The organism is Stenotrophomonas sp. YJH_SMC_65 (assembly GCF_059369475.1).
In genome coordinates this window covers 54,231-106,145 of the sequence record NZ_JCAFSR010000012.1, presented here as the reverse complement: position 1 = coordinate 106,145, position 51,915 = coordinate 54,231, and the positions used below count along the sequence as shown (strand labels likewise).

68 protein-coding genes (2 of these 68 running past the window's edge) are annotated in these 51,915 nt (G+C 66.1%); 27 read left to right on the top strand and 41 right to left on the bottom strand.

The features are described 5' to 3' along the window. The 20 genes from AC5P7A_RS19185 to AC5P7A_RS19090 form a co-directional block, all read right to left on the bottom strand. Positions 1-101 carry the 5' end (the start) of a hypothetical protein gene (locus AC5P7A_RS19185; protein ID WP_495220493.1) on the bottom strand. 388 nt of this gene lie to the left of the window's left edge, so the window shows 101 of its 489 coding nt (coding positions 1-101); the start codon lies at positions 99-101; its stop codon lies beyond the left edge, outside the window. Next, positions 98-586, bottom strand: coding sequence for a hypothetical protein (locus AC5P7A_RS19180; RefSeq protein ID WP_495220492.1), 489 nt, complete (start codon positions 584-586; stop codon positions 98-100). The genes AC5P7A_RS19185 and AC5P7A_RS19180 overlap by 4 nt, the downstream gene beginning before the upstream one ends. After that, positions 586-1,161 carry a hypothetical protein gene (locus AC5P7A_RS19175; protein WP_478441444.1) on the bottom strand — a complete coding sequence of 192 codons (576 nt, stop codon included), beginning with the start codon at positions 1,159-1,161 and terminating at the stop codon, positions 586-588. Before AC5P7A_RS19175 ends, AC5P7A_RS19180 begins: the two co-directional genes overlap by 1 nt. Then, positions 1,158-2,117 carry a hypothetical protein gene (locus AC5P7A_RS19170; RefSeq protein ID WP_197644276.1) on the bottom strand — a complete coding sequence of 320 codons (960 nt, stop codon included), beginning with the start codon at positions 2,115-2,117 and terminating at the stop codon, positions 1,158-1,160. Before AC5P7A_RS19170 ends, AC5P7A_RS19175 begins: the two co-directional genes overlap by 4 nt. Further along, the gene (locus AC5P7A_RS19165) at positions 2,114-4,105 is read right to left on the bottom strand and encodes a hypothetical protein (protein ID WP_495220491.1); all 1,992 of its coding nucleotides are present in this window, start codon (positions 4,103-4,105) and stop codon (positions 2,114-2,116) included. Before AC5P7A_RS19165 ends, AC5P7A_RS19170 begins: the two co-directional genes overlap by 4 nt. Next, entirely contained in the window at positions 4,105-4,905 is an 801-nt protein-coding gene (locus tag AC5P7A_RS19160) for a hypothetical protein (protein ID WP_495220490.1), read from the bottom strand. The genes AC5P7A_RS19165 and AC5P7A_RS19160 overlap by 1 nt, the downstream gene beginning before the upstream one ends. Beyond that, positions 4,902-5,648 carry a phage adaptor protein gene (locus tag AC5P7A_RS19155; RefSeq protein ID WP_495220489.1) on the bottom strand — a complete coding sequence of 249 codons (747 nt, stop codon included), beginning with the start codon at positions 5,646-5,648 and terminating at the stop codon, positions 4,902-4,904. Before AC5P7A_RS19155 ends, AC5P7A_RS19160 begins: the two co-directional genes overlap by 4 nt. 66 nt (positions 5,649-5,714) lie before the next feature. After that, positions 5,715-6,260: a hypothetical protein gene (locus AC5P7A_RS19150; RefSeq protein WP_495220488.1), complete on the bottom strand. Its 546-nt coding sequence runs from the start codon at positions 6,258-6,260 to the stop codon at positions 5,715-5,717. A gap of 50 nt (positions 6,261-6,310) precedes the next feature. Continuing rightward, the gene (locus AC5P7A_RS19145; protein WP_100449760.1) at positions 6,311-6,553 is read right to left on the bottom strand and encodes a hypothetical protein; all 243 of its coding nucleotides are present in this window, start codon (positions 6,551-6,553) and stop codon (positions 6,311-6,313) included. Between the two features lie 79 nt (positions 6,554-6,632). Continuing rightward, positions 6,633-7,679 (bottom strand): phage major capsid protein, encoded by a 1,047-nt coding sequence (locus AC5P7A_RS19140; protein WP_100449759.1) that lies wholly within the window; start codon positions 7,677-7,679, stop codon positions 6,633-6,635. 212 nt (positions 7,680-7,891) lie between these two features. After that, on the bottom strand, positions 7,892-9,049 hold the full coding sequence (locus tag AC5P7A_RS19135) for a hypothetical protein (protein WP_495220487.1): 1,158 nt from the start codon (positions 9,047-9,049) through the stop codon (positions 7,892-7,894). 70 nt (positions 9,050-9,119) lie between these two features. Further along, entirely contained in the window at positions 9,120-11,447 is a 2,328-nt protein-coding gene (locus tag AC5P7A_RS19130; protein WP_495220486.1) for a hypothetical protein, read from the bottom strand. A gap of 51 nt (positions 11,448-11,498) precedes the next feature. Further along, a complete protein-coding gene (locus AC5P7A_RS19125) occupies positions 11,499-12,866 on the bottom strand; it encodes a PBSX family phage terminase large subunit (RefSeq protein ID WP_312527231.1) in 1,368 nt (455 codons plus the stop codon). Further along, the gene (locus AC5P7A_RS19120; protein ID WP_495220485.1) at positions 12,863-13,321 is read right to left on the bottom strand and encodes a terminase small subunit-like protein; all 459 of its coding nucleotides are present in this window, start codon (positions 13,319-13,321) and stop codon (positions 12,863-12,865) included. The genes AC5P7A_RS19125 and AC5P7A_RS19120 overlap by 4 nt, the downstream gene beginning before the upstream one ends. Further along, a complete protein-coding gene (locus tag AC5P7A_RS19115; protein ID WP_495220484.1) occupies positions 13,311-13,625 on the bottom strand; it encodes a hypothetical protein in 315 nt (104 codons plus the stop codon). The genes AC5P7A_RS19120 and AC5P7A_RS19115 overlap by 11 nt, the downstream gene beginning before the upstream one ends. Further along, entirely contained in the window at positions 13,618-13,824 is a 207-nt protein-coding gene (locus AC5P7A_RS19110) for a hypothetical protein (RefSeq protein WP_495220483.1), read from the bottom strand. Before AC5P7A_RS19110 ends, AC5P7A_RS19115 begins: the two co-directional genes overlap by 8 nt. Positions 13,825-13,987: 163 nt before the next feature. Then, positions 13,988-14,428 (bottom strand): hypothetical protein, encoded by a 441-nt coding sequence (locus tag AC5P7A_RS19105; protein WP_495220482.1) that lies wholly within the window; start codon positions 14,426-14,428, stop codon positions 13,988-13,990. Positions 14,429-14,463: 35 nt separating this feature from the next. Then, positions 14,464-14,664, bottom strand: a complete 201-nt coding sequence (locus AC5P7A_RS19100) for a hypothetical protein (RefSeq protein ID WP_495220481.1) — start codon at positions 14,662-14,664, stop codon at positions 14,464-14,466. Beyond that, complete coding sequence (locus AC5P7A_RS19095; RefSeq protein WP_495220480.1) at positions 14,661-14,999, bottom strand: PDDEXK family nuclease; 339 nt, start codon at positions 14,997-14,999, stop codon at positions 14,661-14,663. The genes AC5P7A_RS19100 and AC5P7A_RS19095 overlap by 4 nt, the downstream gene beginning before the upstream one ends. Further along, positions 14,996-15,319 (bottom strand): hypothetical protein, encoded by a 324-nt coding sequence (locus tag AC5P7A_RS19090; protein WP_495220479.1) that lies wholly within the window; start codon positions 15,317-15,319, stop codon positions 14,996-14,998. Before AC5P7A_RS19090 ends, AC5P7A_RS19095 begins: the two co-directional genes overlap by 4 nt. Before the next feature lie 41 nt (positions 15,320-15,360). Between AC5P7A_RS19090 and AC5P7A_RS19085 the strand changes: the two genes are divergently transcribed. Then, positions 15,361-16,095 carry a hypothetical protein gene (locus AC5P7A_RS19085; RefSeq protein WP_495220478.1) on the top strand — a complete coding sequence of 245 codons (735 nt, stop codon included), beginning with the start codon at positions 15,361-15,363 and terminating at the stop codon, positions 16,093-16,095. A gap of 2 nt (positions 16,096-16,097) precedes the next feature. Here the strand turns inward: AC5P7A_RS19085 and AC5P7A_RS19080 are convergent, their stop codons facing one another. From AC5P7A_RS19080 to AC5P7A_RS19050, 7 genes are all read right to left on the bottom strand, one after another. Further along, entirely contained in the window at positions 16,098-16,502 is a 405-nt protein-coding gene (locus tag AC5P7A_RS19080; protein ID WP_495220477.1) for a recombination protein NinB, read from the bottom strand. Then, positions 16,499-16,678 carry a hypothetical protein gene (locus AC5P7A_RS19075; RefSeq protein WP_495220476.1) on the bottom strand — a complete coding sequence of 60 codons (180 nt, stop codon included), beginning with the start codon at positions 16,676-16,678 and terminating at the stop codon, positions 16,499-16,501. The genes AC5P7A_RS19080 and AC5P7A_RS19075 overlap by 4 nt, the downstream gene beginning before the upstream one ends. Beyond that, positions 16,678-18,090 (bottom strand): replicative DNA helicase, encoded by a 1,413-nt coding sequence (gene dnaB, locus AC5P7A_RS19070; RefSeq protein WP_495220475.1) that lies wholly within the window; start codon positions 18,088-18,090, stop codon positions 16,678-16,680. The genes AC5P7A_RS19075 and dnaB overlap by 1 nt, the downstream gene beginning before the upstream one ends. After that, positions 18,087-18,890: a hypothetical protein gene (locus tag AC5P7A_RS19065; RefSeq protein WP_495220474.1), complete on the bottom strand. Its 804-nt coding sequence runs from the start codon at positions 18,888-18,890 to the stop codon at positions 18,087-18,089. Before AC5P7A_RS19065 ends, dnaB begins: the two co-directional genes overlap by 4 nt. 18 nt (positions 18,891-18,908) lie before the next feature. Further along, a complete protein-coding gene (locus tag AC5P7A_RS19060) occupies positions 18,909-19,415 on the bottom strand; it encodes a hypothetical protein (RefSeq protein ID WP_346601478.1) in 507 nt (168 codons plus the stop codon). Between the two features lie 520 nt (positions 19,416-19,935). Further along, complete coding sequence (locus tag AC5P7A_RS19055; protein ID WP_495220473.1) at positions 19,936-20,265, bottom strand: hypothetical protein; 330 nt, start codon at positions 20,263-20,265, stop codon at positions 19,936-19,938. Beyond that, on the bottom strand, positions 20,255-20,521 hold the full coding sequence (locus AC5P7A_RS19050; protein ID WP_495220472.1) for a hypothetical protein: 267 nt from the start codon (positions 20,519-20,521) through the stop codon (positions 20,255-20,257). Before AC5P7A_RS19050 ends, AC5P7A_RS19055 begins: the two co-directional genes overlap by 11 nt. 52 nt (positions 20,522-20,573) lie before the next feature. Between AC5P7A_RS19050 and AC5P7A_RS19045 the strand changes: the two genes are divergently transcribed. The 20 genes from AC5P7A_RS19045 to AC5P7A_RS18950 all read left to right on the top strand — a co-directional run bounded on the left by AC5P7A_RS19045 (position 20,574) and on the right by AC5P7A_RS18950 (position 29,334). After that, positions 20,574-21,035, top strand: a complete 462-nt coding sequence (locus tag AC5P7A_RS19045; protein WP_495220471.1) for a helix-turn-helix domain-containing protein — start codon at positions 20,574-20,576, stop codon at positions 21,033-21,035. 7 nt (positions 21,036-21,042) lie between these two features. Further along, positions 21,043-21,405: a hypothetical protein gene (locus AC5P7A_RS19040; RefSeq protein WP_495220470.1), complete on the top strand. Its 363-nt coding sequence runs from the start codon at positions 21,043-21,045 to the stop codon at positions 21,403-21,405. After that, positions 21,402-21,821: a surface-adhesin E family protein gene (locus AC5P7A_RS19035; RefSeq protein WP_495220469.1), complete on the top strand. Its 420-nt coding sequence runs from the start codon at positions 21,402-21,404 to the stop codon at positions 21,819-21,821. Before AC5P7A_RS19040 ends, AC5P7A_RS19035 begins: the two co-directional genes overlap by 4 nt. A 145-nt stretch (positions 21,822-21,966) precedes the next feature. Then, positions 21,967-22,440 carry a hypothetical protein gene (locus tag AC5P7A_RS19030; protein WP_495220468.1) on the top strand — a complete coding sequence of 158 codons (474 nt, stop codon included), beginning with the start codon at positions 21,967-21,969 and terminating at the stop codon, positions 22,438-22,440. A 109-nt stretch (positions 22,441-22,549) separates the two neighbouring features. Continuing rightward, entirely contained in the window at positions 22,550-22,795 is a 246-nt protein-coding gene (locus tag AC5P7A_RS19025) for a hypothetical protein (protein ID WP_495220467.1), read from the top strand. Then, positions 22,782-22,931 (top strand): hypothetical protein, encoded by a 150-nt coding sequence (locus AC5P7A_RS19020; protein WP_495220466.1) that lies wholly within the window; start codon positions 22,782-22,784, stop codon positions 22,929-22,931. Before AC5P7A_RS19025 ends, AC5P7A_RS19020 begins: the two co-directional genes overlap by 14 nt. Continuing rightward, positions 22,924-23,073 carry a hypothetical protein gene (locus tag AC5P7A_RS19015; protein ID WP_172412131.1) on the top strand — a complete coding sequence of 50 codons (150 nt, stop codon included), beginning with the start codon at positions 22,924-22,926 and terminating at the stop codon, positions 23,071-23,073. Before AC5P7A_RS19020 ends, AC5P7A_RS19015 begins: the two co-directional genes overlap by 8 nt. A gap of 78 nt (positions 23,074-23,151) precedes the next feature. Then, positions 23,152-24,081 (top strand): recombinase RecT, encoded by a 930-nt coding sequence (locus AC5P7A_RS19010; RefSeq protein WP_495220465.1) that lies wholly within the window; start codon positions 23,152-23,154, stop codon positions 24,079-24,081. Further along, positions 24,078-24,857, top strand: coding sequence for a lambda exonuclease family protein (locus AC5P7A_RS19005; RefSeq protein ID WP_495220464.1), 780 nt, complete (start codon positions 24,078-24,080; stop codon positions 24,855-24,857). Before AC5P7A_RS19010 ends, AC5P7A_RS19005 begins: the two co-directional genes overlap by 4 nt. Then, entirely contained in the window at positions 24,857-25,072 is a 216-nt protein-coding gene (locus AC5P7A_RS19000) for a helix-turn-helix domain-containing protein (protein WP_087786640.1), read from the top strand. The genes AC5P7A_RS19005 and AC5P7A_RS19000 overlap by 1 nt, the downstream gene beginning before the upstream one ends. Beyond that, positions 25,069-25,290 carry a hypothetical protein gene (locus AC5P7A_RS18995; protein ID WP_495220463.1) on the top strand — a complete coding sequence of 74 codons (222 nt, stop codon included), beginning with the start codon at positions 25,069-25,071 and terminating at the stop codon, positions 25,288-25,290. Before AC5P7A_RS19000 ends, AC5P7A_RS18995 begins: the two co-directional genes overlap by 4 nt. Next, positions 25,287-25,577 (top strand): hypothetical protein, encoded by a 291-nt coding sequence (locus AC5P7A_RS18990; protein WP_087786643.1) that lies wholly within the window; start codon positions 25,287-25,289, stop codon positions 25,575-25,577. The genes AC5P7A_RS18995 and AC5P7A_RS18990 overlap by 4 nt, the downstream gene beginning before the upstream one ends. Next, the gene (locus AC5P7A_RS18985) at positions 25,574-26,491 is read left to right on the top strand and encodes a hypothetical protein (protein WP_495220462.1); all 918 of its coding nucleotides are present in this window, start codon (positions 25,574-25,576) and stop codon (positions 26,489-26,491) included. Before AC5P7A_RS18990 ends, AC5P7A_RS18985 begins: the two co-directional genes overlap by 4 nt. After that, a complete protein-coding gene (locus AC5P7A_RS18980) occupies positions 26,484-26,684 on the top strand; it encodes a hypothetical protein (RefSeq protein WP_478425109.1) in 201 nt (66 codons plus the stop codon). Before AC5P7A_RS18985 ends, AC5P7A_RS18980 begins: the two co-directional genes overlap by 8 nt. Next, on the top strand, positions 26,674-26,895 hold the full coding sequence (locus AC5P7A_RS18975) for a hypothetical protein (protein WP_478425111.1): 222 nt from the start codon (positions 26,674-26,676) through the stop codon (positions 26,893-26,895). The genes AC5P7A_RS18980 and AC5P7A_RS18975 overlap by 11 nt, the downstream gene beginning before the upstream one ends. After that, entirely contained in the window at positions 26,889-27,047 is a 159-nt protein-coding gene (locus AC5P7A_RS18970; protein WP_495220461.1) for a hypothetical protein, read from the top strand. The genes AC5P7A_RS18975 and AC5P7A_RS18970 overlap by 7 nt, the downstream gene beginning before the upstream one ends. After that, positions 27,044-28,177, top strand: a complete 1,134-nt coding sequence (locus tag AC5P7A_RS18965) for a DNA-methyltransferase (protein ID WP_495220460.1) — start codon at positions 27,044-27,046, stop codon at positions 28,175-28,177. Before AC5P7A_RS18970 ends, AC5P7A_RS18965 begins: the two co-directional genes overlap by 4 nt. Further along, positions 28,174-28,356, top strand: coding sequence for a hypothetical protein (locus AC5P7A_RS18960; RefSeq protein ID WP_065197410.1), 183 nt, complete (start codon positions 28,174-28,176; stop codon positions 28,354-28,356). Before AC5P7A_RS18965 ends, AC5P7A_RS18960 begins: the two co-directional genes overlap by 4 nt. An 11-nt stretch (positions 28,357-28,367) precedes the next feature. Next, positions 28,368-28,586 (top strand): helix-turn-helix transcriptional regulator, encoded by a 219-nt coding sequence (locus AC5P7A_RS18955; RefSeq protein WP_065183319.1) that lies wholly within the window; start codon positions 28,368-28,370, stop codon positions 28,584-28,586. 262 nt (positions 28,587-28,848) lie between these two features. Beyond that, entirely contained in the window at positions 28,849-29,334 is a 486-nt protein-coding gene (locus AC5P7A_RS18950; RefSeq protein ID WP_032959123.1) for a hypothetical protein, read from the top strand. A gap of 14 nt (positions 29,335-29,348) precedes the next feature. Here the strand turns inward: AC5P7A_RS18950 and AC5P7A_RS18945 are convergent, their stop codons facing one another. Then, a complete protein-coding gene (locus tag AC5P7A_RS18945; RefSeq protein WP_049420521.1) occupies positions 29,349-29,810 on the bottom strand; it encodes a methyltransferase family protein in 462 nt (153 codons plus the stop codon). Between the two features lie 146 nt (positions 29,811-29,956). Between AC5P7A_RS18945 and AC5P7A_RS18940 the strand changes: the two genes are divergently transcribed. Further along, positions 29,957-31,978, top strand: coding sequence for an esterase/lipase family protein (locus AC5P7A_RS18940; protein WP_049439207.1), 2,022 nt, complete (start codon positions 29,957-29,959; stop codon positions 31,976-31,978). An 18-nt stretch (positions 31,979-31,996) separates the two neighbouring features. Here AC5P7A_RS18940 and AC5P7A_RS18935 read toward each other — a convergent pair whose 3' ends face one another. Next, positions 31,997-33,220, bottom strand: a complete 1,224-nt coding sequence (locus AC5P7A_RS18935; RefSeq protein WP_495220459.1) for a cytochrome P450 — start codon at positions 33,218-33,220, stop codon at positions 31,997-31,999. Between the two features lie 379 nt (positions 33,221-33,599). On the opposite strand from AC5P7A_RS18935, the gene hchA reads away from it, so the two are divergent. After that, entirely contained in the window at positions 33,600-34,472 is an 873-nt protein-coding gene (gene hchA, locus AC5P7A_RS18930) for a glyoxalase III HchA (protein WP_049439205.1), read from the top strand. 4 nt (positions 34,473-34,476) lie between these two features. Beyond that, a complete protein-coding gene (locus AC5P7A_RS18925; RefSeq protein ID WP_014646795.1) occupies positions 34,477-35,181 on the top strand; it encodes a PA1136 family autoinducer-binding transcriptional regulator in 705 nt (234 codons plus the stop codon). Positions 35,182-35,201: 20 nt separating this feature from the next. On the opposite strand, the gene AC5P7A_RS18920 is transcribed toward AC5P7A_RS18925, so the two are convergent. Continuing rightward, on the bottom strand, positions 35,202-36,428 hold the full coding sequence (locus AC5P7A_RS18920; RefSeq protein WP_049439203.1) for a cytochrome P450: 1,227 nt from the start codon (positions 36,426-36,428) through the stop codon (positions 35,202-35,204). Positions 36,429-36,829: 401 nt separating this feature from the next. On the opposite strand from AC5P7A_RS18920, the gene AC5P7A_RS18915 reads away from it, so the two are divergent. Continuing rightward, on the top strand, positions 36,830-37,687 hold the full coding sequence (locus AC5P7A_RS18915; RefSeq protein WP_495220458.1) for an endonuclease/exonuclease/phosphatase family protein: 858 nt from the start codon (positions 36,830-36,832) through the stop codon (positions 37,685-37,687). Between the two features lie 19 nt (positions 37,688-37,706). Here the strand turns inward: AC5P7A_RS18915 and AC5P7A_RS18910 are convergent, their stop codons facing one another. Then, complete coding sequence (locus AC5P7A_RS18910; protein ID WP_032959134.1) at positions 37,707-37,970, bottom strand: hypothetical protein; 264 nt, start codon at positions 37,968-37,970, stop codon at positions 37,707-37,709. A gap of 140 nt (positions 37,971-38,110) precedes the next feature. Between AC5P7A_RS18910 and AC5P7A_RS18905 the strand changes: the two genes are divergently transcribed. After that, complete coding sequence (locus AC5P7A_RS18905) at positions 38,111-38,488, top strand: VOC family protein (protein ID WP_014646791.1); 378 nt, start codon at positions 38,111-38,113, stop codon at positions 38,486-38,488. A 41-nt stretch (positions 38,489-38,529) separates the two neighbouring features. On the opposite strand, the gene AC5P7A_RS18900 is transcribed toward AC5P7A_RS18905, so the two are convergent. The 6 genes from AC5P7A_RS18900 to AC5P7A_RS18875 all read right to left on the bottom strand — a co-directional run bounded on the left by AC5P7A_RS18900 (position 38,530) and on the right by AC5P7A_RS18875 (position 46,354). Then, the gene (locus AC5P7A_RS18900; protein ID WP_049404691.1) at positions 38,530-39,951 is read right to left on the bottom strand and encodes an efflux transporter outer membrane subunit; all 1,422 of its coding nucleotides are present in this window, start codon (positions 39,949-39,951) and stop codon (positions 38,530-38,532) included. Next, positions 39,945-40,682 carry an SDR family oxidoreductase gene (locus tag AC5P7A_RS18895; protein ID WP_049439198.1) on the bottom strand — a complete coding sequence of 246 codons (738 nt, stop codon included), beginning with the start codon at positions 40,680-40,682 and terminating at the stop codon, positions 39,945-39,947. Before AC5P7A_RS18895 ends, AC5P7A_RS18900 begins: the two co-directional genes overlap by 7 nt. Positions 40,683-40,746: 64 nt before the next feature. Beyond that, positions 40,747-43,917, bottom strand: a complete 3,171-nt coding sequence (locus AC5P7A_RS18890) for an efflux RND transporter permease subunit (RefSeq protein WP_053495139.1) — start codon at positions 43,915-43,917, stop codon at positions 40,747-40,749. A 127-nt stretch (positions 43,918-44,044) separates the two neighbouring features. Beyond that, positions 44,045-45,268: an efflux RND transporter periplasmic adaptor subunit gene (locus tag AC5P7A_RS18885; protein WP_014646787.1), complete on the bottom strand. Its 1,224-nt coding sequence runs from the start codon at positions 45,266-45,268 to the stop codon at positions 44,045-44,047. Positions 45,269-45,359: 91 nt separating this feature from the next. After that, complete coding sequence (locus AC5P7A_RS18880) at positions 45,360-46,130, bottom strand: SDR family NAD(P)-dependent oxidoreductase (RefSeq protein WP_014646786.1); 771 nt, start codon at positions 46,128-46,130, stop codon at positions 45,360-45,362. Then, positions 46,127-46,354, bottom strand: coding sequence for a hypothetical protein (locus AC5P7A_RS18875; protein ID WP_041863314.1), 228 nt, complete (start codon positions 46,352-46,354; stop codon positions 46,127-46,129). Before AC5P7A_RS18875 ends, AC5P7A_RS18880 begins: the two co-directional genes overlap by 4 nt. A gap of 147 nt (positions 46,355-46,501) precedes the next feature. On the opposite strand from AC5P7A_RS18875, the gene AC5P7A_RS18870 reads away from it, so the two are divergent. Next, entirely contained in the window at positions 46,502-47,533 is a 1,032-nt protein-coding gene (locus AC5P7A_RS18870; RefSeq protein ID WP_032959145.1) for a LysR family transcriptional regulator, read from the top strand. 398 nt (positions 47,534-47,931) lie between these two features. On the opposite strand, the gene AC5P7A_RS18865 is transcribed toward AC5P7A_RS18870, so the two are convergent. The 4 genes from AC5P7A_RS18865 to AC5P7A_RS18850 all read right to left on the bottom strand — a co-directional run. Next, positions 47,932-48,627, bottom strand: a complete 696-nt coding sequence (locus AC5P7A_RS18865) for a YiaD family glycine zipper/OmpA-like lipoprotein (protein WP_014646784.1) — start codon at positions 48,625-48,627, stop codon at positions 47,932-47,934. A gap of 140 nt (positions 48,628-48,767) precedes the next feature. Beyond that, entirely contained in the window at positions 48,768-50,183 is a 1,416-nt protein-coding gene (locus AC5P7A_RS18860; RefSeq protein ID WP_495220457.1) for a cryptochrome/photolyase family protein, read from the bottom strand. Positions 50,184-50,272: 89 nt separating this feature from the next. Next, positions 50,273-50,887, bottom strand: a complete 615-nt coding sequence (locus AC5P7A_RS18855) for an inorganic diphosphatase (RefSeq protein ID WP_014646782.1) — start codon at positions 50,885-50,887, stop codon at positions 50,273-50,275. 10 nt (positions 50,888-50,897) lie between these two features. Further along, positions 50,898-51,915, bottom strand: partial view of a purple acid phosphatase family protein gene (locus AC5P7A_RS18850; protein ID WP_014646781.1) — the 3' portion only. 350 nt of this gene lie beyond the right edge of the window; only the last 1,018 of its 1,368 coding nucleotides appear in the window; its start codon lies beyond the right edge, outside the window; its stop codon occupies positions 50,898-50,900.

Sequence of the window (51,915 nt, the reverse complement as noted above, 5' to 3'; positions counted from 1 at the left end):
CCGGTCATGGCCAGGTCCTGCGCGATCTCGTCCGGGCGCATGTTGCGCGCCAGGTAGGCCAGATCCTCAATCAGGACGTCGCTGGAGGCGGTGACAGTCATGGGCCGTTTGCCAGGTCGAAGAAGCTCAGCGACGCCTGCGTCAGCGCCCACTTCTTGCCCGGCGCGAAGTCCACACGCAGGCTGAAGGTCGGCGCCGACATCGGGAACGGGATCACCCCGCCCGGCAGCGTGTCGGGGTCGACCGTGTACTGGTCGGTGAACGCGGCAAGGTTCCGCTGGTCGTAGCCGATGCTGATGCTGGGCGTGCCCTGGCTCACGATGTCGAAACCCTCCATCATCTTGGTGACGCTCGGCGTCCCGAAGTCCAGCCACGGCCACCAGACCGTGCCACCGAACGGGATCGACTCGCCGCCAACGTCGTCGCCCAAGGCAAAGTCGCTGACTGCGCTGATTTCGTCCCCGTGCCGGATGTAGAGATCATTCCCCAGCTGCGCGAAGGCATCCACGGAGAATGGGAACAGGTAGCGGCTCCAAGCCCCCTGCTTACCCGAGCGCATCGTGTAGACGAACACCGTCGACTGCATCACGCACCTCCGAAGCCGAACTGGAGCCGGCCACCCGTGGACATGCAGAGCGTGGCCAGGCCGCCGCAGGGGGGATTGGCGCTCATCAAGTACTCGGTCTGGTAGCGGTCACGCTGCTGGCGGTAGTAGAGGGAGCCCGCACGCAAGTAGCCCAGAATCACGTCGGAATTGCTGGTCTGGGTCGGCCGCTTGTCGTCCAGCGTCAGGCGCGGGTTGATCGCTCCCGGGAATGAGGTGAACACCATGCCCGGCACCGAGCTGTCGTACCACCACAGCCACGCCAGGCCCGACTGCACGAACGCAATGGCCGGCTGCATGTTCTGGTCGAAGGCCAGCGCCACCGACGTGATTCCCGGCCGGATGAACGCCGGTTGTTCGCTGCCGCCGTCCGGGCCCAGGTACACCACGTCGCCATCCACGCGCACGCGCCACAGCTTCACCCGCAGCCCCTGCGAAGCGTCGTTCAGCGCCACGCCGCCCATCTCGAAGTCGATCAGCGGCTGCAGCGTCGAATTGACCCGCTCGACGTTGGGCGCGGGCACCGGTGTGGTGGAGAGGCCGCCAGCGGGGATCATGGGGTGTAGCGCCCCCAGCTCATGCGTACGGTGAAGGTCGCCTTGAACGCGCTGGTCTTCGGGAGCTTCGGAGAGACGCCCCAAGCCCACGCACCAGCGAACTGGAATGTGGCGGAAGCGGCGAAGAACGCACCTATCCCGCCCGCTACGTTGCCGTCGTTGAGGTCGAAATCCATGCGGAAAGAGCGCTGGTAGGTGCCGGCCGTATATGCCTGCGGATTCATGCTTGTGCCGACCACCGGTGACACGGGCATCGAGCCCTGCGCCGGAAGATCCGCCATCGCCTGTGGCCCGTAGGACGCGAAATTGCCGGAGGTGACATTGAACGCGATGCCATAGCCGAGGTACTGAGACCAGCGGGTGTCATAGGTGGCGTTCGTGAGGGGGCGTGCCGTCCAGGTGTAGGTGGTACCGGCGATGACAACTGACCCAGTTGCGTCTGCCAGCGTGGGGTACACGCGGAGCTCGTAGGTAACGTCAAGAACTTCGTCAGCCAGGACGGTGATCGTTGTCGGATTACCACCTCCATCCAGAATGAGCGCCCGGCTGAACAGAGCTCCGACAGCGTCAGCTGACACCCCAACCTCCGCCAGGGTTCCAGCGGCACTTCCTGCGGAGAAGCGGATTGTGCGGCGATGCCAGCCATAGAACGTACCCGTCCGATTCACGCCGTCGGTGTCTGATTGCTGGGTGCTGCTGACTGCAATCTGCGCCACAAGCGCAGTATCGGAGAACGCCGGAGCAGTGTTACCTGATCCCACGCGGCAGTAGCCGTAGACGGGGTTGGAGCCTGTCGTTCCGAGCAGGTCCAAGCCAGCGTTGGTGATCAGGTTGGGGAACCAATCGGCGGCAACCCGGCGGCTGCCCGGCACCTCCTCGCCCTGGGCATCCACTCGGAATGCCTCGATCTTGTACCAACCGGCCACTCCGTTGTGCGCGTGCAGGACGTTGTTCATGTGAGGGTGCCTCCTTCGACACTGGAAGACATCCCGATGCCCTCGGGTGCCATGGTGGTGGTGATCAGAATCTGCTGCAGGGTTCCGGCGACGACTGCGGATGCAATCGACACCGATTCCGGCGGCACGCTGTACCCCAGCAGTGTGTTTCGCAGCGTTCCGGCTTCAACGGCGCTGGCAAAGCTCATGGACTCGATTGCGGTGTAGTTCTGGAGGATCGGCCGGAATGTCCCAGCCTCCACCGAGGAAGCGAGTGACACGGCCTCCACCGGCACGTCGTAGCTGTGGTAGATGTTGCGGAAGGTCGCCTCTACGACATCGGATGCAATGCCCACCGCATCGATACCGCCATCGACCGGATACAGGCGGGTCGTCAGGTACTTGAAGAAGCCGTCGCTGCCGGTGCGGTTCTCGGTCAGCTCTGCGGTGTCGCCGAGCGCATCCGTGGCGCGCACCGTCCAGACAGCGTCGCCACCGTTGGCGATCTCACCCGTGACCAAGCCGCTGCCATCCATCGATAGGCCAGACGGCAGCTGGCCATCCACGATCTCGACCTGGTACGGCGGCAAGCCCCCGGCGATGACGTAGGGATAGTTGATGGTGTCGCCGCAGCCAGCGGCTGGCAGCCGGCCATACACACCCAGCACCGGCGGCGGGTAGTTAGGGAAGGCCAGCAGGTACTGGCCCGCACCCGGGTAGTAGGTCGCCAGCGGCGGCGTGCCGTTGCGGTCGGCGTAGAGCATCGCCTGCTGCACGAGGATGTCGATCGGCGCCCCGACATCACCAGAGGCAAGATTCTCCGCAGCGTTGGCGATGCCGACCGAGCGGACACCGAGCGCGGCCAGGTAGAACAGGTCATTGGCCACAGGGACAGCGGCGTGCTGCCACGTTGAACCGATGCCGTCCATCTGGTCCAGGATCGCCATCGCGGCCGGATCCGGGTCGACCTGCCAGTTCTGGAAACTGCTGGCGTTGAGTGCGACCAGGTTGGCGCGGTACTGCTGCAGCACCGCCATGTTGTTCGCATTGGCCTGCTGCAGGCCGGTCGGCAGGTAGCCCGCGTCATCAGCCGTCGACCAATCCAACGGGTTGGCCGTGGCGCTGTAGCGCACGATGTCCTTGTCCGCCGCGAACACCTTGCTGGCGACGATCGCCACCACCTTCGAGCGGGGGCATTTCTCGTCCTCCACGCGGCGGGACACGGCGCGCCAGTTGATCGAGCCGTCCTGCACCATGGCGCCAATGTCGGTCGGCCACACGGGCTCGGTCGCACCGCTCACGTAGCGCGGCGAGGCCGTCCAAACCACGCGACTGGTGGTCACGGCTTCCCAGATCACCTCGTTGTCGATGACCTGCTGGCCGAGGATGCCCGGCCAGGCCGGCTCGCTACTGCCTGAGGTACCCGACTCCGTCTGCACCGCCTTGTAGACCAGCCCTTCGGGCAAGCCTGCGGTGGCTCCGTTCACAACGAGGTTGTCGCCGAAGATCTCGTGGTTGTGGGTGGCAACCGAGGTGAGATGGATCGCCGCGCGCGCGTAGGCTGCCGAGGCAGGCGCGGTCGACGTAACAGTGGATGGGTGCCATGCCCCGTTGGATCCGCTGTCGACCGCATTGCCCTTGTCGGTCTGCAGCAGCGTGTTGAACGCGTCGTACCAGCGGACTTCCGCCCAGCCGGCGGTTTCGCCGGCGGAAGATGCGCCCTGCTGGATCATGCAGGTTGCCGTCAGCTGCGCACCGACTGGCACCACCAACTGCGCGTTGTTCAGCGCGACACCGTCGGGCTTGTTGCCGGGCAGCACCACACACCGCGGACTGCCATAGCCACCGCTGGTCGAGTAGGCAGCATCACCCGAGAACGTCCACCCCGTCGGCCCTTGCTCAAAGTAGCCGTTGATGACCTGCGGGTTGTTCGGTGCCGGCTGGGTGATGGGCTGGACCAGATCCCCGGGCAAATACAGGGTGCCAGGCTGCCAGACGGGAGCGGCCATTACTGCGCCTCCTGATTGGCGTAGCGCCATGGGCTGTTGCCGCCGCCGCTGCCGTAGCGGTCGGTCACATCCGGCGGAAGCTGGTTGCCGGACTGCTCGCCCGGGATTGGCGTCGGGTTGGCCACGTCGCTGTCTTCGAACACGGTTGCGCCGGACGATGCCGGCCAGGACGGCTCGATGGCGCCAGAGCGCGGCGCGGGACCGAACACGTCGGTGACCGTGTAGGAATAGCCGTTGTCGACGGTGGGCACGACCTTGTCACCCAGCGCGCGTGCGACGTTGCGCACCCACACCTGGAACTGCTCGGTGCCGCTGTCCAGCTGGTAAGCAATGCCGTTCGGGTCGGTTGGCGTGACCAACGACCCCGGCAGATAGATCTTCCCCGGCTCCCATGTCGTGCCGCGCTGCAGCCAGTAGTGGAAGACGTCGCCATTGACGAACTCGGGCACCACATACAGGTAGCCGAGGAACGGGCCGGCGAAGTGGATTTCCTTGATCGGCAGATCCGGGGTGTTCGGGTGCTTCAGCACCTCACACTCGACCACCGGAGTACTGGCCGCGATGGTCTGCGGCTCATGGCTGAAGACGATCAGCTTGCCGTCGTAGGCGCACAGGCCCTTCGTCGCACCGGTGGGGAGCGTGTTCTTGTTCTTGGTGCCCGGCCGCGACCGCGGCACGCCGTCCTGATCGACGTAGCCGTTGACCAGGTCGTAAAGGGTGTTCGGGTCTGCCCCGCCCTTCGTCCGGAGCCGGTTGATACCGCCCTTGGAGGCGTTGAGGGTGACAATGCGGCCGGTCACTGGAACGGCACCTCCGGGCGAGGCGGCACGTAGACGCCCTCACCCGCCGGCGGCCCGGGGATGTACCGCGCCGTGGCGTGGGTGCCTGCAACCAGATTGGTGATCATCACCTCCAGCTGCTGGATGTAGGCCTGAGCGTCCGCCTGCCGGTAGTGCGCCTTGCCGTTGGCCAGCGCCAGCAGGAACACGATCTCGCTGTCGATCGTGGTCCGGTCCGTGTCCTCGGTGAAACGGTTGAGGTCGAACTTTCCCTTGATGACAAGGTTGCCCAGCGTCTCATCGGGCGCCGGCCAGATCTCGATGCAGTTGCGGAACTCGAAGCGCTGCGGCAAGCCGGTCAGCTCGCTGGTCGTGTAGCTACGTGGGTTGATGCCCTGATGCATCTCGGACCAGACGCCATCACGCTCACGGCCGACCCAGGTCACCTTGCGCGGATCCAGCGTCGCCGGGCAGGACTGCGGGGCATTCTTCTCGTCGTTGTCCGGGTAGTCGTACAGGCGCTGGCCGGCGACCAGCGGCCAGGAGAACCATCGCTCGTTGCGGAACTCGCCGGTCGGGCGCCGGAACAGTGCCACCTGCGCGCTATGCAGGAAATCGTTGAGCAGCTCCTTCATGCCCGGCGGCGGGTTGTTCGCCTGCGCGGCAAAGCCCAGCCGGATCATCAGCCGCTTGCGCAGTTCTGCCAGCGTGGCGTTCCCGTCGGTGCTGGAGCAGGCGCACTGGATGCCGTCGGTGATGCTCATGGGAGCCCTCTTGTGGAGACGGGCCGGGTTCCCCCAGCCCGTCGGGTTACCGCGTGGTGCTGGCGATCAGCCGCCCAGGGTGCCGGCGCCGGCCTGCGCGGCGTCGTACAGCGCCTGCAGTTCGGCCTTCGGCGCGTTGCCCTTGTGGTCGATGCCCAGGCGGGTCAGCTCTTCGCGCAGCTCGGCATGGGTCAGCTCGGGCTGGTCGTCGCCATCGCCTTCCGGCGCGGGACGGCTCAGGCTGGCGGCGGCGGTCGGGCGCGGCGGCAGCCGGCTTTCGATCACAGCCTCGGACTGCTTGCTGAAAGTGTCCTTGCCGACATCCATACCCAGCTCGGAAGCGACGTCGCGGGCGCCGCGCGGGAACACCTGGTCCACCACCGGCCGGTACTTGTCGGTGTACTTGGTGTAGATGCGCTGCAGTTCCTGCGTGGCGTTGTTCGGCAGCTCGAACGCGAAGTAGTCCGGGTCGGTCACGACCACGTTGTCCTCGCCGTGGATCAGCTCCAGGATCGGCAGCTCATGCTTCGGAAACGAGTCGGAGATCGTGACGTACTCGCTGCGCTGGATCGTCGCCTGCACTACCGGGACGATGATGGTTTCCTTGCTCATGTTCCCTCCTCGGGAATGGGTGAGCGGCCCCGTATAGAGGCCGCAGAAGGTCAGCCAGCCGCCATGTAGACGGTGCCGGCAGCGGACAACTTGATCCACTGCGGCAGGTTCTGGACCTCGGTCTGCCCGTTCGCAGCCAGGGTTGCCAGCGTGGTGTACGTGCCGGTCTCGGTATCCGAGCCCTGCAGCGTTGCGGCGGTGTCGGCGAAGTTGGAGAAGGTGGCGCTGCCGCCGCGCAGGAACGGGCTGTTGCCGGTCTTGAACGCGGTGTTGGTGATCGGGGTGGACTTCATGGGGATGGCTCCTGTAGCCGGATGGGGTTCCCATGAGCGCCCGGCCGGAGCCGGGACACTCGGATCAGGCCATGCCCGATCAGGCGATGGACAGCACGGCGTGGACGTTGCGCTTCTTGGCCGTCATGCCGTACTTGTTGGTCTGCGCGTAGTAGGTCACGTAGCGGTCCGGCAGCTTTTCCGGCTTGCGCTTCTTCATCCAGTGGCCCTTCAGCGGGCGGAACTTGATGAAGTTGCGGTTCAGCAGGTAGCAGCGCTTGGTCCACGGGTAGGTGATCGCGCCCAGGCGAGCGTCCAGCAGTTCGAAGGTCGGATCCCAGATCAGCTCGATGCCCTTGTAGAACACGCGGGTGATCGACGGATCCATGCCGGTGCCGCCCTGCTGGTTGACGATGATCTGCCGGTCAACCTTGGTGGTGGTCTCAGCCTTGTAGGCGTTGAGGAACGCCTGGCCGCAGCGGATGTCGGTCGGCATGGCGCCGCCGTAGCGGATGCAGGCATCCCACATGGCGTCCAGCGCTGCGACGATGCCGCCCGAGGCGATGGCCATGCTGGCGTTGTTGCGCCAGTAGGTGCTGGTGCTGGCATTGATGCCGCCGACGATGTCGCCGGTGCCCGGGGTGGTCGAGACGATGTGGTCCAGGCCCGGAACGGCCTTGGCCGACTGCGAACCGTTCTGCAGGGTTTCCAGCGCCAGGCCTTCCTGCAGGCCATTCTTCATGGCGGTCCAGCTCGACTGCAGCAGGTTGACCAGCTGCTCCTTCTCCGACGAGGAGGGAACGCCGGCGCCGGAGTCATCGATGGTGATGCCGGCCGCGATCAGGCGGTCTTCATCGAACCAGAAGCCCTCGTGGTTGCTGTAGTACTGGAACTTGGCGAAGCGGTTCGGGTCACGCTCGTTGTAGGTGACCTGGTCGGCGCCGCTGTAGTTCTGGTAGTTGCTGTCGTTCGAGATGAACAGCTTCTCGTTGTAGATGCCGTTACCGAAGTACGACACCTCCTTATTGCTGACCAGCAGGTCCAGGGTGGTGTGGGCGATGTTGATCTGGTCGATCGGATCGTTGGTCGCGTAGGACTCGAGCGAGTAGTTCGCGCCCTGCGCAATCTGCGCGGTGGTGAACGGCATGAGGGTGTCCTCGAAGGGGAATGGGTGTCTTGCTTCCATCCACGTTCGAGGGGGGCGAGGCCTCTCACTGCCCTACCGGGCGCGACTCCGGCGTACTGCTGCGTGGCGCGGTTGTCAGCCGCAGGGCCAGATTGCCCTTGTTGCGGGATGCGTCAACGGACACAGGAAACCCCGCCGTAGCGGGGTCTTGTCAGGACAGAGCTTGGCTCTGCTCAGCCGTTGGTGGCCTGCTGGATACCGTACTCCAGCGCGTCCATCGGGCTGGCGAAGGTGGTCGGGTCCATCGCCGGACGCGGGCCGCTCGGGCGCACCGGACCCGGGCGCGGCTGGACCGGCGCGGCGGGCGCGGCAACGGCCGGCGCTGCCGCCTCCGGCGTCTGGATGCGCGCATAGGCCAGCGCCGTTCGCTGTGCCCATTCGCTGGGATGGTACTGCTCGCGGATCTGGCGAACGGCCTCGTTCAGCTGCGGGCGCTTTGCCGCATAGCTGGGGTCTTCCTGCGCCATCTCGGCGTCGAACTGCTGCAGCCACTGGATGCCCCGCTGTTCGGCCTGCTCCGCTGCCTGCTGGCTCTCGGTGCGCTGTCGCTCGACATTACCCGTGTAGGCGGCGCGGTCACGCTGACCGGCGATCTCGACAGCACGGGCGCGCGGCAGATCGCCGGCCTCGACCTCGGCACGCAGGTCCTGGTGGTTGGCCAGCGGGTCATGGATGCCCGGCGCCTCCTTGCCGAGCATCTTGGCGAGCGCGGCATACTCCTTGCCCATGACCTCGTAGGCTTTCTCGGCTGCGACCAGATCGCCCTGCTGCGCCTTGCCGATCAGGCCCAGGTAGTCAAGCGCCATGCCGTACTGCTCGGGGCTGGCGCCGGTCTCCACGACCATCTGCACCATGTCCTCGCCGACCTTGGAGCGCTGGACCAGCTCCGGCAGGCGGGCCACATCTTCGATGCCGGCCGCCTTCATGGCCTCGCGCAGCGGCGCCAGCTCCTTGATCTCGGCGGCCATGCCGCGGAAGCGCTCGGCTGACTTCTCCTTCAGGCCGAGCGCGGTGATCTCCGCCTCGGTGTCGGCGTCGGGCTGCTGCTCATCCTCAGCTGCGGCAGGCGGCTGACCATCGGCCGGGGGAGCGCCATCCTGCGGCGTTGCCGGCGGCTGGCCGTCAGCGGGCGGAGCTGCGGCCGGGTCGTCTGCCGGGGGCGTATCCGCATCGGCGGCCGGGGCCGCATCCGCCGGCACTGCATCAGCGACCGGTGCCGCCTCGGCATCAGCAGCGGCAATGCCGGCGTCCAGTGCTGCCATCACGTCGGCGGCCTGGTCGGTCGGGGTGGTGTCCGGCGCAGCGGCCGGGGTGTCTGCGTCGACGTTCATCACTTGCTCCAGGTTGCGAATACCCGCCAGATGGCGAGCGTCAGTGGGTGGTAGCGCATCTCAGTTCCTATCAGGCTGCTGCAAGGGGATCGGCGGCAGGTGCGCCACCGGGGGGCGCGGGCGGAACGGGCGGCTGCTGGCCACCATTTCCACCCTGCGGAGGCGGCGCGCTGCCGGGAACTGCCTGTGCGGGCATGGCCGGCTGAGTGCCGTCGTTCTGGGGGATGAGCTGGTCGATGTCGAAGCGCTCGCCGCTGCGCTCGGCGGTCAGGCGCATGAGCTGCTCCAGCGCGTCGGCGATTGCGTCGGGCGACGCGCCTCGCAGCTGGCCGATCTGGGTAATGCCGGTCTGCAGCAGCGGCAGCAGGTTGGCCCACGACTGGCGCTCCATCGCGGTGTTCGGCTTGCCAGAGGAACCGGCGCGGATCTCGATGCGGACGAACTCTGCCAGGTCGTCCGGCCCCATGTAGGGCGGCCAGAATGCGGTCGGGCCAGCGATAAAGCGCACGTCCTCGTCGGTCAGGTAGACGCGGGCGATCTGGCAGGTGTATTCGGCCAGTTCGCTCAGGACCGATTCCATGTTGTCGCGGCGGCTGCTGCTGCGCGCCTGGAAGCCCTGCTGCTGGATGTCCGCCTCGGTGGCGGTCTTGGCCGTGTTGATGGAGCCCGTCAGCGCCTCCTGCACGCCCCAGATGCGCTCCAGCTCGGCCAGGATGCGCGTGCGGTCGTAAACCGCCGGGTCCATCGGCGGGTAGGTGATCGGGACCAACAGCGTGCGCAGGTCTGCGTTCGGCTGGGTCACGTTGAGGGGGACCATCTCGCCGGTGTCAGCCTTGGCGAGCTTGGTCGCCTCTTCCGCCTCCATCGCGCCTGCGTGGAACGCCGTCTTGGGCTTGATGCGGCGGCGATGCTCGGTCTCGGCCGAGCCGATGCGGTTGTACTCGTCCATGAGCTTGGTCGAACGGCTGACCAGGCTCTGCGGGTGGCGCTGGCCGTCCACCTCGGACGTGCAGATCACGAAATACGGGTAGAACCGGGTCGTGGCCGGCGGGTTGAATGCTGGCTTGACCCAGAACGGCACGCCGGTGATCGCGGTCAGGACGGTGTTGCTCTCCGCGTCCCAGATCTCGATGCGGCGCACGTAGCACCCATTGGCGCCACCGTCGGTGTTCGTGGTGTAGGCATCGGCCTCCTCAGCCGTGGCCGCGTTGCCGGTCAAGCCGACGCTCTCGTTCTTGCCCATGCACGGCTTGCGCGGTGCGTAGCGCACGGCCTTGCGCAGGATGTTCTCGGCGTTGCCGTCCTTGTCGAACTGCGCCAGGTATGGACCATGCTCGGCCAGCGCGTCCTCATAGGACGGATATGAGATCTCGGCGTTCCAGGGCGCATCGACGTGGTTGGCGATGGTGAAGCCCGGCGCGACCTGGAAGTTCTCGCCGGCCACGTTGTCGATCGCGTAGCCGCGGGCGACCACGCGCTCGGCCCCGTTCCGGATGGCGGCCAGCTGGCGCTCCAGGTCGGCGATCTTGGCCTCCTCGTTGTTCCCGAACACGCCCTTGACCGTGTCCCACGCACGGGCGCCATAGCCGGCGGTGCCGTCTTCCAGCTCCTTCTGCAGCGCCTTGGCCCGGGCGATGTTCTGCTGCAGGTCGTTGATCGCGGTCTGCGTCTCGGGCGAGATCTCGGTGCGCTCCTGCCACGTCGCCTTCAGCACCCCGGGGCCGATGGTCAGCGACGATCGGACCCACGGACGGCCCCGGCGCTTCAGCTGCGCGTCCTTCCACATCTGGGTGCCGACGGCCTCCAGCGTCTCGGCAAACTGCTTCATCTCCCGCGAGCGCTTGGCGTACTGCTTGCGCAGCTTCAGGACCTCGTCGGCCACCAGCTTCTCCACCACGCCGGTGGCCAGGTAGCTCTCCTGCGCCTGCTTGCCCTGCTCGAAAGCCTGTTCCGGTGGCACACCCATGGCCGTTTGCTGCGCGGCAATCTGCCGGCCGACCTCCATCGCGTCCTGCTCGGCCTGCTGCTGGATCCCTGCCATCACCTGCTCGTCGGACTCGATGATGTCCCGCAACTGCTCAGGCGTTGGCATGCGGTGCGCTGGGCCGGGCGACACGTCGAAGTCCGGGTTGCGGGCGTAGAGGAACGCCTCCTGGATGTCGATATAGGTGCCGATCAGGTTGGCATCGACCAGGAAGCCGGAATCGCCGCGTGCCTGGCGCCGGTCCTTCACGTACTGCTGCCGGGCGTCCTTGTCGAACTCGCGGGCCTCCTCGAAGCGGGCCATCCAGCGCTTCACGTCGGCCTGCATGCGGCTGATCTGCTTGGCGCGCGCCGGATCGGGATCAGCGGCGGCCGCGATCCCGGTTTCGAGTGCTGCGATGGGTTGGTCTGCCATGGTCGGGCCGGTGTGCGAACTGGCCCCAAGGTGCCCGAGCTGCCGGAGGCATCAACGGTAGTAGCGCGCTGTCTTCTCGTCGTCGTCGCGGTCGGCGGCGTCGCGCTGCTTGAACCACGGATCGGTGAACGGCGCGGGCGGAGCCGGCTTTGCCTCGGGCGGCAGGCTGCCGTCGGCCATCAGGTCGATGCCACGGCCGAACAGGCTGCACACGTCAACCATGTCGTCGCGGCGGCCGTCCTCACCGGTGAAGGCGCACAGCTGGTCGATCAGCCTGTCGCCCCATTCGGTGTTCGGGATGTGCACCGAGCCCGTGGCAGCGCGGGCAGCGAAGCCCAGAGCGCGGTCGGCCTTGCTGCCGGCACTGGCCAGCGGTACCCGGTGCACGAACGTCTGCGTGGCCTTGGCCGCGCGGCGGATAGCGCCGTCGGTGGTGCGAAGGATGACGCCCATCTCCTCGAACGCCATCACCGGCTTGTTGCGCCGGCCCATCTGCATCAGGGCGGCGATCCACACGGACGGGTCCTCCTGTCCGCTCCACCAGTCCACGAACCACATGTCGCCCACGTGGTCGAGGCCAGCACAGCCATGCTCGGTCCAGTCGGGATCGGCCTCGGGGTCGTCCGGGTCCGGCGCGCCAGCGTAGTCGCTGGCCAGGTACTTGCGCAGCCCCTTCGGCTCGTCGCCCAGATTGAAGCGCTTGAACCAGTGCCGCTTGAACAGGATGCCGGCCTTGGCCCGTGGCTGGCCGCCGAAGATGTGGTCGTGCAGGTCCTGCGACACGGCCAGCGTCTTCAGCCGCTCGGTCTCCATGGCGGGGTTCCACCACGGGTTATCCAGCCAGTTGATCTGGATGACGATGGCGTCCGGGTCATCGCCCAGCACCCAGCGCTTGTAGGCGTAGTCGTCCTGCTGATCAGGGTTGAAGGTCACCCAGATCTCGGCGCCGGTCGTGCGGACGATGGTCGGGATCAGCTTGTTCCAGCTGTTGGCCGAGACGTTGGACGCCTCCTCCACCCACACGATCGTCGCACCCTCGAACGACTTGATGCTGTCGGCAGTGTGGTCCTGCAGGCCCGTGAAGCTGAACGTGGAGCCGGTCAGGATGCAGGTGATCTGGTCCTCACCCTGCTTGTTGATCTTGAAGTAGGCCGAGAGGCCCATGCGGTTGATGTAGTCCTCGATCACCCGCTTGGAGGACTGCGCAATCGACTTCTGGATCTCGCGCACGCACAGGATGCGGTGCTTGGCCTGCATCGACAGCATCACCAGGATCTGCGCCACGGTGTGCGACTTCGCCGAGCCGCGTCCGCCGTACAGCACCTTGAACTGCTTGGGCTTCAGCACCGGCAGTAGCTTGGCCGGGATGTGCACCGGGGTGTGCGGTGCCAGCGGGTTCGGCTGGGCCGACACGGTCACTCGCCCTGCTTGGCCGGGACCACGCCCATCACGTAGAACGGCGGCGGGGCCGGCAGCTTCTCGCCGTCGGCATCGGCATGCTGGACCTTGTCGCCCCACTTCTTGGGCGAGCGCCTGGCCATCTGCCACTTCAGCACGTCGATCATCACCCGCTTCTGATCAGGGGCGATGCTCTGGTCGAAAGCGATCTCGCGCATGCGCTCGGCGTCCAGCTCGTCGCCCTGTTCGCGCGCGCGGGCGTACATCTCGCGGAACTCTTGGCGCTCAGCCAGCCAGCGATAGGCCGTAGCCTCCGAAGGCATGCCGGGCTGCTTCAGGGCGTCTCGCAGGGTTTTATGCTCAGCGATGTAGGCGCAGATCTCTGCCGCCAGCTTGGCGCTGTAGGTGCTCGGCCGCCCACCAGCCGACTTGCTCGGCTTCTTGGCCGTGCTGGCCTTGGGCTGCTTACCGACCATTGGCGGCCTCTGTGGCCTTCAGCCGCTCCAAGACCTTGGGCAGGCGCTGGATCAGATCTTCCACCACGGCAATGTCGTCAGCCAGGAACGCGTCTCGAGTGGCCTTCTCGGCTTTCTCCTTCTCGACCTGCTCCGCTACAACTTTGGCGGTGTAACGGGCGCCCTCCCTGATCTGCTGGTCTCGTGGGCCGTAACCGTCGTACCAGAGGCGGATAACATCTTCCACATCGCCGCCGGAGCGCACGCATTCCGTTACTGCTTTGACCAGCTGCTCCTTCTCGACACTGGACAGCCAATCAGCCATTGGCCACCTCCGCCTGCAGCCGTACCTGCCCCTGCCGGGTGATGCCGAAGCGTTCGTCCTGCTCCTGCGCGTAGCCGTGGCTCACCAGCGAGTCCAGCAGCGAGTCGCCGCCGCGGTGGTGGTCTCGCCACTCCTGGCGGGTCAGGCTGAACTGGCCGGCCAAGTGCTGCAGGCCCTGCGTGATCGGGTCCAGGCTCACGACAGGGCCTCCTCGGTCCCACGGGCGATGAGTGACACGGCACCGGCGTGGCAACCGGTACCGCCGCCGCAACGCGGCAACCCGCTCCCTCGGCGCTGGCTGTTACCCACCTGCCAGCTGGGGCTACCGATACCTGCCTCGGTAGAGGGCCGCATGTACGCGGTCACGCGGCGCGCCCAGACAGGTCGAACAGGTCGAGCTGCACGGGCATGTGCCGCTTCCGTGGCGCCGGCTTGGCGATGCCCAGATGCTCCAGCATGTCCTCCAGCACGTTCGCGAAGGCCTCGGCGGTCACACGGGGAAAGCTGTACTTGCCCACCAACCACGGCCAGTACGGAGACTTCTCGCCCTTGCGGGCCATCTCCACGGCCACCGGCTTGTCCTCGGCCAGGACGAACGCCTGCGAGGTCTCCGGGTTGATCAGTAGGAAGCTGGCTACCGTGCATCCGCGCTGGTTCTCTGCGATTCGTGGAAGGATGGCGTTCAGGGCATCTGCCGGGTTGGTCGGGTCGACCACGCAGACCACGCGCGGCTTCCAGACCTGCCGGAACGGAACACCCTCAGTTGTACCGGTGCGGCGCGGAGCTTCAACGGATGCGGCCATGTTTCGACCTCCGGTGCGGGGTTGGGATACCTGGCTCATGGGCGTGCCTTCCTACGGTTGATCTCGCGGCGCATCAGCTGCGCCTCGGTCTTGAACGCGCGGGCCTCGTGCAGCACCTCGCGCACGTCGTAGCCCTGCCGGTGCAGGCTGAAGATCTCGTCGGCCAGGGCGTGGTCCAGCCGGGCGACGATCTCCAGTTCCGGCGTCGTGTATTGGCTGAAGGTGGGGATGCTCAAAACTCCTCCATGAGCCAGCCACCGCCGCGGTTCTTCGCGACGGCCTTGAATGCGATGAACCGGAACGGGTACTGGCCTGCGGCTACCTTGATCTTCACTCGAGCGTCGTCGGTCCAGAACCCTTTGACCTCGTGCATCTCCATGACACCGTCACCGCTCATGACGGCGAAGTCCGGCGTGTAGAACGTGTTGTCGGCCAGGCGCAGCTTCACGCCCTCAAACCGGTACCACTCCACGTCTCCGGTTGTCCGCAGGCGCTCCAGGTGCTGGGCGTAGGCCTGCTCGGTCTTGTTCATCTGGCCGGCCGGCATGCGGCCACGGGCGAAGCGGGTCATGCGCGCACCCGCAGGTAGCCCTGCTGCCACAGCTGCAACATGGTCAGGTCGTGGGCCCGCTGCCAGATCTCGGCCTTCTCCTCGCGGGTGAAGCGCTTCCCCTGGTCGAGCTCGCGGTGGCAGCTCCGGCACCCGCTGGCGAAAAAGCAGTCATGCGCCTTGATGCTTCCGCCCTTGCCGTGGCGGGACTGGTTGCTGTGGCACGGCTCGCCCGGGCCGCCCTCGCACACCCCTTCGATCTGCAGGGTGCAGTTGAGCTGGTAGGCGAGGTCCAGCAGGGCGCGATCGCGGTAGTTACCGTGCATCAGATAGCCCCCCATGACGGGTAAAATCGTCCCAACAGCAACCCAATGAGAGAGAAATGGAATTCCATCATCGAGACGCCCTGGTAACCGGAGTGGTGGGGATTTTGTGCGGCGCTGTTATCGGCTCGGGATACATGGGATTCGTGTTCCCATTCATTCACTCCGAGAATGCAGCCGATTGGTTCTCGGGCCTCGGCACCTGGGTGGTGGGCATAGCAGCTACTGTCCTTACGCTTCAGCAGCACAATGCAAAGACGAAGGCAGAGGAGACGGAACAGGCACGCCTGCTTTTTGAGCAGAAGGCGAGCGAAGATCGACTCGCCGCTGACGCGGAAGAGCGGAGGCGTCAAGAGAACCAACAGCAGTTCGCGGATATGGCCAAGTACAGAACCGCAGTGGGCCGCTTGCAACTGCCTCACATGTTCTTTCAAACGGATGCAAAAGACATCTCTGCCCTTTCGCCAGACGACATCCACGCCTTGGCGAGAACGATCAAGGCCAGCATCCCTGCTCTCCCATTGCCGACCGGTAGTTTTGTGCTTCCGGTAGAAATGATCCCTAGGCTGGCTTCGATGGAAGTTGCAGGGAGCCTCTGCTCTTCTCTTTGCGACGGACTTTTGTCCGAAGGCAGTCCACCGCCCTTCTCCAACGTCAACGCTCCTTTCATGCTGTCCATCAGGAAGAAGATCAATGAGATCGCATCGGCTGCGAGCTCTCTTAACAAGCAGGCAACAGCCATCGCATCTACAATCGACGGAATGCTCGCCGAGCAAGCCACGCGCCTGAGTTGACATCACGCGGCCTCTGCAAAGTCGTTAGGGTTGTGGCCGAGTCCGAGCAAAACCACGTCCGACCAACGCACCGGCTTGGCCGAGAGTCCTTGTTCGTCGGGGTGATCGCCGATTTGCAGGAGGGCTGTGATCGCCTCAGCTGCCTGCGAGCGGGACAGTTTCAGGCTGGACCCTCCCAGCATGATGAAGCCCTGCGCACCCTCGCCTCTGTCGATGGCAGGCATCATCCTCCAGCCCAAGATTGTCCCGGCGACCATGTGGCGCCAGTCGTCCTTGCTTAGGCGGTTGCCGTGCCATGACAGTTGCGCGGCAAGGTCGCCACAGACGGCGTTTAGCATCCTGCGCTGCTTGTCAGTCATTCCACCTGGGCCATCCAGCTTCCAGTCATTCGGTGAAATCGCACTCATCCCCGCCTCCTCCTGATCTGCTCGTCTCGTTCGTCCCAGCCGGCCAGCCATGCCCGGCGCAGCGCCAGCCTGTCCTCGCCCATGGCGTAGAGCGGGACCGAGTTGCGGTCCTTGTGTGCGTCGCGCATCCACCGGCCGGTCTGGCGGGCGCGTTCCAGTTCATATGCGGGGACCATCAATCCATCCCTCCTGAGCGCCTTCCGCCCGTCTGCTGCTGCGGGATCACCGGGTCTTCGCCGTCGTAGTCGTCGATGCGGCCATAGGCCAACGCGTTGCGGCCCCAGGCGCGGCCGGTCTCGCCCTCACGCTGCTTGGCGATGATCATTTCCACGAAGCCGTCCAGCGGAGAGCGCACACCTTCGCGCTCGCTGTAGTAGTCGTCGCGGTACAGGAACACGATGAGGTCGGCGTCCTGCTCGATGTTCCCCGACTCGCGCAGGTCGGACATCTGCGGGCGCTTGTTCTGCCGGGTCTCCAGCGATCGATTCAGCTGCGACAGCAGCACCACCGGGCAGCACAACTCCTTGGCCAGCTTCTTGAACCCAGCGGTGATGTGGCCGATCTCGACCGTCTCGCGGGTCTTGCCTGGGAGCGGCATCAGGTGCAGGTGATCGATCACCACCAGGTCGATGGCCGCTTTCATCCGCTCGCGTCGGCACCGCGCCACGATCTGCTGCTCAGACAGCCCGGCCGTGTCATCAATCAGCAGGCCGGACGCGTTGAGCTGCTGGGTGGCCTGCGTGACCTTGCTCCAGTTCTCGTCGTCCCTCTCGCCGGGCTGCTGCAGCCATGCCAGCGGGACGTTGGCCAGGGAAGCGATGCCGCGGTTGTAGATGCTGGTGTCGGTCATCTCCAGGTTGAACACCAGGCAGCGCTTGCCACGCAGCGCAGCGGCCACGGCCACGTTGATGGCCCATGCCGACTTACCCATGCTCGGGCGGCCGGCAACGATGACCAAGTGCCCGTCCTGCAGCCCGCGCGTGCGCCGGTTGAAACCGGTCCACGGCGTGAGCAGCCCCAGCGCCTGGCCGTTGTTCTCGACCCGGCGGGCCAGCTCCTGATACCAGCGCTTGCCGATCTCCTTCGCGCCCTTCACCGAGCCGCGCCGGATGCTGGCGATCTCCGACAGCGCCTGCGTGGCGTCCGCGACGATGACCGAGGCGTCCTCCCCTTCCGGGTTGAAGCCCTTGGCCGACAGCTGGCCGCCGATCTCGATCAGCCGGCGCTGGGTGGCCTTGCCCTTCACGATCTCGGCATAGGCGACCACGTTGGCAGCCGAGTGCGTGGTTGCGCTCAGCTCAATCAGGTACGCGCCATCGCCAACCAGCTCCAGCTCGCCACGGTCGGCGAACCACTCGCCCATCGTCACCGGGTCGAACGGCTTGTCGGCGCCGGCCAGTTCCACGATCGAGGCGTAGATCATCTGGTGATCGCGGCCGTAGAAGTCCTCCACCTTCAGCCACTCGGAGACCTTCGGGAACGCCTCCGGGTCCAACATTAGGGCGCCCAGCACGGATTGCTCAGCGTCGCGGGACTGCGGCAGCTGGCGCAGGTCGTCGTGCGGGAAGTCAGCCAGGACCGCGTTCATTCGGCCTCCCCGGCGTCAGCCTCGGCTGCCAGCTTTGCCTGCTTGCCGGCCGTGGTCAGCTGCCAGCTGCCGTCCTCGGTCGGGAACCAGAACTTCGGCCAGTTGCCCTCGACAGCGTTGCGGAACGTCTGGCGCCAGCCGCGCACGCCGGTCTGCCGCTTGTCGGCGTACCGGGCCTTGAACCACCTCCATGCCAGGGCGACGAAGTCGTGAGGCAGGCCGATGCGATCGGCGTAGGCGAACACCGCGTCGTCCACGGGAATCAGGTTCTCCCCTGCCTCCTCGCATTCAGCCCGGAATGCAGCAAAGCTGATCTTGGCCGAGCGCTTGGGCTTCTGCTGCTGACCTTCCCCATCGTCACTTCCCCCCTGTGGGGGGTTAGGGGGGCTTTTATCTTTCCCTTCCTTCCCCTTCCCTTCCCTTCCTACCTGCGTGTCAGTGACGCGTGCCGACGCGTCAGTCACGCGTTCGTTCTCGTCAGTGACGGGAGGATCGGGGAGCGTAGAAGCCGCTTCGCGGGGGTTGATGTGCTGGTGCTTGGCAAACTGCGGGATGAAAGCCAGCCCGTCGCCGTATTGCACGACGAGTCCCGACGCGACAATCTCGCGTGCCAACGCGTCAATGTCGCAGTCGTCCGCCGGAAAGTAGCGCAGCTTGAACGTGCGCGGCTTCCACGTCAGGCGCCCCTCGCGATCTGCCTCACACCACAGGGCCACGTACAGCAGCCGCGCCAATGGCGACAGGCCGCAGATGTCCTCGCTGGTGAAGAACTCGGGTTTGATTGTTCGGATGCGGGCCACTACGCAGCTCCCAACAGGTCAGGCTGCGGCGTAGCCGTGCGCCGGGCTTCCGCCCTGGCCTGCTCGGCCGCGCATCGGGACAGGTGCGCGACGATCTCCTCGCGCGTCATAGGCGGGCTGGACTCGATGACCCGGATGCACTCGTCCAGATGCTGCAGCAGCTCGCGGTTCTTCATTGGCGGACCTCATCAGGTCGGCCAGGCGCTCGACCTCGCAGATGCCGTCAAGGGCGGCCTGCAGGTTGAGGAACTGGCGCAGGAGGTTGGAGCCGGTCGCGGCGCACAGCGGGCCGACCAGCTTCTCGGGGATCGGGCGGACGCCGTTCTGCATCCGCGAGACGTAGGATTTCGACTTGCCGATGCAGGCCGCCACGTACTCCAGCTTGTGGTGGCCGGCGCGGATCATCACGGCCAGCGCGTGCGCCGCCGATTCGATCTGTCGGACGATCTGGGAGGGCGCATCCTTCGGGGCGTGGTGTACGCCGAATGCGAGGGGGAGAGCCTTTTGGTTGCCAGGGGTTGCCATGCGTTGCCTATCGTTGCCAAGCCCTCTCGGGCGGAATAAAGGCCCAACCCACAACGGATTGAGCCAAGTGAATTCAGAGGTGACGCGGTCGAGCGGTGTCGTTGAACTGGTGCCGGTTGCCGGCCGGCTGTTCGTGCTGAGGCGCTACGGGGATCGGGTGCGAATCACCCAGGTGGAGCGAAAGAACCCGCCCGCTCCCGGCAGCGGCACCGTGGTGCCCTTCCCTGCCCGGGGTCGGTGAGGTGGTCATGTCAGGCGCTCAAGGCCAAGGCGGGCGCCCTCTCGCGGTAGGATGCGAATGCCAGTCCGCAACCTGCCAACGAGAGGGATCCCATGAGCATTTGCCCGCACTGCAAGAAGAGCTTCAGCACCGTGACCATTGGCGAAGTAAGCGCGAGCGTTCCGTTCGGGCGAAGGACGTTCAAAGCGCTGTCGTACAACTGCCCGCACATCGGATGCGGGGTTTCCTTGGGCGTCGAAATCGACCCCATTGCAGTTCGCACAGAAATCGTGGCGCAGGTCATCGACGCGCTCCAGGATCCGAAACGGAAGTAGTTCGCCAGCACCCGCATGCACCCGGGTCGCCGCTACCGAGGCAGGTGGCGGCGTGCCCCTTGCAAGGGGCTGTGCCGGTGGCCGTGCTGTCCGACTCGCCGTGGCCGAGGACGCGGTTCAATAGGTCGATTTCTGCAACCTCAGCCACCTGGGCCAGGGTCAGCGCACCGAGCGGACTCAAGTCCTTCTCGGCGTGCAACACCACATGTGCGGAGATCGCATTGCCGTCGGCATCTGCGACCACTCTCAACGCAATCCATCCGAGGTGGATGGTCTTGTTGTCGTCAGGCTGCACGGCCGCCTCCTTCTTCTTGGGCGGCAGCGCGCCGGCGGCGAGCGGCCTTGCGCTCGGTGGTCACGGCGAGATCAACCAGTGCCTTGCCAACCTCGTAGGTCGGCTGCATCAGGCCGCGGCGAATCCGGTTGATGGTGGACTGCCGGGCACCCACAGCAGAGCCAATGCTCTGCTCGGTCAGCCCAGCGGCGCGGAGACGTTCGATGGCGAGTGAGGGGTTCATGACGACGGAAAATATCCCATTCGGGATACGCATGGAATCCCCAAATGCATTTTGTCCGACGAACGGTATGCGGGATCATTCCTGTATGCATGACGACGACCTGCCCCGCCGCAATCTCCGCCACCTGATCAGCCTTCACCGGACCACCGCTGCCGAGGTTGCGGTTGCCTCTGGGGCCGGCCAGTCGTGGGTGAGCCGCTACATGGCGGGGAAGATCAGCAAGCCGAACCCTGAAAAGATGGGCCAGTTGGCCCGGCACTTCGGCGTCTCCACCAGCGACCTCATGTGGATAGATCTGTCGGGCATTGATGAGCCGGTCGCGTCTCAGTCCGTGGGATCGGAGCGGGAGATAGTCGCAGCCGCAGTGAAGCTGGTGAGCGAAATGGAGGCCATGGCGCCTGAGCCGCTCCCCAAGGAGACCTATGCGGATCGCCTGTATGTGGCCATGAAAGTGGTACAGGAGGAAGGTGCCGCTGGGATCATGGACGACAGCAACGTGATCGTTGCCCTACGTCGCTTCGCTGCCGAGCTTCGTAAAACAGGGTGAGGACAGCATGGCGATCAGCGACGAGCGACTGAAGGAACTAGCAGGAGAGATGGCTGAGGCCATGGGGATGAGGCCGCGCAAGGCGTCTGCCCCAACGATCTTGAGGCGTGGCCAGGTCATCCCGTTTCAGAGATCCGGTATGGATGGAGCAACCCGCGCCATCGTCTACGCGCGCATCAGGGACTTGGCCCGCATGTACTGGCTGGCGTGGCTAATCCGCCAGGAAACAGCTCATGTGCGCGGCGTCATCGAGTGCTTGACCGACGACGAGCTGATGGAGCTGAAAGACAAGATGGAGCGAGCCAGGGAATGCCGCGTTGAGGGCATCGGGTTCGATGAGGTGGGCCTTGTAAGGGAGCAGAGGCTATGACAGCAAGGACATTGATTGCGATATTGACTATCGGTGGCTTGATCTTCTCTCGTGGTAACGCACTTGCAGATGAGCCGAGCACCGGGAGATGGCTGTATCTCGGCGAGAATGGGAGCGGCACTCCTGTCAGCGTCGATAAAGAGACTATAGTCAAGAACGATGGCAGGGTGACCGTATGGTTAAAGTTCTCGATCACCGACGCCACCAGGTCATCTTCAATGAAGCCGACCACCACCGAGGTGAAGGTCAGGGCTCGCTACAAATGCGAAGAGATGACGGTCACAACCTTGGCTGTCGAACAGCACGACAACTTAGGCAGAAGCCTATCCAGCGTCCAGCTATCGAGCCCTGAAGAGAAAGCTATTCCTCCCGATAGCGTGAACGAGGTTGTTTGGCGGGGTCTTTGCACGCAGTGACTGGGCAGTAGGTAGATCTCCTACCTACCGTTCGTCGGCTAATGCGTAAAAGTATCCCGTTCGGGATTGCGATTGTATCCCGTTTTGCATATCGTTCTCCCAACGCCGCGACACACCCACTCCCGGGAGCGGCCTGGAGACGAAGATGGCCGCCATCGCATTTGGACTGCCCCGCTCGACCACCCGGACCGGCTATGCGTCGGTCCGCGACCACAAGCGTTCCAGCGAGCTGACCCGGGAAGAGCGCGGCCTGCCGCTGCACCCGGCCAATGCCTTCATCACCTGCCCCGACTGTGGCGGCACCGGCGAACACGTCCGCAACGACAGCGCCAGCGGCGATCCGCAGTGCGAGTGCGGCGTGGCCTGCGGCCGCTGCGGCGGAGAAGGCGAGATTGCCGACGGCCTGATCGACCCGCTGCTGCTGGTGGCGAAGTACCGCAAGGGCCGCTTCAGCTGGGCCATGAGCGAGCGCCGCGCAGCTGACCGCCGGTACCACTACAAACTGTACCGGATGCGCGCCATGCGCCCCTGCAGCGGCCTGGCTGCGGTCGACATGCTGGCCCGGGCGCAGATGTGCGCCAACGACACGGCCCGCGCACTGCAGCAGGTGGCCGCATGACCGCCGCCGAACGCGAGTACCGCCGCAGCGTGCGGGCCACCTGCGTGACCCACTTCCTGGCGCTGTGCCTAGGCGTGCTGGCCGCCGTGCTGGTGCAGGCGGTGCTGTCGTGAGCCGGGAACTCGGTTTAGTAGCCGGGATCGATGCGGCAGCGCGAAGCCTGTGGGTGGAGGGCCAGCCGGTGAACCCACACGCGGCCAATCTTCTCTCAGCCAAGGCAATGGCCATCGAACTTCTCGCCGCCGCCCATGCATCCCTCGCAGCCCGTGACCTGGCCGACCAGATGGCCGCAGACGACCGCCTGCGCGCCGCTCTGGCCGCCTGCGAACCGGAGACGCCCCATGAACCCGTTTGACCGGCTGGACGCGGCCTTCGCCGACCAGTTCTGCCTGCCCCCAATCGCCCCGCCGATGTCGCTGGCGGAAGCCCGAGAACAACGCAACCGCGAGGCCGTGGACGGCCTGTGCGTGGAGGAAAACGACCGTGAGTAGCCGCCTCCGAATCGCATGGGCCGCCGTCGCGCTGTTCGCCGCCGTCGTCGTGCCGCTGCGCATCGCCGAGATCCACCAGGCCCACACCGACCGTGACGCTGCCAAAGCCCGATGGGCTGCAACCAGCAGCGTGCGCGGCTGAATTTCCCCGCCCTCACGGGCCCCGCGCCGGCCGGGATTCCACGACGCCGGCATCTATCCACCTACCAGCAGAGCAGCCATGAACCAGATCGTCACCATCGAGGATTCGGTCTACGGCACCAAGGAATCTTTCGCCTCGGTGCTGTCTGATCGGTCTATCAATTTCGACCGCGAGGCCGAGTTCGCCCTGCAGACGCTGTACGGCAACGACTACGCGATGAAGATCGCGCTGCAGAACCGGTCGTCGGTCATCGCTGCCGTGGTCAACATCGCCGCCATCGGCATCAGCCTGAACCCGGCGAAGAAGCAGGCCTACCTGGTGCCGCGCGACGGCAAGATCTGCCTCGACATCAGCTACATGGGCCTGCTGGATCTGGCGATCGACTCCGGGTCGATCCGCTGGGGCCAGGCCGAACTGGTCTACGAGAACGACACCTTCGGCCTCAACGGCATTGATCAGCAGCCGACCCACATCCGCAACCCGTTCGCGAAGGATCGTGGCGAGGTTGTCGGCGTCTACGTGGTGGTGAAGACCGCCGACGGCGACTACCTGACCGACGCAATGTCGGTGGAGGAAATCAACGCTATCCGTGACCGCTCGTCGGCATGGAAGGCATGGATCTCGAAGCAGAAGTCCTGCCCGTGGCTGACCGATTGGGGCGAGATGGCGAAAAAGACGGTCGTGAAGCGCGCCTACAAATACTGGCCGAAGACCGAGCGCCTGGACACCGCGATCCACCACCTGAACACCGATGGCGGAGAAGGCTTGGCCGTTCTGTCTAGCCAGCAGGTTCAGCAGCAGGCGCTGCCCGCGCCGCTGTCGGAGGATCAGGAGGCCGAGCGCACAGCGCTGTATGCCAGCCTGCAGGACATTGGCATGGCCGGTCTGGACGCTTTAGGTAAGGCATGGTCGAAGCTCACTCCGCAGCAGCGCAAGCTGATCGGCGGCTCGGGGCTGGAAGCGTTGAAGGCTGAGGCCGAGCGCGCCGCAGCGGAGATGGTCGAATGAGGCTGATCCACTGCGACCAGGGCAGCGATGCGTGGCACAACGCCCGCGCCGGCGTGATCACCGCCAGCATGTTCGCCACCGCGCGCTCGCGCGTGGGCGAGCTGACCGACCAGCAGCAGCTGTATGTGGACTCGGTGCTGGCGGGTATGGCGTCGAAGGCAGCAGCGGAGCATGCCGGCTACAAGGCCTTGCCGCGCTCGGCCATCATCGAGAAGGCGATCGCCGGCGAGCCTATCGGCGATTTCAGCGAGGCGTCGAAGAACTACGCCTTCCGGCTGGCGATCGAGCGAATCAGTGGCGAGCCGCTGGACGAGGGTTTCGAGACGTTCGCCATGCGCCGGGGCCATGAGCTGGAGCCCGAAGCCCGAGCAGAGCATGAGGTGCAGTCCGGCCTGCTGGTGCGCCGGGCCGGGTTCGTGCTGAGCGACTGCGGCGACTACGGCTGCTCGGCCGACGGCTTCATCGGCGAAGACGGCGGCAGCGAATACAAGTGCTTCATCAACCCCGAGAAGCTGCGCGCCTTCCACATCGACAACGATGCGAGCGAGGTGTTCGAGCAGGCGCAGGGCTGCATGTGGCTCACCGGCCGGCAGTGGTGGCACATCGGGCTGTACTGCCCGGCGCTGGCCGCCGTGGGCAAGCAGCTGTGGTGGCGCCGCTTCGACCGCGACGAGGCGTTCATCGCCAAGCTGCGGGCGGACCTGGAACCGTTCCGGCAGATGGTGGTCGGGTTTGAGCAGAGTCTGCGCGCTGGCGATCACCAAGAGGCCGCCTGATGGACGTGACGATCTATCCCAGCCACGCCAAATGCCTGCGCCGTGCCGGCCTCGCCCGCGCCCAGCTGTTCGCGCAGGTGATCGAGGGCAAGCGCTACACCACCAGGCAGGTAGCCGAGATTCTGGACGTTTCGCGCAGCACGGCCTACGACCGGATTAAGCGCGGCCCCTACCCGCTCACCTGGGCCAACCTGATGAAGGCTCGCCTGCCATGAAGACCTGCACGAAGTGCGCGGCCCGACTGCCGCTGCGGTTCTTCCCCCTGATCAACGGCAAGCACACCGCCGCGTGCGCGCCCTGCCGGAACACCGAGCGCCGCCTGCACGACCCGCTGCGCCCCCTGCGCCGCGATCCGCTGCAGGTCCGCCTCAACAACCTCGCCAACCTGTGGCACGGGCCAGTGCGCCGCGTGCCGCTGCGGAGCCACGCATGACCCACCACCGCTACGACCGCCGGCTGCCGAAGCGCACCGAGGGCTTCGCCTGGGGCCGGTCCATCGACAAGGTGCTGGGCGGCCACGTCCTCACCTACCGCCTGTTCCGCCGCGACCTGGCCGGAAAGCTGCACATCGAGACGCGGACGTTCCAGCTCAACGACCACCGCCGGCACATCGCGCTGCAGCTGCTGATCGCACGCCGCCAGCTGCGCGAACGCGTCGAAGCCATCGGCTATGCCCTGATCGAGGCCGAACAGGCCTCCCCACTGCAGGAGGTTGCATGAATACCAACGACAAAACCCTGGCGGACGTGCAGCCCGGTGGGAGGGTGAGGCTTGGGGATGGGCTGCCGCCGCTGCCGAAGGCTGGCTACGTCACCGGTGGGGACTTCGGTCACGAGGCGCACAACGCCTTTACCCCCGAGCAGATGCGGGACTACGCGCTCGCCGCCCTCTCCGCCCAGCCCTCCCCGGGTGCCACTGCGCTCGGCATCCCGATTGTTGTTGATCCGACTGTGCCGCCGGATACGTTCGAAGTGAGGCAGCCCTCCCCGGGTGGTCAGGGGGATGCCCCACGGTGCTTCGTCTCGCTGGATATGCTGGCCGGGAGCCGGCACAAGTTCGGAGAGGTTTTCGATCACCCGCAGGGCAGCTTCGTGCGCTACGAAGACCATGTGCGAGCACTCGCCGCCAGCCAGCCGGTGACTATGGACGATGCGCTGGCAGCAGGAGATGGCACGTTGCACGGAGCAATCGACCACTGGCAGGAACGTGCATTGCGCGCTGAGGATGAATTGGCCGCCCGCCAGCCGGTGGGGGAGCCCGTGGCGGTTGTGGTGCCGGGAGCGCCTAACAGCTGCAAGCACTGCGGCGGCCACGAGCTGCAGTGGTTTGCCCATGTCCGCACGCTCAACGATGTGCAGCAGGGCCGCCTCAACACCCACGACGTGGGCTGCATGTTCGTGCTGGGCTGCGAGGAATGCTCGGAAACCCTGCGTGTGGTCAAGGCAGATGACATTGCCGCGCTGCTGAACGCAGCTCCGCCCGTGCACGCCCAGGACCTCGGGCAGATCTGGCAGCAGGCGTTCTATGACACAGCGCACTCCTACAGGCGCAACAAGTCGCGCATGTGGGTCTTGCAGATGATGAAGGAGCGGGTTCAGGCCCTGATCGACAGCCAGGCGGTGGGCAATGGCTAAGTACCTCGTGGAAATGCCGTTCCAGGCCGTGCAGTTCTTCCTCGTAGAAGCCCATAGCGCTGCCGAAGCGAAGAACCTTGCCCGTGAAGGAGAAGGTGGGCCAGTAGAGGCTATCGACTGGCGCGTCACCAAGCACTTCGCACCGACCTCTGCGCGCCTCGTTGATAGCACGGAGGTGGACAGTGGCAACTAAGGCGCAACTGAAAAAGCTGCTGAACAGGATCAGCGCCGACAGCCGCAAGGCGCATGCCATGGCGGTCGAGCTGTATGGGCCTGAGGCTTGGATTTACGTCGAGTCGGAAGGCGGAATCCACGCCATGAGCGGAGACGACCTGGGCAACCGACAGCGGTTTATCGAGGTGGAGTCGGACGGGATCCACCAGTTCGGAGTCGGCGCATGGTAGCCATGGCTGACCAGCTGCTCACCGCTGCAATGGTCCACGTGTTCGCCCTGGCCGGGTTTGCGGCCGGCATCGCCACCCTGTGGGCGATCAGCCGCGCATACCGCGCCGCGCGCGCCGGGCTGCGCTGGTGCTGGCGGAGGTGCGCCGCATGATCCACGTCGGAGACTGCCTGGAAGTGATGCGCGGCATGGCCGACAACTCTGTCGACGCCATCGTGACCGATCCACCCTACGGCCTGTCGTTCATGGGCAAGCGCTGGGATTACGACGTGCCCAGCACCGAGATATGGTCTGAGTGCCTGCGCGTGTTGAAGCCTGGCGGACACCTGCTGGCCTTCGCCGGCACTCGCACGCAGCACCGCATGGCCGTGCGCATCGAGGACGCCGGCTTCGAGATCCGCGACATGATCGCCTGGGTCTACGGCAGCGGCTTCCCGAAGTCCCACAATGGCCCCTGGGGCGGAACCGCCTTGAAGCCCGCGCTCGAGCCGATCACCGTCGCCCGCAAGCCGCTTGCAGGTACGGTGGCAGCCAACTGGCATCAGCACGGCACCGGTGGGCTCAACATCGACGCTTGCCGGATCGAGACGATGGACAAGCTGGGCGGCGGCGATCAGTCTGCCGCGCCGAAGGTCGGCCCCGATGGCTGGCACCGCCCGTGGATGCAGGACGAGCAGGCAAAGGCCGCGCATGCCAACCGTTGCAACGCAAACGTAGCGAAGGCCGAAGCGCTGGGCCGCTGGCCGGCCAACCTGATCCACGACGGCAGCGAGGACGTGCTTGCGACGTTCCCAGCTGCACCAGGCCAGCAGGGTGACCTCCGAGGCCACTCCCGCGATCGCGTGTCGCTCGGCATCTATGGCGACATGGGAGCCGCGCGCGATGCAATCGCTCGGCCTGATAGCGGCAGCGCTGCCCGGTTCTTCTACTGTGCCAAGGCCACGCGCGAAGACCGCAACGACGGCCTCAATTCTGGCCCGGCGCCGGCCGTCGCCGCTGGAGCAACGATGCGCGATCGCGAGATGGCCGACTGGCCGGCGCGGAACGGAAACCACCACCCCACCGTGAAACCGACGGATCTCATGCGCTACCTGTGCCGCCTCGTTACTCCCGCAGGCGGCCTGGTGCTGGATCCATTCATGGGCAGCGGCAGCACTGGCAAGGCCGCAGTACTCGAAGGCTTCCAGTTCGTTGGGATCGAGCTCGACCCCATCTACGCCGCAATCGCCGAGGCACGCATCCGCGTTGCGCAGCCTGGCCTGCCGCTGGGGGCCATCGCATGAACGCCCAGCTTTTCCCCCGCGAACCGCGCCGCATGAAGCAGCCGGCCAAGGACGTGCTGCGTGAGCAGCTGGTGGTCGCGGCCGATGAAGTGATCCGCCTGCGCGCAGAGGTCCTGCGCCTGCGCGGCCAGATTTACCAGGCCACCGAGCAGCTGCGCGCTGCGCTGGCCACGAACTGAAGGAGGACAACATGGCTACCGAGCCGCTCGTTTTCATCAAGATGCCCGAGGTCAAGCGCCGCACGGGCCTGGGCAAGACCACGATCTATGACCGGATCAGCGCCGGCACCTTCCCGGCGCCGGTGCCGCTGGGCGGCAATGCGGTAGGCTGGATCGAGGCTGAGGTGGACGCCTGGCAGGCCGCCCGGGTTGCCGAGCGGGATGGAATTGAACCCGCAAAGGCTGCATAGAGTGGGGGTATTGCTGGGGGTATCAGTTTCTGACACCAGCACCAACCGCCTTCACCATCAACAACTTACGTTCACATTGCGGTAGGGCCCACCTCCACCATCTGTATGGCCTGTCGAGGCCGCAAGAAGCCGGATCTCCCGTCGAGGGGGTTCCGGCTTTTTTGTGCCTGCTCGTCGTGCGGGAAGCGTGGGGCATAATCGGGATGGAGCTTTCGCTCCATCGCTGCATTGCCCCGGCCTGCTGCCGCCAGAAGGATCTGCAATGAAAACCGCCACAACCACGCTCGTCCTGCTCCTCACCACCCTCGCCGCAGCCTCAGCCACGCACGCTGCGGCGCCGGCCATCGCGCCCCCCGGCACCGCCACGCTGGAAGCGCTGCTGGCCTGCAAGGCCGGCTCGAACTTCAGTGCGGCCGACGCCATCGATGCGCTGCAGGCCGCCGGCCTGGCCAAGAAACCGGGCGGCACCTTCGAGCCGGAGGACAAGCCGGTCGCGCTGTTTGGCGGCACGGTCACCAGTGCCGATGTAAACGTGGCCGAAGGCGAGAAGAGCCTCTTCGTGTACTTGAACGGCGTCGATTCCAAGCGCCTGGCCAAGGCCTGGTCGGTGACCGAGGTCAACGAGCATGCCAACACCGAAGAGCCGTCGTACGTGAAGCGCATCGACAAGCGCCACACCCTGCACGTGATCGCGGGCGACGACTACGAGGGCTATTCGGCTGCGGTGAAGTGCCAGATCAGCCGCTGATGGCGTAGCCGACGCTACAGCCAGCGCGGCACGCGATGACGGTATTGCGCGTACGCCTCGGGAAAGCGGGCCATCAGTGCCCGCTCCTCCGGCAGGATCTGCAGCCGGGTGATGTACACCAGGAACAGCGGCACCACCAGCAGCGCGATCAGGTTCTGCAGGTACACCATGGCGCCAAGCAGGACCAACGCCTGGCCCAGATACATCGGATTGCGCGTGCGGCGGTAGATTCCGCTGGTAACCAGCGCGCTCGACGCCGAAGGTCGCAGAGGATTGACGGTGGTACCGGCGCGCTGGAAAGACAGCTTGGGCAGCAGATTGAGCACGACACCCAGCGTCACCGTCACGCCTGCGAGCAGAACCGGCACCGGCACCCGAAGGTGGAAACCGGGCCACAGCCAGCGTGCTGCAAAGCCCGCAGCGGCGCACAGCAGCATCACCACGGGCGGGGGAATGCGGGTTTCCAGCCAGGCCATCGCGATCACCGTGTCCCTTCCATTCGCCGCAGTGTCACACGGGAATGGCTGAATCGCCCACGGCGGCCAGGCCCAAACCGACCGTTCGGTCTATTCCGCTTTGACAGGCCGGCCGCTAGAGTGACGCCACCGCGCAGGAGCATCGTATGGCTACCACGGGCATGGGCTTCATCGGCCGCACGACCCTCATCATCACCGTGCTGCTCACCCTGGGGGGCTGCGCGACGCTGCGCCAGTTCGGACCGTCGGTGCAGGTCGCCTCGGTCACGCCCGGCCAGTACATCGCGCTCAAGCGCGGTGACATCCTCACCTCCGGCAAGCTCAGCGCGGCGACCACCGAGACCCTGCGCGTGGCCGGGCTCGATGAGGGCGTCTGTGCCAAGCCCGGCCTGCCCTGCATCGAGGCCATGGAAAGCAGCATCGTGGTGCGCGAGGAAGACAAGCGCTCCAGCCTGGCCGAGTTGTGGCTGCAGCATGCGATGACCCTGCCGGCACCGAAGCGCGAGTACTCGGCATCCGGCCGCGCCAAGACCGCGATCACCGAACTGGATGCCGACTTCCAGCCGCGCCTCGATGCGTGGATGCAGGTCGCGCGCCAGGCCTATGCCTATCTGTTCTTCACCGAGCGCACCGCCAACCAGCGTGGTTTCGAGGACCGCCAGACCCAGGTGCGCGACTACTACAACCTGGCTGTGCAGGAAGCCTCGGTGCAGCTGTACAACGCGTACGCCACCGGGCGCGTGCACAGCCAGGCCAGCCATTTCCAGCTGGGCCGCTGGACCTTCGTGCTGGCCCCTTCAGGCGAAGCATCGCCGCTGGACACGCGCACCCCCACCGAGCTGGTACCGGCGGCCTCGCTGTCGTTCACCGGTACGCTGCGCAGCGTGCATCGCCGCGATGGCTTCGGTGCCGAGCTGGTGGCGGTGATGGACGATCCGGCTGGCAGCACGGCCACCCCGCCTTCGGCAGCGACGCCCGCCGCGCAGGCAAGCACCCCGGCCGCGCAGAGCTGGAGCGAGATGCCCTCGCCTTCGATGACGGTGCTGCTGCGCTTCTCGGGAAAGAACCTGTGGGAAGTGCTGCACGACGACGAGCCGGAACTGGAGATCCACGATCCCTACCAGGTCTCGGAAGTAACCCTGCACGGCCAGCAGGTGCCGTTGGCGGCCAACTTCACTGCGGGCTACGCACTGTGGCTGGCGCGCTCCAACTTCAGCCACCAGTCGCTGCGCTCGCTGTTTGGTGGCAAGGGCGGCATCGACGCGCCGCATCTGTACATGATGCAGCCCTACGACCCGAACCGCCGCGTGCTGTTGATGATCCATGGGCTGGCCAGCAGTCCCGAGGCCTGGGTGAACGTGGCCAACGAACTGATGCGCGACGACGAGATCCGCCAGGACTTCCAGGTCTGGCAGTTCTACTACCCGACCAACATGCCCATCGCGATGAGCCACGATGCGATGCGCCACACGCTGGCCGAAGTGCTCAAGCACTTCGACCCCAGCGGCAAGGCGCAGGCCTCGCATGACATGGTGCTGGTCGGGCACAGCATGGGCGGGGTGATCGCGCGGTTGATGGTCTCTTCCTCCGGCGACCACTTGGTCGACACCCTGCTGGCCACCGCGCAGATGACGCCCGCCCAGCGCGAGCTGCTGCGCACCAAGGGCGCGCCGGTACTGACCTTCCTGCCGGAACCGGAAGTATCGCGGGTGGTGTTCATCGCCACACCGCATCGCGGCACCGACGTGGCCGGTACCCGCCTCGGCCGCTGGATCGGCCGCCTGGTACGGCTGCCGCTGACCGTGCTGGAGGACGTGGCGACGCTGGCCAACGACGGCCAGATCGATCGCAACGATGGCAAGCACGGCTACCAGATGAACAGCATCCAGAACCTGGACAAGGACGACCCGTTCGTCCGCGCCGTGGCCGACCTGCCGATGTCACCGAAGGTGCACTACCACTCGATCATCGCCCGCGCCAAGGCCGATGGCCCACTGGAAAAAACCGATGACGGGCTGGTGCCCTACTGGAGCTCGCACCTGCCACACGCCGTTTCGGAGAAGGTGATCGTGTCCGGTCACAGCGTGCAGGAAGCCACGCCGGCCATCGTCGAGCTGCGGCGGATCCTGCATGAGGACATGCAGGAACACGGGCGTACGGCAAAGTAAGCCGCCCGCCCCTGCAGATCAGGCACCGGCCTCATGGCGCGAGAACGTGCCGTGCAGCGCCGCGGGAATCGCGAAGCCTTCCATGCGCACCTCGGGCCGGTAGTCGGCGCTGGGGGTGAAACGGAATTCGCGCGCCAGCAGCGCACACAGCAGTACCAGTTGCGCGTTGCCCACCGCCGATCCCACGCACGAGCGCGTGGGGAAGCCATAAGGCACATAGATGCCGGCGGTGCGCTTGCGCCGCTCGGGCAGCCAGCGATCGGGATCGAACTGCAGCGGGTCATCCCAGTATTTCGCCGAGCGATGCTGGATGAACGAGCTCAGCTCGAACACCGTGCCCTCGGCGATGGCCTGCCCTTCCACCTGCAGATCGCAGGCGGCCACCCGACGGTTGTTGAAGGGCGTGGAATACAGCCGCATCACTTCCTTCAGGAAGCGCATCGTGCAGGGAATCCTGGCCATCGGCAGCGCATGGATCTCCGCATCCGAGAGCGGCGCGAATTCCTCCTCGATGCGCTGGCGCCAGTGTGGATGCATCTGCATCGCCAGCAGCAGGCAGGCGGCCATCATGCCGGGCACCCCGGAAATGGCGATCAGTTGCACGGTGACCAGGTAGGTGACCTTGTCCAGGCCGATGCGCTCGCGAAGGGTCAACAATGACTGCGCGTAGTCCAGCGGCGAACGTCCGCTGCGGACCCGGCGCCTGAGTTCGGCGGCGATCGCCCGCGATTCGCCACGACCGATGAGGAAGTTGCGCAGCAGATGACGCCGATGGATGACCTGCTCGACCTGGGTGGTGTAGCGCAGATGCAGGGCGCGTTCGATGGCCTCGGTACCGCGCGCGTCGAGCCCGTCGATCACCAGTGGCACCAGCGGATGCGCCATCACCTTCCACACGGCTGGCGTGGCATCCAGCTCGCGCCCGCACAGTGCGTCCAACGCCTGCCGCATGCGCGACTGCAGCGCCTCCAGGGTCTGCGCTCCGGTAAGCTCAGCACTGCGGGTCGCGATCAGGCTGCGCACTTCGGTCCAGCGCACGCGTTCGTGCCGGCGGAACAGGTCGGCCAGCGACTCGACCACGAACAGGTGCTCGGAATTCTCCTTGTCGACCTTGCCGGCCAGCTCTGGGCAGAACACCCCGATACCGCCGGTTTCCAGTTTCAGCACCGGTCCTTCGCGCTCCACGCGCGCAGCCAGGCGCTCGGCAGCAATGGCGCTGCCTTCATTCGACATCCCTTGCATGCAGTGCGTCTCCGGCAGGAAGGGACTCGAAAGACGAGTCCCTTCGTCTTGCTACCGCTCAATCGCGGGGTTGCCCCGCGGGATCAGAACTCGACCCAGAGCGGCCAGGTATTCCACACACTGCTCTTCTCGTTCGGATGGATATTCAGAGTGACGCGCAATGCTCGGGCGAATCTTTTCATTTTCATTCCTTTGCTTGCTGTGTGGTTATGCCGGGATTATCCCGGCACCGGCTAGATAACACGACATAATCCCGCTGTCCAACCGGGCCGGTGGCGCGATGCAGCATCCGGGTGGTGGTCCATTGAGGGGAATCCCTCATCGCGCCTGCGCACGCGGCCTCCTATGCTGGGCTCACTTTCCCCCAACGGAGGTCCGCATGAACACGCAAGAGCCCAGCCGCCAGCCCACCCCCGATCCGGCCGAGCGCGATGCCTTCTTCCCGTCGCCGTACTCGCTGTCGCAGTTCACCTCGCCCCAGAGCGACCTGTCCGGGGCCGACTATCCGGATGCACGCCGCGATGGCCGCTGGAAGGTGCTGATGATCGCCGCCGACGAGCGTTATCTGCCGACCGCCAATGGCCACCTGTTCTCCACCGGCAACCACCCGGTGGAAACCCTGCTGCCGATGTACCACCTGGACAAGGCCGGCTTCGACATCGACGTGGCGACGCTGTCCGGCAACGCCGTCAAGTTCGAATGGTGGGCCTTCCCGCGCGAGGACCGCGAGATCGGCGCCCTGTACGAACGCTATGAGGCGCGCTTCCGCCAGCCGTTGCAGCTGGATGAGGTGGTGGCCGGCCTGGGAGCCGATTCGGACTATGCCGCCATCTTCATTCCCGGTGGCCACGGCGCACTGATCGGCCTGCCGGAGAGCGCGGCGGTGAAGGCCACGCTGCAGTGGGCCATGGCCGGGCAGCGCCACATCATCACGCTCTGCCATGGCCCGGCGGCGCTGCTGGCGGCGGGCGTCGACGAAGCCGACGGTGGCTCGCTGTTCCGTGGTTACCGCATCTGCGCCTTCCCCGACGCAATGGACCGGCAGACACCGGAGATCGGCTACATGCCGGGGCAGCTGCGTTGGTTCTTCGGTGAACGCCTGGCGCAGCAGGGCGTGCAGATCGTCAATGAGGGCATCGATGGCAGCGTGCTGCAGGATCGCCTGCTGCTGACCGGCGACAGTCCGCTGGCCGGCAACGCGTTGGGCAAGCTGGCCGCGCGTACGCTGCTCGATGCACTGGCGGGGCGCTGAGCTAATGCCTGCGCTGGTGCCCGCGCTGCTGGAACTGGAACAGGCGCGGTCACTGCCCGCGGTGGGCGGCGTGCTGCGCGCCGCCGCCTCACCCCTGGGCTACGATCGACTGCTGGTGTTTGCCACCGGGACCGGGCTGGAACGCGACGCGCAGCGCGTGTACTGGATCGAGGGTGACTGGTTCGGCGACGGCAGCGATACCGGACTGGCCCGCTACCTGCATGCCTGCCCGGTCAACCGCCATGTACTGGACAGCAATGCGCCGTTCTTCTGGAGCAAGCGCCAGGGCGTGCGCGGCGAACGCTATCAGGTGGTGAAGCAGCCGCGCGGCGATGGCCTGCATGGGTTGCAGGTGCCGGTGTTCGGCCCGACCGGCCTGGAGGGTGCGGTCAGTTTCGCCGGCACCTCGATTGATGCATCCGCCAGCGCGCGCCTGCTGCTGGAAATGGTCGGAACGTCAGCCTTCCGTGCGGCGCGCCAGCTTGCCGAGGCGCCCGCGGATGTTCGCGCAGGCGCGTTGAGCGCACGCGAACGCGAGGTGCTGCGCTGGGTCGCCGCTGGACGGCGCCAGGCGGAGATCGCGGCCACGCTGGGGCTGTCTGCACGCACGGTGGAGAACCACCTGCGGCGAGCGCGACAACGGCTCGGCGTGGCCACCACCGCGCAGGCGGTGCGCGCGGCAGGCCGCCGTGGCGAGATTGAAGACTGAGCCAGGCAGTACAGATGCTGTCAGGCGTGCCGCGGCGTCAGCGTACCGATGAAATCGACCGGAATGGCAAAGCCTTCCAGCTGCATCCACGGTGTGGGCTCATCCTGTACCGTCAACTCGAAATCGCGGGTCACCAATGCGCAGAACAGCAGCAGCTGCGCGTGGCCGACCGCACTGCCGATGCAGGCCCGCGAGGAAAATCCGAAGGGCACGTAGGCCCCCTTGTTGGCCTGGCGTCGCTCCGGCAACCAGCGATCAGGATCGAAGCTGTCCGGGTTCTGCCAGTACTCCGGCGAATGATGCTGGAAGTAGGACGACAACTCGTACGCCCCGCCCTTGCGGATGCACACGCCCTCGATATCGATATCGTGCGAGGCCGGACGATGCAGGGCGAACAGTCCCGGCCACAGCCGCAGGGTTTCCTTGACGAAACGCGACGTGCACGGCAGCGACTTGATCGGCAGCGCATACAACTGCTCCAGGCTCAGCGCCGAGGTTTCCTCGCGGATGCGCGCCTGCCAGTGCGGAAATCGATGCATCGCGTACAGCAGGCTGGCCGCCGTGATGCCCGGCAGGCCCGACATGCCGGCCAGCACCATCGACACCAGATAGGCCACGCGGTCCACCCCGACCCGCTGCACCAGCGGCAGCAGGGATTGCAGGAAGTCCTCGCGTGGCACGGTCTGGCGCGCACGACGCCGGATGTGCCGCGACACCGTGCGCGCCGCGCGGCGGGAAAGATGGAAGTCGATGATCCGCCGCCAGAACGAGAAGTTCTGCAGCACGATGGCGTTGTATCGGGTCTTCTGCTCACCGATGAGCGCATCGACGTCGGATCGACTGAGGCCGTCGATCAGCATCGGCAACAGCGACTGCGAGATCGTCCACCAGCTCAGTTCGCTGAGGTCATGCGGCCTGTCCGCGCGCTGAGCAAGGAAGCCGTGCATGCGCGTGTAGAGGTCGCGCATGTGGCCGGGACTGGCCAGCCGCCCGGCCTGCTCGCTCAGCAACGCCCGCACCTCGCGCCACGCAACAGGGTCCCTGCCACTGCGCAGCCCGAGAAAATCAATCAGTGAATCCGGTACGGTGTGCCGGTCGGTGTTGGCCTTGTCGATCCTGACCGCCAGGGCCGGATCAAAGATGCCGACAACATCATTGTTGAAGCGCAGTACCGGCCCTTCGCGACGCACGCGTTCGAGCAGGTCGTCGATGGAAACCACTTCCGCATCCGCTGCACGCTCATCCATGCCCTGCCTCCAATGCCAGGGAAGATCATCGACCCTCCCTGGCGATGTCATCGAATACGTGGAGTCCTTCCGGTCAGAAGATATTCCAGTAGCGATACTTGGAACGGATGCACTGCGTGGAATTGTCCGAACGCAGGTTCAGCGACACCTGCAGGGCGCGAATCAATCGTGTCATGGCACAGCTCCTTGTGGTTCCGTGGATGGTTGCTGCGGTGCCGGGTTCAGTGGCCGGCAGCGCCGTTCTAGCACGCAGGCCCGCGCGGGCGGGTCAATGCGCTGTCAAAGGCCCTGCTGAATACGCCGCGGCGACCGGCGGATACCGCCAGCGCGCGCACAGCCATGAACAGGCAATCCGTGCGATGCTCTATGAAATCGTTTTCATGGAATGGAGGGATTCCACGATGTTGTCGCGTTTCCGTCGCCCTGTACTGTCTGCGCTGCTGGCGCTTGCCCTGCCTGCGACCAGCGCCTGGGCCGCAGCCCCCGCGCCGTTGAAGGTGATGTCGTTCAATGTGCGCACCCCGGCCGATACCGAGCCGGGCAAGCGCTGGCCCGACCGTCGCGACGCGATGGTGAAGGTCATCCTCGATGCGCACCCGGCGGTGATCGGCACCCAGGAACTGGTGCAGGAGCAGGCCGAGTACCTGGCAGGACACCTCCCCGGCTACCGCTGGTTCGGCGAGGGCCGCCGCGGCGGCAGCGGCGACGAACACATGGGCGTGTTCTACGACAGCAAGGTGCTGGCGATCGAGAAATCAGGCAACTTCTGGTTGTCCGATACGCCCGATGTGCCCGGCAGCATCACCTGGGGCAACCTGTATCCACGCATGGTCACCTGGGCGCTGTTCCGCCGCATCGACGACGGCCGCCGCTTCTACTTCATGAACACCCACCTGCCCTACCGCGACGAAGACGAGCCGCGGCGGGTCAAGGGTGCCGAACTGATCGGCAAGCGCGTGGCAAACCTGCCGGCCGATCTGCCCGTCGTGCTGACCGGCGACTTCAACAGCGAACCCGGCGGCGACACCTACAAGGCATTCACCCGCGTGCTGCAGGACACCCGTACCCAGGTGAAGGCTCCGCAGGGCCCGCGGCTGACCTTCCACGATTTCACCGGCAAGGCCACCGTGCAGCTGGACTGGGTCCTGGTGCGCGGCTTCCATGCGCGCAGCTTCCTGACCGATGACCGCCGCATCGGTGGCGTGCTGCCATCGGATCATTTCCCGCTGGTGGTCGAACTGGACTGGCCCAGGCACTGAGCAGCCACGGCAGCCGCCGCTACGGCGGTGGCTGCCGCGACAGCAGGCGATACAGCGCCTGATGCTGGTCGCGCGCCTGGCAGATGCGGGCCCCGATCGCCAGGAACACGGCCACGCCAATCAGGCCCAGCCCCAACATCGAATCCTGCAGGCGCAGGAAACCGACCGCCGCCGCCATCGTCGCCAGCACCAGCAGCACCACGACCGCCACTGACAGACCCGCACCGGGTGGACCCGGATCGCCGAACAACATCCGTTGGGTATCCCGCCTTCCATCCGCCATCGCCTGTCCTCCCGAGTGCCTGACCCACTTGTTACACGTCGGGCCGGCATTCCGGCAGAGTCAGAAACGTCACGAAGGTGAAGATGTACGCGGAACGCATCGCGTTACCCTGCCTCCTCCCCCGAACTGCGGAGCAGGACATGGCCCACCAGAGCCGGCTGGCTGGATTCATCATCGACTGCCAGGACCTTCCCGCCGACGCAGGTGCCGGCTTCTGGGCCGCCGCGCTCGGCCTGCAGGCACAGGCGGCGCGTGTCGAAGGGGGCGCCGAGTATGCCGACCTGCTGGGTGCACCGGCGGGCTTGAACGTGGAAGTCCAGCGGGTCGATCACCCGTCACGGGTGCACCTGGACATCGAGAGCGACGACATCGATGCCGAGGCCGACCGCCTGGAGAAGCTCGGCGCGCGCCGGATAGGCTTCGTCAAACGCTGGTGGGTGATGGAAGCACCGACCGGCCATCGCTTCTGCATCGTGCGCATGCGCGAGCGCGAGGTGCCGGCCAATCAGTGGCCCTGAAAGCAGGAGGGGACGGAAGCCGCTGCCTCCGTCCCCTGCGGTTACTGCACCTGCGCCACGCTCGGTTGCTGCGGTGATTGCCCCCAGCCGCCCAGCGCCTTGTACACGCCCACCACGCTGACATTGACTTCGGACTCGGCCGCCGCCAGGGCGTCATCGGCCGCCAGCTGCGTGCGCTGCGCATCCAGCAGGGTCAGGAAGTCTTCCGAGCCTTCGCGATAGCGGATCTGTGCCAGTGATTCGGCACGCCGTGCGGCCTGTGCCTGCTCGACCACGATCGCCAGCCGTGCCTGCTGCTTGGAATAGCGGGTCAGCGCGTTCTCGGTATCTTCCAGCGCCAGCAGCACGGCCTGCTCGTACTGCGCGGCCACGCCTTCGGCTTCAGCCTTGCTGGCACGCAGGCGTGCACGCACGGTACCGAAGTCGAATGCTGCCCAGCTCAGCGACGGGGTCAGCGACCAGGCCTTGTTGTTGCCATTGACCAGGCCACTGGCATCGCCGCCGAGGAACCCGACGAAGCCGGACAGCGACAACCGCGGGAACAGGTCCGCGGTGGCCACGCCCACGCGTGCGGTCGCAGCCGCCAGGCGACGCTCGGCCGCGCGCACGTCGGCGCGCTGGCGCAGCAGTTCGCGGGTATCGCCCAGCGGCAGCGCCTTGGCGAAGGCCGGCACGTCGTGCGGCGCGAGCATGTCGGTCAGCACTTCCGGGCGCTGGCCGAGCAGCACGGCCAGCCGGTTGCGCGACTGCGCCTCGGCCACTTCCAGCAACGGGATGTCGGCCTCGATCGCCTTCAGGCGGGCGCGGCTGCTCTGCACATCCAGCTCGCTTCCCGCGCCCAGTTCCCAGCGCGCCTCGGTCAGCTTCTGCGTATCGCGCAGGTTTTCCAGCGTGTGCTGGGCGACCGCGATGCGCTTCTGCGTTCCGCGCAGCTCGAAGTAATTGCGTGCCACTTCGGCGGCGACCAGTACCTGCGCATCGGCCAGGTTGGCCTGCTCGGCACCGAGGTCGGCGCGGGCGGCCTCAGCGGCACGGCGCTTGCGGCCGAACAGATCCAGCTCCCAGCCGGCGTCGAAGCCGAGCTGGTAGCTTTCACTGAACACCCGCTGCCCACCCAGCTGCGGATCGGGTTGCTTGCGGCGGTCGTAGCTGCCGCCAGCGGTGATGTGCGGCGCCTGGTCGAAACGGCTTTCGACGAACACTGCGCGGGCCTGGCTGACGCGGGCCACGGCTACGCGGAGGTCCAGGTTGTCCGACAGGGCGCCATGCACCAGCTGTTCCAGCACCGGATCATCGAACTGCGCCCACCAGCTGGCCACCGGCGAAACGCTGCTGAAGACCGGCTGCTGTGCGCTCTGCAGGACCACCGGTTCCTGCACCGGTGCCTTGTAGTTCGGGCCGACGCTGACACAGCCTGCCAGCACCAGGCTGGAGACGGCCATCGCCAACGTGCGGATCACCATGGCAGCACCTCGCCCAGGTAGGTGAAGCTGCCGCTGGCACCGGATTCGCCGATCAGCGCCATCTGCACGCTGGAGCGCGCGCCTTCGGCGATTTCGATTTCGCCGTTGCCGCCGTTCATGTCGGTCTTCACGTAACCCGGATGCACGGTATTGACCTTGATCGGGGTGTTGCGCAGCTCGTAGGCCAGGCTCAGGGTCCAACTGTTCACCGCGGCCTTGGACGCGTTGTAGGCGGGAATCTTGAAGTGGTAGATGCCCGATGAGGGATCCGCGTGCAGGGTCTGCGAGCCGAGCATGCTCGACACGTTGACGATGCGCCCGGACTTGGCCTGCTTGACCAGCGGCAGGAATGCCTGGGTTACTGCGACCAGCGCATACACGTTGGTGTCGAAGGTACGCTTCCAGGTGTCGAGCGACTGCTCCGACGGCGCCTGCGCCGGGTTCTCGATCATGATGCCGGCATTGTTGACCAGGATGTCGAGGCGGCCGTGACGCTGGCGCACCTGCTCGACCGCTTCGGCGATGCTGGCCGCGTCGGTCACGTCCAGTTGCAGGGCTTCGACCGGCAGGCCTTCAGCCTGCAGCTTCAGTGCCAGCTCCACCGCCGTATCGCGCTTGCGACCGGCCAGCAGCGTATGCACACCTGCCTGGGCCAGCTGGCGCACGGTTTCCAGGCCGATGCCACGGGTGGCGCCGGTGACCAGCGCGATCTTGTTCTGATGGGTATTCATGGATGCATGCCTTGAGAGGGGAAAGCCGCCGCCGGCCAGTGACCGGCGGCGACGGGGTTCCATGTCAGTGATGGATGGTCGGCTCGCCGTGCTGCACCAGCTGGCCACCGCCGTTGCGGGTGACGAACTTGCGCAGGGCCACGTAGAACACCGGGGTGAGGAACAGGCCGAACAGGGTCACGCCCAGCATGCCGGCGAACACGGTGATACCGGTCACCGAGCGCACCTCGGCACCCGCGCCGTGCGACAGCACCAGCGGCACGGTACCGGCGATGAAGGCGATGGAGGTCATCACGATCGGGCGCAGACGCAGGCGGCAGGCTTCCAGCGCGGCTTCAACGATGCCCTTGCCGCCCATCTCCAGCTCTCTGGCGAATTCGACGATCAGGATCGCGTTCTTGCACGCCAGGCCCATCAGCACCACCAGGCCGACCTGCACGAACACGTTGTTGTCGCCACCGGTCAGCCACACGCCGAACAGCGCGGACAGCAGGGTCATCGGCACGATCAGGATCACCGCCAGCGGCAGCGACCAGCTCTCGTACAGCGCGGCCAACACCAGGAAGGCCAGCATGATCGCCACCGGGAACACGATGAAGGCCGCCTTGCCCTGGGTCGCCTGCTGGTAGCTCAGGTCGGTCCATTCGGTGGTCATGCCCACCGGCAGCACCTTGCCGGCGATCTCGGTCAGCTTGTTCATCGCCTCGGCCGAGGACAGCAGGCGCGGGTCGGCCTCACCGGCCAGGTCTGCTGCCGGATAGCCATTGAAGCGCAGCACCGGGTCCGGGCCGAAGGTCTGCTTGATGGTGACCATCGAACCGATCGGCACCATTTCGCCGCGGTCGTTGCGGGTACGCAGCTTGCCGATGTCCTCGACCGTCTCGCGGAACGGACCGTCGGCCTGGGCGATCACCTGCCAGGTACGGCCGAACTGGTTGAAGTCGTTGACGTAGGCCGAACCGAGGTAGGTCTGCAGGGTGTCGAACAGCTCGGTGAGCTGCACGCCCTGCGCCTTGGCCTTGACGCGGTCCACTTCGGCATCCAGCTGCGGCACGTTGGCCTGGTAGCTGCTGATCGGGAAGGCCATGCCCGGCGTCTGCGCAACGGTGCCCTGCATTGCCTGCACCGCATTCTGCAGCGCGCCGTAACCCAGGTTGCCACGGTCCTCGATGAACATCTGGTAGCCGTTGCCGTTGCCCAGGCCGAGGATCGGCGGCGGCATCATCGCGAACGCGAAGCCTTCCTGCAGGCCGGCGATCTTCTGGTTGATCTCGGCATTGATCTGTGCGGCGGTGCGGCCATGGCGCTCGGCGAACGGCTTGAGCGGGATGAACGCCACACCGGTGTTCGGCGTGTTGGTGAACTGCAGCGCGTTCAGACCCGGGAACGAGATGGTGTGGGCCACGCCATCGGTTTCCTGGGCGATCTTGGCGACCTTGCGCAGCATTTCATCGGTGCGCGCGATCGACGAACCTTCCGGCAGCTTTACACCGGCGATCAGGTACAGCTTGTCCTGGGTCGGGATGAAGCCCGGCGGCACCAGCTTGAAGATCACGCCGGTACCGACCAGCAGGATCGCGTAGACCACGAACACCGCGCCACGACGGCCGAGGATGCGGGCTACGCCACGCTCGTACTTCTCCGAGCTGGACTTGAAGAAGCGGTTGAACGGACGGAACACCCAGCCGAACAGGCGGTCGATCAGGCGGCTCGGCGCATCCTTCGGAGCACCATGGGCCTTCAGAAGGCGCGCGGCCAGGGCCGGCGACAGGGTCAGCGAGTTGATCGCCGAGATCACCGTGGAGATGGCGATGGTGACTGCGAACTGCTTGTAGAACTGGCCGGTGACGCCGGACAGGAAGGCCATCGGCACAAACACGGCACACAGCACCAGCGCGATCGCCACGATCGGGCCGGAGACCTCGCGCATGGCCTGGTGGGCCGCCGCGGTGGGTGACAGGCCTTCCTCGATGTTGCGCTCGACGTTCTCCACCACCACGATCGCGTCGTCGACCACGATGCCGATCGCCAGCACCAGGCCGAACAGGCTCAGCGTGTTGATCGAGAAGCCCAGCAGGTACAGCGCGGCGAAGGTACCCACCACCGACACCGGCACCGCGATCAACGGGATGATCGAGGCACGCCAGGTCTGCAGGAACAGGATCACCACCAGCACCACCAGGGCGATGGCTTCCAGCAGCGTGGAGACCACGGCCTTGATCGAGTCGCGCACGAAGATGGTGGTGTCATACACCGCTTCGTACTTCACGTCGGCCGGCATGGTCTTCTGCATCTCGTCCATCGTCGAGATGACCTGGTCACGAATCTCCAGCGCATTCGCACCGGGCGACTGGAAGATACCGATACCGACCGCGTTCTTGCCATCCAGCTGCGAGCGCAGGGTGTAGTCACCGGCACCCAGTTCAAGGCGGGCCACGTCGGCCAGGCGCACGATCTCGCCATCGGTGCCGCTCTTGAGCACGATGTCGCCGAATTCCTTTTCGGTCTTCAGGCGGCCCTGGGCGTTGATCAGGGTCAGGAACTGGCTGTTCGGCAACGGTTCGGCACCGAGCTGGCCGGCCGAGACCTGCACGTTCTGCTCGCGCATGGCACGCACCACGTCGCTGGCGGTCAGGCCGCGCGAAGCCACCTTGTCCGGATCCAGCCAGGCACGCATGGCGTAGTCGCCGCCGCCGAAGATCTGCGCGTCACCCACGCCCGGAATACGCGCCAGCGCATCCTTGACGTGCAGGCGGGCGTAGTTGCGCAGGTACAGGGTGTCGTACTTGCCTTGCGGCGAGGTCAGGTGCACCACCATCAGGAAGGTTGGCGACTGCTTCTGCGTAGTCACGCCCTGCCGGCGCACGTCCTCGGGCAGGCGCGCCTGCGCCTGCGCCACGCGGTTCTGCACCTTCACCGCCGCCGCGTCCGGATCGGTACCGGGGCGGAAGGTGACGGTCATCTGCAGCACGCCGTCCGAGCCGGCGACCGACTTCAGGTACATCATGCCTTCGACGCCGTTGATCGCTTCTTCAAGCGGCGTGGCGACGGTCTCGGCAATGACCTTGGGGTTGGCGCCCGGATACACCGTGCGCACGACCACCGACGGCGGCACCACTTCGGGGTACTCGCTGATCGGCAGGATTGGAATCGTGATCAGGCCTGCGGCGAAGATCACGATCGACAGCACCGCCGCGAAGATCGGCCTGTCGATGAAGAAACGGGAAAAGTCCATGGAGGAATTCCTGGGAAAGGCGTCCGGCGGGCAACAGCCACCCTGCCCCTCGCCGGGATGACGAAGGCAGGGAAGGCTGCCGCTGGCGCCGGCAGCTAAGCGGGGACGCGGATCAGGAGCCGGCGGATCAGTGGTTCAGGGCGGCGGTGGCATCGCGGCCCGGTGCCGGCGCAGCCTGCGGCTGCATCGCCACGGCCTTGGCCTGCACCGGCATGCCCGGCATGAAGACCTTCTGCACGCCGTCGATGATCACCTTGTCGCCGGCGGCAAGGCCGTGCTCGACAATGCGCAGGCCGTCGGCGGTGCGGCCGAGCTGGATGTCGCGGCGCTGGGCCTTGCCATCCTTGTCTACCACGTAGACGTACTTGCGGTCCTGGTCGGTCAGCACGGCCTTGTCATCGATCAGCATGGCCTGGAACTGGCCGCTGCCAAGCAGCTGCACGCGGGCGAACAGGCCCGGCGTGAACTGGCGGTCGGCGTTGTCCAGCAGCGCACGGACGCGGATGGTGCCGGTGCTGCGGGCCACCTGGTTGTCGAGGAAGTCGACCTTGCCCGCATGCGGGTAGCCCTCTTCGCCGGACAGGCCGACCTTCACCGGCAGCGCGCTGTCACGCTCGCTGGGGCGCTCGCCCTTGCGTGCCATCTGTGCATAGCGCAGGAAGGTGCTTTCGTCGGCATCGAAGTAGACGAACACGGTATCCAGCGAGACCAGCGTGGTCAGCACGCTGGCACTGTCGCCGGCGGTGACCAGGTTGCCGGCGGTGACCATCGCGCGGCCGGCGCGGCCGTCGATCGGTGCACGCACCTTGGTGAACTCCAGGTTGAGGCGGGCGGCATCCAGCGCCGCCTGCGCGGCCTGCACGGCGGCTCCGGACTGGTCGGCCGCGGCACGACGCTGTTCGGCGGTCTCGGTGGAGATCGCCTGCTGCTCGGACAACCGCTTGGCGCGCTCGGATTCGCTGCGGGCCAGCGTGGCCTGGGTGCGGGCGCGGGCCAGCTCGGCGGCGGCGCGATCGTACTCGGCCTGGTAGCTGCGCGCGTCGATGGTGAAGAGCACTTCGCCCTTCTTCACTTCCTGGCCTTCGACATAGTTGACCTTGTCGATGTAACCGGACACGCGCGGGCGCAGTTCAACGCTCTGCACCGCTTCGACGCGGCCGCTGAACTCGTCCCACTGGCTGACCTGCTTGACCAGCACCGGCGCGGCGCTGACCTGCGGCGGCGGCGGAGCACCGGCCTCTTCGGCATGGCCGCCGCTGCAGGCCGCAAGCACGGCCGCGGCGAGGATCGACACGCCGACCATCGCGATGCGATGGCCGAAACGATGTGGGGTGGTATTGGGGGAAGTCATGGCATGCATCCGTACGGAGGGGTGGTACAGCTATATGAGAACGTGTTGCAAAAATCGGCGGCGCATACTGCGACCTCAACCATGGTCGAGGTCAAGCGATGCCCGCGGTATCGCGCCACAGTGGAGGGACATCCAGGTGCAGCAGGCCGCGCGGCAGTTCGGCATCGCTGCTGTCGCAGCGGACGATGGCGCGGTTGTCGCGGCAGCCGTCCAGCAGGGAGACCACACGACGACCGACCAGCAACGAGCTTGGCCACTCGATGCACGCATTGGCCGCGTTGGCCGGGGTGCACACCGGACTGCAGACTTCCAGCATCTGCGCGCGCACACCCAGTGCCTGCGCTTCCTGGTGCACCACCTGCGCGTACATGCGCAGCGCGGCGGTGGTGATCGAGGTCTCGCCGTAGCCCGCCCAGGGCTTGGCGTTGGCCGGGCTGCCGATCATCACGTAGCGGCGTGCATGCACGTTGTCCTGCAGCAGTGGCAGCAGGTGACGCACCGCGTGCACGTGCGGCATCAGGTCGGCCTGCATCGCCCCCAACAGCTCATCGCCATTGCGGTCGGTCACCCGGCCGCGACGGTAGGGGCCACCCATTGCGGCGATGACCGCCGCCAGCGGACGCGGGCGCTGCGCGATGCGTTCGGCCAAGGCACGTGCCGAGCCGTCATCGCTGAGCGAGCCCAGCAGCGTCTCCAGGCCAGGCTCATCGGCGAACTGCTCATGCAGCGCCGCCAGCCGACCCGGGTCGCGGCCAACCACCAGCACAGGGCTGCCGGCTTCCAGCAATGCGCCGACCACGCCCTGGCCGACGGCACCGGTGCCGCCGAGGACCAGGACTTCGGGCGTCAGTATCCCATTCACGGGACATTTCCTCCCAAATCCGGGATAGTCCCGATCCGGCGCAGCCGGTCACCCTTGTGCGGGGCCAGGCGGATGGCACCGCCACGCTGCTGACGCATGGGCGCGGTAAACTCACGAAAGTCCTTGTGTACCAAGGAACTCGGACGGGCTTCGACGGTCATCGCCAGGTCCAGGGTGTTCTGGCCGACATGCCGGAAGCGAGCAAGAATGTTGCGCAGGCTCATGGCGAGGGGGCTCCATTTCACGAATGGCGCCACGATAGACCTCAAACCTTTACTTGATTAGTCCTGATTAAGGGGAATAATCATCCCGCTCCCGGTCCAATCGTTCTGTCACGATTGTCCCATCCCCGACGTCCAGGATCCCCGACCATGTCCCACGATCTCAACGAGACGCTGATCTTCGTCAAGGTGGTCGAGCAAGGCAGTTTCATTGCCGCTGCCAAATCGCTCGGCCTGCCCAAGACCACGGTCAGCCGCAAAGTGCAGGAGCTGGAAACGCGCCTGGGCGCGCGGCTGCTGCACCGGACCACCCGCCGCCTCGGCCTGACCGAAGCCGGCTCGATCTACCACGAGCATTGCCAGCGCATCGCGCGCGAGCTGGAAGAAGCCGAAAGCGCGGTGAGCCAGTTGCAGTCCGGCCCGCGCGGCTGGCTGCGCTTCACCGTGCCCTATTCGATCGGCATCACCTGGATCGCCCCGCTGCTGGGCCAGTTCCATGCGCAGTATCCGGAAATCCGCCTGGACATGCACATGGGCAACGAGAAGCTGGACCTGATTGCCGGCGAAGCGGATCTGGCGCTGCGTGTGGGCGCCCTGCCCGATTCCAACCTGGTCGCGCGCAAGCTGGGCAGCCTGCGCACGCAGGTGTTCGCCAGCCCGGCCTACATCGAGCGCTATGGTGAGCCGCTGCATCCGGAAGAACTGCAGTTCCATCGCATCCTGGCGATGCGCAAGCCGTATCACACTGGCAATTCACCGCGCTTCACCTGGCAGCTGGGCGAGAACGGCGGCGAGCTGCGTGACTTCCCGGTCACCCCGCTGATGACCGCCAACGACATGTCTGCGCTGAACGGTGCACTGGTCTGTGGCGAAGGCCTGCTGCTGACCGGTGATGTGATGGCCAAGCCGTTCGTCGAGTCCGGCATGGTACGGCGTGTGCTGGCCGGCTGGACCGGCCCGGAAGTGGACTTCAACGCCGTGTTCGCCGGTGGCCGCCTGGTCTCGCCGAAGGTGCGGGCGTTCGTCGATTTCCTGGTGGAAAAGCTCAACTTCGACGCCAACTACATGCTGGCGCAGTGCCCGGGTGCGAAGCTGGCACAGCAGCAGAAGGCCCAGGAAGACGCGGCGTTGGAGAGCAGCGGCAAGCGAATCCTGGAGAAGGTCGCCGCCTCGGCGGTGTAACCGGCTTCTGTAGAGTCGAGCCATGCTCGACTGCGGTTGGAACGGCGCCGACCAAGGTCGGCATCTACCAGGAGATGAGTTGCGGCATTTCCTTCCGGCTGCGCCGGGCGTCCGGTAGATGCCGACCTTGGTCGGGGCCGTTCGGAGAAGCCGCGAACGGGAACGCTGTCGGTGTGCCGAGCAAGCTCGGCACCCACAAAAATGCCGCCTGCAAGGGCGGCATTTTCGTTCCGGCTGCGTGGCTTTCGGTAGATGCCGACCTTGGTCGGCGCCGTTCGGAGAAGCCGCAACCGGAAGCGCTATCGGCGTGCCGAGCAAGCTCGGCACCTACAGAAAATGCCGCCTGCAAGGGCGGCATTTTCGTTCCGGCCAGGCCGGAACAGCAACAACGCTACGCGTTATTGCTTGAGCGGAATCACGCGGATTTCAACGCGACGGTTTTTGGCACGGCCGGCATCGGTGCTGTTGTCGGCAATCGGATACGACTTGCCGGCCCCCAGCGTTTCGATGCGCACGCTCTGCACGCCTTGGCCGATCAGGTACTGCGCCACCGAATCGGCGCGTTCCTTCGACAGGCGGTTGTTGACCGCGTCGCTGCCGATGCTGTCGGTGTGGCCCACCACTTCGATCATGGTCTGGTTGTACTCGCGCAGCGTACCGGCCACACCGTTGAGCGAGCCGTAGAACTGCGGCTTCAGGGTGGCCTTGCCGAAGTCGAAGGTGATGCCGTCCGGCAGGTTCAGCATGATGTTGTCGCCCTGGCGCTGCACATCGATGCCGGTGTTGGCAGTGCGCTCGCGCAGCGCGCGTTCCTGGCGATCCTGGTACTGGCCGACGGCGGCACCGCTGAGTGCGCCGATACCAGCTCCGATCAGCGCGTGCTGGCGCCGCTCGGTGGCGCTGTCACCGGTCAGCAGGCCGGCAGCCACACCGATGGCGGTACCGATCAGCGCGTTGCGGCCGGTACGGTTCTGCTGTTCGGTCGGGTTGCCGTACTGGTCGCTCTGCACATAGGAGCCGCCGGTGGCGCAGGCCGACAGGACGGCCGCACTCATCAGGGCCAGTGCGACGTTGCGGGTGGTGTTGCGGATCATGTGGTTCTCCTTGTTTTCCGGTCGGGTCGGCGGCTTACGGGCGCAGAGAGAATAAACAGCCCGATGCGATGTCGGGATGATGATCGGTCGCGGCAACAGGGCCGCGTTCAGCTAACTGACTGGAACGCTCAGCCCGCGCTTTACCCAGCCCCCGTCTGCCGGTAGGCGGCCAGCGCAGCATCGCGGCCGACGGCCAGATCCACCAGCGGCGTACGCGGATAGCCCGGGGCATGCGCCGCCAGCAGCAGCGGATGCTGCCACGGCGCGAAGCGCGCTTTCACCGGCAGCGCCGCCAGTTCGGGCACCCAGCGGCTGATGTAGCGGGCCTGCGGGTCGAACTTCTCGGCCTGGGTGACCGGGTTGAACACCCGGAAGTACGGGGCCGCGTCGGCGCCGGTGCCTGCCACCCACTGCCAGCCCATCGTGTTGTTGGCCAGGTCGGCATCGACCAGGGTGTCCCAGAACCAGCGCGCGCCCTGCAGCCAGTGCGCACGCAGGTGCTTGCACAGGTAGCTGGCAACAATCATCCGTACCCGGTTGTGCATGTAACCGGTGTGCCACAGCTCGCGCAGGCCCGCATCGACGATCGGCACGCCGGTGTTGCCGCGCTGCCAGTCATGCAGTTGCGCTGCAGTGGGCGTGGCCCAAGGGAAGCGGTCGAAACGCGGATTGAGGTTGTCGGTCGGCGTCTTCGGGAAGTGATGCAACAGGTGGTAGGCGAAATCGCGCCAGCCCAGTTGCCGCAGATAGCCGTCGATGTCGGCGTCAGTGCCGGCACTGCGCAATCTCTCCAGCGCATGCGCGATGCGCCACGGTGCGATCTCGCCGAAATGCAGATGCGGCGACAGCCGCGAGGTGCCGACCCGGTCCGGCAGGTCACGCTGCTCGCGGTAACCGCGCAACGCGCCGTCCTCGAACACGGACAACGCCTCCAGCGCGCCGGCCTCGCCCGGCTGCCAGTGCTCCCAGAAGCCGGAATCCCAGTCCAGCGTGGGCGCCAGCCGCAGCTCGTCCAATGCGAGGCCGTCGACCGAGTGCGCGGTCAGTGCCTTCGGCGCGGCACTCAGCGTCGACAGGCGCCAATGACTGAGTACGTTGCGCCAGTACGGAGTGAACACCTTGTACGGCTGACCCTGCTGTGTCGCGATGTCCCAGGGCTCGAACAACAGGCTGCCATTGCAGCTCTGTGCGTCGATGCCCTGCTCGCGCAGCGTGCGTTTGATGGTGGCGTCGCGTGCCTGGGTGGCCGGCTCGTACTTGCGGTTCCAGTACACCGCCTCGGCGCCGGTCTGCCCGATCAGCAACTGCAGGGCCGGCAGGCTGTCACCACTACGCAGCACCAGCGACGAACCGCGCGTGCGCAGGTCGGCGTCCAAGGCACCCAGTGAACGGTGGCGCCACGCATCGGAGGCCGCGCCAGGCACCCACTCGCCTTCCTCGTGCGGCGCGTGGAGATAGACCGGCACCACGTCGTGACCCGCATCCAGCGCGGCCTGCAGGGCCGGATTGTCCTGCAGCCGCAGATCACGGCGGAACCATACCAACGCTACCGACACATGCACCGCCTTCGTTGTGGAAGGCGGACATGATAGCCAGGGGCGGTGAAGGTGATGCGCGCGTCCGGCCACCCACCCACGGCGGGGTTCTAGCGCTTGAACCGCTGCATGGCCTCGCGGATCACTGACCGTGCCTCGGCGGCGTTGCCCCAGCCATTTAGCTGCACCGGGTTTCGCCCGGCCGGCAGGTCCTTGTAGACGCGGAAGAACGCTTCGATCCGCTGCCGTTCGGCCTCCGGCAAGTCCGCCAGGTCGCGGATACTGGCGTAGGTCGGGTCGACCTTGTCGGTCGGCACCCCGATGATCTTCTCGTCGTGCTCGCCGCCATCGATCATCTTCAGGTAACCGATCGGCCGGAAACGCACGATCACGCCCGGATGCAGCGGTTCGCGGGTCAACACCAGTGCATCCAGCGGATCGTTGTCGCCGGCCAGGGTGCGCGGCATCGAGCCGTAGTTGGCCGGATAGGCGACCGGCATCGACTGGAAGCGGTCCACGTGCACCAGGCCGTCTTCCTTGATCTCGTACTTGGTGAAGCTGCCGGCCGGGATCTCCACCGCCAGGTTCACCTCCTGCGGGGCCTGCGCCGGCTGGGCGACCAGGAAGGGATGCAGCACGGTATCGGCGGCGGTTACCGCACTGGCCAGCAACAGCAGGGACGCGCCGATGGCAGCCAATGGAATGATGCGGCGGGGTGTGGTCATCGGCGTCTCCTCATTCCCAGCAGCGGTCGGCGCGACCCTTGGCGGTCTGCGCGCGCGGGCAGTCGCGCGGAGCAATGCGGCCTTCGGTCAGCTCCGTGCGCTGCTTTCCACCCTTGGCATCACGACGCAGTTCGAAGGCATCGTAAAGACGGCCGGTCACGGTGCGTGCTTCATAGCGCAGGTGCTGCGGGTCGATGTTCAGCACCTGGAACAGCTGGGTGTCCTCGGCCACCGGGTCCATCGTCCTGCGCGCTTCGTCGGAAAGGCGGTACTGCTTCGGTCCGGCCACGGTCACCACATACTGCGGCGTCGCGGCCTGCCCTTCGCCACGGCGGCCATAGGTGTGGTCATGGCCCTGCAGCACCAGATCGACGTTGTGGCGGCGTACCACCGGCAGCAGCACGTCACGCAACGCGGCGTTCTCGCGCCCTTCGCGCGGCGAGTAGAACGGCTGGTGCAGCAGCACGATGGTCCACGCCTGCCGATTGCCGGTCAGCACCTTGTCCAGCCACTGTGCCTGCGCCTTGGCGGTGCCGAGGTCGAGTGCCGATGTGCCATCGACCACGGCCACGCGCACGCCCTGCGCATCGAACCAGTAGCTGGTCTGCTGCGCGGCGGTGGCACCATTGCCCGGCAGCGCGAACGTCACCGGCCAGTGGCGGCCCAGCACGCGGCGCTCCTGCGGGGTGTCCTCGAATTCCTCGAAGTACTCGTGGTTGCCGATGGCCGGCGCCACCAGCGTTTCCTGCGCCAGCCAACTGGTCGCAGCGAACCACTCACCCCACTCGCTGTCATCCATGTTGTCGCCTCCGCTGACCAGGTCACCGGCAAACAGACTCATGCGCGCCTGCGGCGCAGCCTTCTGCGCGGCACGCACCACGCGGCTGACATGGCTGACGTTCTTGTTCTGGGTATCGCCGAAGTACAGCAGGGTCAGCGGCTGATCGGCGCTGGCCAGCGTGCGCAGCTGGTTCCAGGCGCTCCAGCTGCCATTGCCCTGCACACGGTAGACGTACTGGGTATCCGGC

What these genes read in the sequence shown, in the direction of transcription:
- AC5P7A_RS19180 (WP_495220492.1), bottom strand. Translation starts at nt 586, where the DNA reads ATGCAGTCGACGGTGTTCGTCTACACGATGCGCTCGGGTAAGCAGGGG.
- AC5P7A_RS19175 (WP_478441444.1), bottom strand. Translation starts at nt 1,161, where the DNA reads ATGATCCCCGCTGGCGGCCTCTCCACCACACCGGTGCCCGCGCCCAAC.
- AC5P7A_RS19170 (WP_197644276.1), bottom strand. Translation starts at nt 2,117, where the DNA reads ATGAACAACGTCCTGCACGCGCACAACGGAGTGGCCGGTTGGTACAAG.
- AC5P7A_RS19165 (WP_495220491.1), bottom strand. Translation starts at nt 4,105, where the DNA reads ATGGCCGCTCCCGTCTGGCAGCCTGGCACCCTGTATTTGCCCGGGGAT.
- AC5P7A_RS19155 (WP_495220489.1), bottom strand. Translation starts at nt 5,648, where the DNA reads ATGAGCATCACCGACGGCATCCAGTGCGCCTGCTCCAGCACCGACGGG.
- AC5P7A_RS19150 (WP_495220488.1), bottom strand. Translation starts at nt 6,260, where the DNA reads ATGAGCAAGGAAACCATCATCGTCCCGGTAGTGCAGGCGACGATCCAG.
- AC5P7A_RS19145 (WP_100449760.1), bottom strand. Translation starts at nt 6,553, where the DNA reads ATGAAGTCCACCCCGATCACCAACACCGCGTTCAAGACCGGCAACAGC.
- AC5P7A_RS19140 (WP_100449759.1), bottom strand. Translation starts at nt 7,679, where the DNA reads ATGCCGTTCACCACCGCGCAGATTGCGCAGGGCGCGAACTACTCGCTC.
- AC5P7A_RS19135 (WP_495220487.1), bottom strand. Translation starts at nt 9,049, where the DNA reads ATGAACGTCGACGCAGACACCCCGGCCGCTGCGCCGGACACCACCCCG.
- AC5P7A_RS19130 (WP_495220486.1), bottom strand. Translation starts at nt 11,447, where the DNA reads ATGGCAGACCAACCCATCGCAGCACTCGAAACCGGGATCGCGGCCGCC.
- AC5P7A_RS19120 (WP_495220485.1), bottom strand. Translation starts at nt 13,321, where the DNA reads ATGGTCGGTAAGCAGCCCAAGGCCAGCACGGCCAAGAAGCCGAGCAAG.
- AC5P7A_RS19115 (WP_495220484.1), bottom strand. Translation starts at nt 13,625, where the DNA reads ATGGCTGATTGGCTGTCCAGTGTCGAGAAGGAGCAGCTGGTCAAAGCA.
- AC5P7A_RS19105 (WP_495220482.1), bottom strand. Translation starts at nt 14,428, where the DNA reads ATGGCCGCATCCGTTGAAGCTCCGCGCCGCACCGGTACAACTGAGGGT.
- AC5P7A_RS19095 (WP_495220480.1), bottom strand. Translation starts at nt 14,999, where the DNA reads ATGACCCGCTTCGCCCGTGGCCGCATGCCGGCCGGCCAGATGAACAAG.
- AC5P7A_RS19090 (WP_495220479.1), bottom strand. Translation starts at nt 15,319, where the DNA reads ATGGGGGGCTATCTGATGCACGGTAACTACCGCGATCGCGCCCTGCTG.
- AC5P7A_RS19085 (WP_495220478.1), top strand. Translation starts at nt 15,361, where the DNA reads ATGGAATTCCATCATCGAGACGCCCTGGTAACCGGAGTGGTGGGGATT.
- AC5P7A_RS19080 (WP_495220477.1), bottom strand. Translation starts at nt 16,502, where the DNA reads ATGAGTGCGATTTCACCGAATGACTGGAAGCTGGATGGCCCAGGTGGA.
- AC5P7A_RS19075 (WP_495220476.1), bottom strand. Translation starts at nt 16,678, where the DNA reads ATGGTCCCCGCATATGAACTGGAACGCGCCCGCCAGACCGGCCGGTGG.
- dnaB (WP_495220475.1), bottom strand. Translation starts at nt 18,090, where the DNA reads ATGAACGCGGTCCTGGCTGACTTCCCGCACGACGACCTGCGCCAGCTG.
- AC5P7A_RS19060 (WP_346601478.1), bottom strand. Translation starts at nt 19,415, where the DNA reads ATGGCAACCCCTGGCAACCAAAAGGCTCTCCCCCTCGCATTCGGCGTA.
- AC5P7A_RS19050 (WP_495220472.1), bottom strand. Translation starts at nt 20,521, where the DNA reads ATGCGTATCCCGAATGGGATATTTTCCGTCGTCATGAACCCCTCACTC.
- AC5P7A_RS19045 (WP_495220471.1), top strand. Translation starts at nt 20,574, where the DNA reads ATGCATGACGACGACCTGCCCCGCCGCAATCTCCGCCACCTGATCAGC.
- AC5P7A_RS19040 (WP_495220470.1), top strand. Translation starts at nt 21,043, where the DNA reads ATGGCGATCAGCGACGAGCGACTGAAGGAACTAGCAGGAGAGATGGCT.
- AC5P7A_RS19035 (WP_495220469.1), top strand. Translation starts at nt 21,402, where the DNA reads ATGACAGCAAGGACATTGATTGCGATATTGACTATCGGTGGCTTGATC.
- AC5P7A_RS19030 (WP_495220468.1), top strand. Translation starts at nt 21,967, where the DNA reads ATGGCCGCCATCGCATTTGGACTGCCCCGCTCGACCACCCGGACCGGC.
- AC5P7A_RS19020 (WP_495220466.1), top strand. Translation starts at nt 22,782, where the DNA reads ATGAACCCGTTTGACCGGCTGGACGCGGCCTTCGCCGACCAGTTCTGC.
- AC5P7A_RS19010 (WP_495220465.1), top strand. Translation starts at nt 23,152, where the DNA reads ATGAACCAGATCGTCACCATCGAGGATTCGGTCTACGGCACCAAGGAA.
- AC5P7A_RS19005 (WP_495220464.1), top strand. Translation starts at nt 24,078, where the DNA reads ATGAGGCTGATCCACTGCGACCAGGGCAGCGATGCGTGGCACAACGCC.
- AC5P7A_RS19000 (WP_087786640.1), top strand. Translation starts at nt 24,857, where the DNA reads ATGGACGTGACGATCTATCCCAGCCACGCCAAATGCCTGCGCCGTGCC.
- AC5P7A_RS18995 (WP_495220463.1), top strand. Translation starts at nt 25,069, where the DNA reads ATGAAGACCTGCACGAAGTGCGCGGCCCGACTGCCGCTGCGGTTCTTC.
- AC5P7A_RS18990 (WP_087786643.1), top strand. Translation starts at nt 25,287, where the DNA reads ATGACCCACCACCGCTACGACCGCCGGCTGCCGAAGCGCACCGAGGGC.
- AC5P7A_RS18985 (WP_495220462.1), top strand. Translation starts at nt 25,574, where the DNA reads ATGAATACCAACGACAAAACCCTGGCGGACGTGCAGCCCGGTGGGAGG.
- AC5P7A_RS18980 (WP_478425109.1), top strand. Translation starts at nt 26,484, where the DNA reads ATGGCTAAGTACCTCGTGGAAATGCCGTTCCAGGCCGTGCAGTTCTTC.
- AC5P7A_RS18970 (WP_495220461.1), top strand. Translation starts at nt 26,889, where the DNA reads ATGGTAGCCATGGCTGACCAGCTGCTCACCGCTGCAATGGTCCACGTG.
- AC5P7A_RS18965 (WP_495220460.1), top strand. Translation starts at nt 27,044, where the DNA reads ATGATCCACGTCGGAGACTGCCTGGAAGTGATGCGCGGCATGGCCGAC.
- AC5P7A_RS18960 (WP_065197410.1), top strand. Translation starts at nt 28,174, where the DNA reads ATGAACGCCCAGCTTTTCCCCCGCGAACCGCGCCGCATGAAGCAGCCG.
- AC5P7A_RS18955 (WP_065183319.1), top strand. Translation starts at nt 28,368, where the DNA reads ATGGCTACCGAGCCGCTCGTTTTCATCAAGATGCCCGAGGTCAAGCGC.
- AC5P7A_RS18950 (WP_032959123.1), top strand. Translation starts at nt 28,849, where the DNA reads ATGAAAACCGCCACAACCACGCTCGTCCTGCTCCTCACCACCCTCGCC.
- AC5P7A_RS18945 (WP_049420521.1), bottom strand. Translation starts at nt 29,810, where the DNA reads ATGGCCTGGCTGGAAACCCGCATTCCCCCGCCCGTGGTGATGCTGCTG.
- AC5P7A_RS18940 (WP_049439207.1), top strand. Translation starts at nt 29,957, where the DNA reads ATGGCTACCACGGGCATGGGCTTCATCGGCCGCACGACCCTCATCATC.
- AC5P7A_RS18935 (WP_495220459.1), bottom strand. Translation starts at nt 33,220, where the DNA reads ATGCAAGGGATGTCGAATGAAGGCAGCGCCATTGCTGCCGAGCGCCTG.
- hchA (WP_049439205.1), top strand. Translation starts at nt 33,600, where the DNA reads ATGAACACGCAAGAGCCCAGCCGCCAGCCCACCCCCGATCCGGCCGAG.
- AC5P7A_RS18925 (WP_014646795.1), top strand. Translation starts at nt 34,477, where the DNA reads ATGCCTGCGCTGGTGCCCGCGCTGCTGGAACTGGAACAGGCGCGGTCA.
- AC5P7A_RS18920 (WP_049439203.1), bottom strand. Translation starts at nt 36,428, where the DNA reads ATGGATGAGCGTGCAGCGGATGCGGAAGTGGTTTCCATCGACGACCTG.
- AC5P7A_RS18915 (WP_495220458.1), top strand. Translation starts at nt 36,830, where the DNA reads ATGTTGTCGCGTTTCCGTCGCCCTGTACTGTCTGCGCTGCTGGCGCTT.
- AC5P7A_RS18910 (WP_032959134.1), bottom strand. Translation starts at nt 37,970, where the DNA reads ATGGCGGATGGAAGGCGGGATACCCAACGGATGTTGTTCGGCGATCCG.
- AC5P7A_RS18905 (WP_014646791.1), top strand. Translation starts at nt 38,111, where the DNA reads ATGGCCCACCAGAGCCGGCTGGCTGGATTCATCATCGACTGCCAGGAC.
- AC5P7A_RS18900 (WP_049404691.1), bottom strand. Translation starts at nt 39,951, where the DNA reads ATGGTGATCCGCACGTTGGCGATGGCCGTCTCCAGCCTGGTGCTGGCA.
- AC5P7A_RS18895 (WP_049439198.1), bottom strand. Translation starts at nt 40,682, where the DNA reads ATGAATACCCATCAGAACAAGATCGCGCTGGTCACCGGCGCCACCCGT.
- AC5P7A_RS18890 (WP_053495139.1), bottom strand. Translation starts at nt 43,917, where the DNA reads ATGGACTTTTCCCGTTTCTTCATCGACAGGCCGATCTTCGCGGCGGTG.
- AC5P7A_RS18885 (WP_014646787.1), bottom strand. Translation starts at nt 45,268, where the DNA reads ATGACTTCCCCCAATACCACCCCACATCGTTTCGGCCATCGCATCGCG.
- AC5P7A_RS18875 (WP_041863314.1), bottom strand. Translation starts at nt 46,354, where the DNA reads ATGAGCCTGCGCAACATTCTTGCTCGCTTCCGGCATGTCGGCCAGAAC.
- AC5P7A_RS18870 (WP_032959145.1), top strand. Translation starts at nt 46,502, where the DNA reads ATGTCCCACGATCTCAACGAGACGCTGATCTTCGTCAAGGTGGTCGAG.
- AC5P7A_RS18865 (WP_014646784.1), bottom strand. Translation starts at nt 48,627, where the DNA reads ATGATCCGCAACACCACCCGCAACGTCGCACTGGCCCTGATGAGTGCG.
- AC5P7A_RS18855 (WP_014646782.1), bottom strand. Translation starts at nt 50,887, where the DNA reads ATGACCACACCCCGCCGCATCATTCCATTGGCTGCCATCGGCGCGTCC.